Raw genomic sequence first — 57,671 nt, 5'->3', positions numbered from 1 at the left:
CCTTGGAACAATATCTGTATTTTTTACTTTCTGAAGCTCATCGAAAAACTCCTGTGCAATACCAAAACAAACCCACTCCAGAATTTCTTCTTTTGAACGGATATGCGCATATAAGGATGCTGCCTTGATATTAAGCTTCGTAGCAAGATCTCTAACAGAGCTTCCCATATAGCCCTTTTCCTTGAAAAGTTCTACTGCTACGTTTAATATTTTCCTTTGTTTTTCTTTAAGTTCCATCTGTAAAAATGCAAAAGTAGTTATTCTGAAATAAATTGAATACTGGAATCCAGCAAATTCAGTGAATTCCAAATTTACTTTTCAGGCTTCTCTTCTTTAAGCTGACTATTTGTTCATCAATTTCAGGGAAATTTTTATAGAATCGGAAATTTTGTCAAGTTAAATTATCGTTAAAAATACATAATCCGGAAATTTTGTCCATATTTTTTGTAAATTTAATAATTGAATGGTTTTTGCGATACACTCTTCGATTACATGATTAAATAATTGATAGGCATTAAGAAGCTAAGCCTGAAAATTTAGTTTCTTGATGTTTTTTTAAAACAAAACTTTAAACGAATCATTACCAAAAATATATAAAATATGAACTTAAACCAATATACTGTAAAATCACAAGAAGCCATCCAAGCAGCACAACAGGTTGCCATGGAATTCGGTAATCAAAGTATTGAACCTCAACATCTCCTTGAAGGAATCTTTCAGGTAGATGAAAATATATCACCTTTCTTATTAAAAAAGTCTGAAGCAGATGCCAATTTAGTAAGAGAGCGCAACCGCGAAAATTTAGAAAAGCTTCCAAAAGTACAGGGAGGAAATATTTATCTTTCACAATCAGCAAACAAAGTATTGCTGGACGCGCCCAACATCGCTAAAAAAATGGGTGATGAATATGTAACGATTGAACATTTATGGCTATCCCTTATTGAAACCAGTTCCGAAGTTTCTCAAATGTTGAAAGACATGGGTGTAACTAAAAAACTATTGGAAGGAGCTATTAAAGAATTAAGAAAAGGAAGCAAAGCTACTTCTGCAAGTTCAGAAGAAACTTATCAGTCTTTAAATAAGTATGCTAAAAACTTCAATGAGTTAGCAGCTGAAGGAAAGCTGGATCCGGTAATCGGGCGTGATGAAGAGATCAGAAGAGTTTTACAGATCCTTTCCAGAAGAACAAAAAACAACCCTATCCTTATTGGAGAACCAGGTGTAGGTAAAACAGCTATTGCCGAAGGGATTGCTCACAGAATTATCAGTGGTGATATTCCTGAAAACCTCATGAATAAAACCTTGTATTCATTGGATATGGGAGCATTGATCGCGGGAGCAAAATATAAAGGGGAATTTGAAGAGCGTCTGAAATCTGTAGTGAATGAAGTGATCAAATCTGACGGACAGATCATTCTTTTCATTGATGAGATCCATACTTTAGTGGGTGCCGGAGGCGGTGAAGGGGCTATGGATGCCGCCAATATTCTGAAACCAGCCCTTGCCAGAGGTGAATTAAGAGCAATTGGAGCAACTACCTTGAGTGAATACCAAAAGTATTTTGAAAAGGATAAAGCCTTAGAAAGACGTTTCCAGAAAGTAATGGTGGAAGAACCGGACACAGAATCTGCGATTTCCATTCTTCGTGGAATTAAAGATAAATACGAGGCTCACCATAAAGTAAGAATCAAAGATGAAGCAATTATTGCTGCCGTGGAAATGTCTCAAAGATATATTTCAGACCGATTTTTGCCGGATAAAGCAATTGACCTTATCGACGAGGCTTCTGCTAAATTAAGAATGGAGATCAACTCCAAACCAGAAGAACTGGATGTTTTAGACAGAAGACTGATGCAGCTAGAAATTGAATTGGCTGCGATTTCAAGAGAAGGCAATCAAACCAAAATTGACCATTTAAAAGAAGACATTGCTAAAATTTCCGAACAGAGAAACGAGATCAATGCCAAATGGCTGAAAGAAAAACAGAAAAGTGAGGATCTTACCCAGATCAAAAAAGATATTGAATCTCTGAAATTAGAGGCTGAAAGAGCTTCCAGAGCAGGAGATTATGCCAAAGTAGCGGAAATCCAATATGGAAAACTTCGTGAAAAAGAAGATGAATTGGCAAAACTTGAACTCGAAATGCAGAATCATCAGAATGAACTTATCAAAGAGGAAGTAACTTCTGAAAATATCTCTGAAGTCATTGCAAAATGGACAGGCATTCCTGTAACCAAGTTATTACAGTCTGAAAGAGATAAATTATTGAATCTGGAAGCAGAACTCCACCACAGGGTTGTGGGCCAGGATGAAGCTATTGAGGCTGTAGCAGATGCGATCAGAAGAAACAGAGCTGGATTGAGTGATGATAAAAAACCAATTGGATCTTTCTTATTCTTAGGAACCACCGGTGTAGGTAAAACAGAGCTTGCAAAGGCATTAGCTGAGTTCTTATTTGATGATGAAAACAATATGACCAGAATTGATATGAGTGAATATCAGGAACGTCACAGTGTTTCCAGGTTGGTAGGAGCGCCTCCGGGATATGTAGGGTATGATGAAGGCGGACAATTGACTGAAGCGGTAAGAAGAAGACCTTATTCAGTAGTACTTTTAGATGAGATCGAAAAAGCACATCCAGATGTTTTCAACACTTTACTTCAGGTTTTAGATGATGGCCGTTTAACAGACAATAAAGGTCGTGTAGTGAATTTCAAAAATTCAATCATCATTATGACTTCAAATTTAGGTTCACATTTAATTCAGGAGAATTTTGAAAACTTAACCGAGGAGAATCAGGATGAGATTGTGGATAAAACCAAAGATGAAGTTTTTGATCTTTTAAAACAAACATTAAGGCCTGAATTCCTGAACAGAATTGATGAGATTGTATTGTTCCAGCCTTTAAGAAAGAAAGAAATCGGAAAAATCGTTCAGTATCAGCTGAGAGGATTTAATGAAATGCTAGCAAAGCGTAACATCATCATGACGTTTACTCAGGATGCAGTAGATTATCTGATGGAAAAAGGATACGATCCGGCATTTGGGGCAAGACCTTTAAAAAGAGTGATCCAGCAGGAGGTATTGAATAAACTGTCTAAAGAAATCCTTGCAGGAAATGTAAACGATGGTGACAGAATAACCCTGGATTATTTTGTAGAAACGGGCTTGGTATTCAGACCTACTGAACAATAAAAGAATAAAGTAGTTTTTTTCATATACATTAATTTTTGTAGATAAGTGCTGTAGAGAAATCTGCGGCACTTATTTTTTTAATATCTCTTGTTTAAGTTTGATTAATGCTAAAAAAATAAGATTATTAAACCGGTAAATCCTCACAAACTCCAATCATTAGAATATATTTTATTAAATTATATCTTTTCAATGTGAAATATAATTACCTTTATCTTTCTAACAAATTAATAACTCAAACAAAATCAGTATGAAAAAGTTAAAAAGACAGGAATTAAAGAAAATTGATGGTGGAGTTCTTCCTCCAATGATTGCATGTGACGAATTCTGGAACTGTCCTACAGGGCTTTGCTGTACAGCAGGTCTGGTTTGCAGAGATCCTAAAAAATATGGTTGCATTTAAGTATAAACGGAGAACTTTTCTCCGTTTTTGTTCTTTATAACTTTTTATTTGTATTTTTTTTGAATCATACAACCCGTAAAAACACGGTAAAAATAACAGTATAATTCCCTATTTCCTATTCTGTTTTCTATGATTTTTTTTGCGAAATTTGCGAAAATAAGGATACCCTACTATAAAACTAAGTTATGAAAACAGAATCTACTAATGAGCACAATTCTTCGGGATCAGGAGTAATGTCAAATGATCTGATTAAAGCTCTTATCGACAACTACCGTCAAAACCAGATGAATGCTATTAATGAAGCTATGGGGATAGATGATGCCCATTCCATATGGTTTGATCTTCCTAAGCTGAAAGATTTTATCAGTCTGATAGAGCAGGAAGCCAGGGCTGTAAATCCTGAGTGTACACAGGAAGATCTGGGAATCAGATTTTATTATGCCGCTTATCCAAAAATTGAAGACTGGGAGATTATGGACAGCCACCCTGTCCCGCAGGAATATTCTGAAAGACATACTTTGGTTCTGATACCAACGATGAAAAGAGAAAATACTGAGGGAGAATCGCTTCACTATGATTTTAATTCTCTGCACAACGAAGGAAAATCTGTTGCTTTAAATGCACGTAAAAGCACCAAACCAAGTAATCTTGGTGAAAATAGTGGAACGCTTATTCCACCATCACCCTCGATCAATGAATCTTATTAATTACCTTTCATATTCTTAAACACAGTATGACTGAGATACAAAAAATTTTTGCATCATTCATGTATGTGGGGGAAGGCATTGCAGCTTTAGTCTCTCTGATTTATTACAACCGTGTAAAAAAACAACACTGGAAATATCTGGCCATCTATCTCGTTCTTATTTTCCTCTGCGAATCAGCTGTAAAATGGGGAGAAAAACCACTTAAAATAGACCGGATATATTTTTACAACTACTTTGTGATTCCGTTGCAGTTTATATTTTTTTATTGGCTGTATGCAAAAAAATCTCTGAAGAAAGTAAAACTGTTCTATATTATGACGGGAGCATATCTTTTAACATATCTTCTCAAGGCTCTTTTTTTTCCGGAAAAGAAAGTTATCTTTTCTTTCAATTATAATATAGGCTGTCTGTTCTTAATGGCTTTTGTTATCATGGAGTATTATAAACAGGTTAACTCATCCGACATTCTCAATTTCAGTAAAAATAAAATGTTTTATATTAATCTGGGAATAACACTTTTTTATATTGCCAATCAGCCATTTATGGCATTTAACTCTCTCCTGTGGAAATATATAGAAATCTGGGATATTTATTTTATATATTTCCAGGTGTCAGGAGCAGTTATGTATATTTTATTTGCAAGTTCATTCATATGGGGAAAACAGAGCTCTTAATAACTTTTATTTCATTCAACATCTTTTTTTTGATGTTTGTAGTTGCCATATTTATCTATATCCGGAATTACAGACAGCGAAAAAAAGAATATTTGAATGAAATTGAAATGAAAAATGAAATTCACCAGCGAGAGCTTCTGTCTACTCAGCTGGAAATCCAGCAGGCCACCATGCAGCAGATCGGGCGCGAACTTCATGATAATATCGGACAAAAACTGACTTTAGTGAGTTTATATGTACAACAGATGCTTTATGAGAACAAGGTTCCGGAAGCCAGTGAAAGAATTGACCAGGTTTCACAAATTATCAATCAGTCTCTACAGGATCTCCGCAGCCTTTCAAAAACTCTTACAGATGATAATATCAGCCAAAAGGAAATCGTGACGTTAATTCAGGAAGAGGTTGACAATACCAATTCACTCAAGAAATGTCTGATCAGTTTTGAACATAATTTTGACCAGCTGGATCTGGGTTTTGTGCATAAAAACCTTTTATTGAGAATCACTCAGGAATTTATTCAAAACAGTATAAAACACTCTCACTGCAAAAATATATTCATCAGTCTGAATACCTCAGAAAACATACTTTGGGAGCTCACCATTCGTGATGACGGAGTCGGATTTGATACCAACCAGACAAAATCTAACGGAATAGGTCTCACCAATATGAAAAACAGAGCGGAAATCATCGGTGCTGACTTCCTTCTTGAAAGTGAAGAAAATATAGGTACCCAACTCAATATCATTTTAAAAAAACAGCCATGAAAAAAACAATCGTAATTGTTGACGACCATATACTTATTGCTAAAGCCCTGGAAGGAATTATCGGTAACTTCGGTGAGTTTGAAGTTATCTATGTCTGCGAAAGCGGTAAAGATCTCATTCAAAAATTTGAAGAAGGAAATGCAATTCCGGATATCATTCTTATGGATGTGAGTATGCCTATTATGGACGGTTTTGAAACCGCTGCCTGGGTTTCCAAAAATCATCCGGATATCAAAGTAATGGCACTCAGTATGCAGGGCGACGACAATAGTGTGATCAAAATGATTAAAAATGGAGCTAAGGGGTATCTTTTAAAAAACACCCATCCAAAAGACCTGGAAATAGCACTTACAAGATTAAATAACGACGGTTTTTTTTACCCTGAATGGGCTTCTAAGATCATATTCTCGAACCTCAACAAAGCTAATGAAGCAGAAATAGTCATAAAAATTTCTGAGCGGGAAAAAGAATTCCTGAAATATACTGTAACTGAGCTTAGCTATAAAGAAATTGCAGATAGAATGTGCTGCAGCCCCAGAACCGTAGAAAGCTACCGAGATCAGCTATGTGAAAAACTGGATTTAAAAACCCGTGTTGGGCTAGCCGTTTTTGCCATTAAAAATGGCTTTGCCAACTAATAGTAATATTAAAAAAATTCTATAAAAATAATTCGTTATAGAATTTTTTTATTTCACTCAACCCACTTAATTGTGAAATACATCAAATATATTCGATTTTAATTAAAATTCAATATAATGCTATTTTAAATAAACAATACACAACTAAAACAACTATTAAATGAGAATAATTTAAATAAAATACAAAATAATTTGCATATAAATTTCAAATAATATAATTTCACAATCTCAAAATTTAAAAGCGATATGAAAAAACTATTATTTGGAGCTCTTGCTCTGGGATTAATGACTGCCTGTAATAATGACAGCGTAAACAACCAAAATGAAACACCAATGAATTCAGAAGCTTCTTCTCCTTTCAGTGCTACACAAAGAAATTGTCCTTCAGAAGAAATGAGAAATGAAGCCTTAAAAAACAATCCGGCATTAAGACAAAAAGTTGCTGATTTTGAAGCTAATGCGACAAATTTTTCCAAAAACATGGCTATGGGAAAAGTTCTAGCAGACGGAACTGTTGAGATCCCTGTAGTGGTGAATGTATTATACAGCACAACTGCTGAGAACGTATCAGATACAAGAATTGCAGAGCAGATTGCCGTATTAAATGCTGATTATGGTGGAACAAACACTGATGTTTCAAAAATACCTACAGAGTTTCAAGGAGTAAAAGCAGGTGATGTAAAGGTAAGATTCAAACTAGTGAATACAGTTAGAAAATCGACTACAAAATCATCATGGGGCACAACAGATGTTAACAACAATACAATGAAGAAAGCATCTACAGGAGGAATTGATGCTACAAATACCACAAACAACTTCAATATTTGGGTAGTGGGACGTATGCCTAATACTAGAGGAGATATCCTTGGTTACTCATCATGGCCTGAAGATTCTGGTACATGGAAAGATGGTATCGTAATAGCAGCTCCATTTTTTGGTAAAACCGGAACATCTGCTAATTTTAACTTAGGAAGAACAGCTACTCACGAAGTTGGTCACTATATGGGACTTAGACATATTTGGGGAGATACAACATGTGGAGATGACCTTATTGCAGATACTCCTACCCAAACAACTTCTAATACGGGCAACCCAACTTATCCGCTTTACAATACATGCTATGGCGTGAAGAGATCTGTAATGTTTATGAATTATATGGATTACTCTAATGACAAATCATTATATATGTTTACTGCAGGGCAAAAAACAAAAATGCAATCTGTAGTAGCAGCTAATGGATTAAGAGCTGGATTAAGAGTTAATTAAAAATCCATTTTTTAAAAATTTTTAAAAACTATCTCAAATTGAGATAGTTTTTTTATTTCCCCCACATCAAAACCATACACTAAGAAGAATAAGATAAATAAATCAATAATTACAACTCTCATTTAAAGCTATTTTATTGATTAATTCATTGCGAAAAATATTCTATAAATAACAAAAAAATATAATTTATTTTCATTTAAAAATACACTTAAAAGTGAAATATAAAACAATAATCAATAATTGATTAAAATACAAAACAAACGTAATTATATTGAAATATATTCAATCAAAACATGAATAAAATAAACATTTATTAATAATTTAGACAAAAAACTTGCATATTAATTTTAAATAATATAATTTCATACTCTCAACCACATTATATTATAACGATATGAAAAAACTCTTTTTAGGAGCTCTAATTCTGAGCTTTATGTCAGCCTGTAATAATGACAGCATTACCAATCAAAATGAATCCTCAATGAATTCAGAAACTTCTCCTACTGCATCAACTGCTACCCAGAGAAAATGTCCGTCTGAAGAAATAAGACAAGCAATGCTTCTGAAAAATCCGGCACTCCAACAAAAAATGGCCGAGATTGAGTTCAGTACCGAAAAATTTGCAGAAAAACTTAAATTAGGAAAAGTACTTGCAGACGGAACTGTTGAGATCCCAGTTGTTTTTAATGTTATCTACAATACTTCTACCCAAAACGTTTCTGATGCAAGAATCGCAGAACAAATTGCTGTACTCAATGCTGATTATGGCGCCACCAATTCCGACATTAATAAAATTCCTTCTGCATTTCAACCTTCAGCAGCAGGAGATGTAAAAATCCGTTTTAAACTAGTAGCAACCAACCGCAAGCAAAGCTCAAAAACTGGCTGGAGATCTGATCTAGAAGAGATGAAAAAAGCGACTACTGGAGGTATTAATGCTACTGATGTGAATAAAAATATGAATATCTGGGTTGTCAATTCAATTCTTGATGAAAACAGCCAGCCCGGAACTCTAGGCTATGCTTATTATCCGGAACATGCAGGACAATGGTATGATGGTCTTGTAATAGGATATCAGTATATAGGAAAAACCGGAGCCTCTGCACCATTCAACTTAGGAAGAACAGTAACGCATGAGGTAGGACATTATCTAAACCTTCCACATCTTTGGGGATCATCTAATGCAGGATGCCAGACAGATTATTCTAATGACACACCAACCTCTCCTGGTCCTAACTACGGAAATCCAACATATCCTTTAAATAGAGTTTGTGGAGGAGTAAGCCGTTCTCAAATGTTCATGAACTATATGGATTATGTAGATGACAAGTCTATGGTTATGTTCTCTGCGAATCAAAAAACAAGAATGCAGGCTGTAGTATCAGCATCCGGACCAAGATCTGGGTTAAGATAGTCAACAACATCACTTACTATATTATAAAATTATTAAAATAGTCTATCTCAATTTTTGGGATAGACTTTTTTTTTTATTTTTACCCGATTTAAAATTTCACAGTCACAAGGATGAAAAAAATAGCCCTAGCATCAGGGATTCTACTGCATTTATATAGTTATAAAGCACAGGATACTGTTCAATCTCGAAATCTTCAGCAAGATATTGCTTTAATCAACACCAATTCACCTCTAAAAGAATCTACTCCATTTTTTAAAAAGGATTGGGTAAAAAAATCTGTGGCTCCAGCTATCCTTTTTACTGCAGCAGCAGCTACATGGGGGGAAAAAGAAAATATCCGTGAGGTAAGAAACCGGTACCTGCCCAACTTTAAAGTCAAATATGATGATTACCTTCAGTATGCTCCAGCTGTAGCCGTTTATGGTCTTAAACTGGGAGGAGTAAAAGGGCGAAACAATGTTGGAAGAGCTACTTTATCTTATGGTGCCAGTTTGCTGATTATGGGAATTTTAGTCAATTCTATCAAGTATACTGCAAAAGTTGAACGTCCGGACGGGTCCAAAAACAACGCTTTTCCGTCAGGGCATGCAGCAATGGCCTTTACCAATGCCAGTTTTCTACACAAGGAATACGGGATGGTAAACCCGGCCTACAGTATTGCAGGGTACGGTTCTGCCGCCATTACTGGATTGGGACGAAACTTAAATAACAGACACTGGGTTCCTGATATCCTTGCCGGTGCAGGAATCGGGATTATATCCACAGAACTCGGGTATTTTTTTATTGATAAAATTTATAAAAATAAAGGAGATAATTTAAGTGTTTTATCCAGAATACAGGGAAATGACTATCCATCCTTTCTTGCTCTAAAGATGGGAACCGCATTGGGTACGACCAACTTCCTGAAAGAATCTGAACTGGATGACAAAAAACAAACCGGTTTTGAAGGCGGATTGGAAGGAGCTTACTTTTTTTCAAAAAAATGGGGCGTGGGGGCAGATATTACTTTCAGCAGCTTTCCGATCAAGTCCCAGCGAATAACTTTTGATGACGGACAGGATTTTGGTGAGCATGAAATTAAAACCCAATCTATGGGTTTCTTAGCTACAGGTATTGGACCCTATTTCTCTCATGAGTTCTCTGATAAATGGCAGCTTATGCTAAAGGTAACCGGTGGATATTCTGCCACCGCCAGTGGAAAAGTATTTGTAAAAGGAGATAATATAGATGCGCCTAATCATGAGCTACAGATAGCCAGATACAAACCTAAACCCGCTTTCCGTTGGAACACAGGAGCTTCTATGACCTATAAGTTTAATCCTGGATTAGGCCTTACTTTTTATACAGATTACAATCTGATCAATTCTACCATCCGTTATCATTTCAGCGATGATATCAAAGAAAGTGCAGAACTGGATCAGGAACTGAATAATCTTATTGCTAAAGAAAAAATAAGTTATATTACACTGGGTTTGAGATTAACCGCATTTTTCTAAAATAAAAAAGCCTTCGGATCTGAAGGCTTTTACTTTTATAATGTTTTAGTATTATCTGCTGGCGTATAATCCATAAAAATATCTCCGTCAAGTTGTACAGATTTCACTTTTTTCTTAATAGGAATTACCAGATCAGTAAGTTTCTGATCTTTCTCCCAGACAGAAGGTGAAAAATGCAATTTCTCAGTACTTCCGTCTTCATAAGATAATATGGCATCAAAAGGGATAGCAAAACCACCTGTATTAACTACATTCACTGTAAGTAAATCGTTCATTTGATTGACTCCTGCAACTTTTAAATCAATATAATTATTGGTATAGAACCAATTCTGGAAGAACCAGCTAAGATTTTTACCGGAACCTGTACTCATAGAATTAAAATAATCCCAAGGAACAGGGTGTTTTCCATTCCAGTTGTCCATATAATGATGTAATGCTTTTTTAAACAGCTCATCTCCCAGATAATCCTTTAATGCAAGATAAGACAGGGATGATTTCACATATGAATTGTTCCCGTATCCAGAGCCACTTACCTGCGTACTCATTGTAATGATCGGCTGATCCTGCTCTGCTGAAGGGTCATTGATCCATCTTTTCACGCGGAAATTTTTATAAAACTCTTTTGCTGCAGCTTCACCATTCTCATCAATTCCGATCAGATACTCTAAAGTAGTTGCCCAGCCTTCATCCATAAAAGCATATCTCGTTTCGTTAATTCCCATGTAGAAAGGGAAATAAGTATGGGCAATCTCATGATCCGCGGTAAGCCTGGCATCCTTAAGGTCATCCGGAATACTTGTATCGTTAATCATCATCGGATATTCCATATCAGCATACCCTTGAATAGCTGTCATTACATTATAAGGATATTCTACTCCCGGCCAGTTTTTGGAAAACCAGTCCAGATTGTAACGCATCCAGTCTACATAGTGTTCAAAATCTTTTGCACCGGCTTTATATCCTGCCTGAACACTAGCTCTTTTGGTTTTCAGCTGAACGCTGGCAGCATCCCATACATAATGATTACTCAATGCAAAGCAGAAATCTGTAATATGGCTGGCTTTAAACTTCCAGATATTCCATTTATTCTGCTGGGTTACTTTTCCGGATTTCATTTCCTGTTCAGTAGCGATATGCATTAGTTTATCGCTTTTCAAAGAAGCTTTATATCTTTTTAAATATTCTGGCTGAAGAACGGTCTCAGGATTCAGGAAATCTCCTGTTGCCCAAACGACATAATTTTTGGGTGCAGTAATGGCAAAGCTATAATCATTAAAGTCATTATAAAACTCCTGTCTGTCAGAATGCGGAAGCATATCCCATCCGTTATAATCATCATACACAGAAATTCTTGGGAAAGAATATGCAACATAGAATGTTTCCGGATCAATCTGACCTTCTCTTCCACTTTGTACAGACAATGGATATTCCCATTCAATCTTTACTTCTGATTTTGATTTTGATTTTAAAGCTGATTTTAATTTTATTTTTTCAACAGTTCCCCAATCATCACTGTTGATGTCATATTTTTCTCCATTTACGATGAATGATTTAATCTTAAGCCCTGTGGACAAAAAGTCTTTGGAAACAGTTCCTGACCTTGGAGACTGCGGTTTGTGTAGGTTATTCACAAATCTTATTGCCAGCTCATTGAGATTATCCGGGCTGTTATTGGTATACATAATGGTTTCTTTTCCGGAAACAATCTTTGTATTGGCATCTACTTTTACTTCAACATTGTAAATTCCTTTATTCTGCCAGTAGTTTTTACCCGGTGCTCCGGAAATATCACGGGTCCCTTTTTCATAAGCTTTTTTAATATTTCTCGGCATATACAATTCCTGAGCAGACAATTGTAGCAATGAAACAACCACCAACATTCCGGAAAAAATTCTCTTCATAATGATCTCTTTTTAAGATTGGTATCAAAAATAACGAAAATGTAACACCAAGTAAGAATTTCTTTTATAATAATGTTTTATGGTAATTAATTTTTTGTTTAAAATATTCTAAAGTCTATCCTGCTCGGATGTTTTTCTGATTGTTTTGGCATTTTTTACAGACTGATTTCCAAAATTGTATTTCAATGACAAAGTAAAGCCTCTGGCATCTGTATAATCCAGGAAATAATTATCCTGATTGGCATATCTGGTAACCACCTTCTGCCCTGTTGTTCTGAAAATATCACTGAAAACCAATGATGCTTCCAGCTTTTTATTAAAAAACTTTCTGTTCATCACAAAATACGCAGACCAGGTGCTGGAGATTCTGAAAGGCCCCTGAACTCCCGGAGAATAATAGCGGTGTCCCATTTCCATCTTCCAGTCACTGTTTTTATCCAAAGTAAAGCTCGTAGAAATATTGGACCCCAGACTCCATACTTTATTCTGGTGCAGAATACCGTCAACGCCATTGAAATAATTTTCGTTGTGCTCAATGCTTTCAGAGACTATAATATTCCACCATGGCTTTACTTCAAAGTTTTTATATAAATCGATCCCAAATGCCTGTCCTTTTTCAATATTGGTAAAATGATAAACCACATTATTGGTTGATGGCACCTGATAAGAAATCTCCATAGATGGGTACAGTTCCTTTCTGTAATAAAGCTCCACATTCCAATTCTTCCAGGAATAGGTAAGATTAAGATTATGAATAATTGTCGCTTTTAGTTGTGGATCCCCCTGAAAATAAGAAAACAGATTATAATAAGACTTTGCCGGGCTCAGCCATGAATAAGAAGGCCTGTTGATTCTTTTACCATAGGAAAACCCAAACTCATGCTTATTTTCCGTTGTGTATTGCGCATAAAAAGTTGGGAAGAACTTCCAGTATTTATTTTTATTAAGATCATAAGGTTCTGAAACAATTCCTTCCAGATTGGTCATTTCTGCACGAAGTCCTCCTTTGAAATTCCATTTTCCAATGTTATAAGAAAGTGAGGAATACAAAGCAAAATTATGTTCTTTATAGTCAAAGACACTACTCTTTTCAGGTCGGTACTGCAATATTCCGTTTTCATTATCTGAAAAATTCAATGTACTGTTTGTTTTTACAAAACTGTATTTTGTACCGGATTCAATTTCCCATTGATCTCCTTTCCATTGATAATCCAACTGCGTGGAAAATAATTTTACATCTGCTTTATTCTGAGTAAGGAAGTTATCTTCTCTTGATGGCTGACCCGCAAAATTCAGATATGTAGCTACATTCTGATCTTTCCCGGAATTATTTCCCGTAAAGTAGTTGATCCATGACAGGCTGCTTTTTTTATTCAGTTTTCTGTCTGCCTGGAAGCTAACAGAATTGTTGGCAGAACGGGATTGATGATCATTAAAGGTTCTGTAATTTGACTCTAGAATATCCTGACTGTTATAGATCTGTGTCGGTACATCATAAATTCCATGAGACTTTGGAGAAAAAAACCCTGAATAGTTGAGGCTTAAGCTGGTTAAACTATCCAACTCATATTCCACATTAAAATTCAGGGTATTCTGGTTAGTGTTTTTATCCTTCCTGTTCATCGTACTTATCCATCTGGTCTGGCTTTCAGCATAATTAACATAGTCATATCCTTCACGGTAATAAGTTCCCATCCCTTTATAATAGCTCGCCATCACAGATAGCTTATCTTTTTTATAATATTGTGACAACCCGAAAACAGCCTTTGCATACTGCGTTTGAATGTATTTTGAAGACACAATACCACGATAACCTTCAATTTTATTCTTTTTCATCACAATATTCAGTACTGCACTTCCTGCAGCTTCGTATTTTGCAGGCGGGTTGGTAATTACTTCTATAGACTTCACCTCATCACCCTGTGTATTTTCCAGAAGGTTTTTAAGTTCATCACCTGTAAGCATTACTTTTTTATCATTAATGGCAACCAGAATTCCCGTACTTCCTTTCACCGTCAGAACATTATTATTGACCATTACATTTGGAGTGTTTTTTAAAATCTCCCATGCATTGAGTGATGAAATATTACTGTTTTCTACATTAAATTCCAGGCGGTCCACTTTTCTTTTAACCAATGGCTTCCTCTTGGTCATAACTACACCTTCAATTTCCTGAGACTCCTTTTTAAGAATGATTTGTAAAGCTTCTGGTTTTTCCAGATCCAATGTTTTTTCAAATAGAGAATACCCAATCGTTTTCACTACCAATTTCACATTGTTTTCTGCAATACTTTCCAAAGTGAAACCACCGTTAGTATCAGTCTTTAGCTCTTTAATTAATTCGTTTTTTGAATTATACAGCGTTACATGTACTGCTGAGAGTTTTTCATTTTCGGTATTCATCACCGTTCCTGCTATTCTTTCCTTTTGGGCCAGTACCATCATCGGAAAACATAGAAAAAGAAGAATTTTGTTCATGATTATTTTATTAAGAATAATGTAAAGCAATACTATGTTTTGCTTTACAGGGCAAAATTCTATAATGGGCAGGAGAATTACGGTTAATGCAAAGTTAATGATGGGTTAATGCCTTTATCTTGATAAAATGAAAACCCTGAATAAGGAAATTCAGGGTTTAAATTTGAAGTAATACATATTTTATGGATAAGGGATAGCCCTGTCCAACTCTATAGGATTATAGTACTTTTTAATACTTGCCTGGGTCTGTTTCGTTAATCCGGCAAAGTCTTCTTTACTTTTGATTTGCTTTCCCTCAATTCTTACATTCCAATCTGGCTGAAACTCTGTTCTCATTCTTGCATAAGGATCATTATAAAACTCAAGATTCAGTTTTACCCATTTTTTAAAATCAATAGTGATAGGGTCTAATGAATAATGTTTTTCAAGAAAATCTTTAGTATCATATGTTTTGGGCAGGTTAACATTTCTGGAAAAAGAATAGATAAAATCTTTCTTATCATCTTCTACATACAGCACTAATCCCGGCAGTCCTCTGAATTTATAAGGACCTTCCGGAATATTAATATCCTGTGTAAACCACGCTGTCCAGTTTCTTCCGCCAAATGTTGTAGTTGCTTTCTGTAAATTATAATTATTGATCTTTTTAGTATCAGGTTCTATTTTCCAGTGAATGTTGTCTTCAGTCTCAAAAACATAATAATAAGGCATCATCCTGATCTGAAAATAGTTTTTATTTTTATTTGAATTTCTTTTACGAATGATGGTTTGTTCACACAAACTTGTATACTGGGAAGAATTATTTCCATGAAGAATATTAAGAGAATCATTTACTAAAAATTCAATTTCATAGAATTTTACCTCTTCGGGGTTAATATCCAATATCATTTCACTTTGATCATAAGCGGCGTCATTAGGATCTGGTCTGTATTGAAGTTCATAGATGAAACGATGAGTCTGGGAATTTACCATAGCTCCTATCAATAAGATAAAAAAGGCAATCTGTTTTTTCATGGAAAAGTGAATTTCAGTATTTAAAATTAAGAAAAAATATATCCTTCGCAAGGTTAATGATGGGTTAATGATAAAAATAATATTCCATTAAAATGGTAAAACTTTATCTTTGTTTTAATGATATCCAAGAACAGAAACCTGATGTATCTTTTTGCTACCTTATTCCTTCTTTTGCTTGGAATACAGGTTTATTTTATGTATAAAACCTATCAGGTTAAAGAAAGGGAAATCTACAGATCGGTAGACCAGAGTATTGTTGGTTATACAGATCAGCTTGAGAATGTTCACGAAGTACAGGAAACAAAAAGTGATTCTCTCCAGAAACTTCTTATCCGTTACTACAATAAAGAAATCAACAAAAAAAAATTTCTGCAATATTTTATAGAAGGCAGAAAAGCTGCCAGTAAAAGACTGAGCCACTACCTCAACGATCGTATGAAAAAAGACGGTTATAAGATCAGTGTCCGGGTTCAGTATACTTCTATCATTCACCTTCCGGATAGTACCAAGGTTATTGACAAACCTATCATTATTTACGAAACCACAGACAGGGTCACCAATCCTAAGATCACCAGCACCGGAACCTGGAGAACCTCATCTACAAAGGAGCTCAAAGGAAAGGAGCTAGCTAATGAAAGAGATACCTTCTATGTAAACAGCCAGACTGATTTTGAAGTTAAAAATATTAAAAGTATTGTTTTTAAAGAGCTTACCCTCCTTATCATCTGTTGTATCCTCTTACTTACCAGTGTACTTCTCCTTTATATTTTTACGATTAAGAACCTGATCAGACAGCAGGAGCAGGTAGAAATTCTCCACACAGTTGTGGATAATATTTCTCATGAGTTTAAAACACCTATCGCTACCTTAAAAATAGCTTCCAAAACGTTAAAAAAAGGATGGAATCCTGATACTCTTCCATTAATTGACAGGCAGATCACAAGACTTGAAAGCCTGATGCTTCAGCTGCATAAAGATGAAGTCCCGGAAGAAATAATTGCCATACAACCAGAAGATTGGGATTTTCTGATTCAGGATCTGGCTTTCACTTATCCCCAGACAGATTTTACATTTGAAAATAAAGTTTCAAAACCACTTCCATTTGATAAAAATCTTTTAGAAACAGTCATCAGAAATCTTTGTGAAAATAGCATAAAATATGGTGCTTCTACTGTAAAGATCAATACAAATAGTATCGCCCAAAATCTGAAAATTGAAGTTACTGATGATGGCCAGGGTATGGAAAGCAAAGAGCTGAAAAATATTTTTGAAAAATTCTACAGAATACAGAATAATAATATTCACAACAACAAAGGACTTGGGCTTGGGCTCTATTTCGTCAAAAAAATAGTGGCATGCTATCATGGTAAAATTGATGTCTCCAGTCAACTCCACATGGGAACTACTTTTAAAATAACCATTCCTTATGAAAACTAACATCCTACTGGCAGAAGACGATCCTGATTTCGGTATGATCCTGAAACAATATCTTGAACTGGAAGATTTTGAGGTCAGCTGGTTCCAGAATCCTGAAGATATCATACCGCTTCTTTCTACCGCTTTTCCTTTTCAGATAGCTATTCTGGATATTATGATGCCTAATATTGATGGCTTTTCTCTGGCTCAAACAATATTAAAAGAGAAAAACAACTTTCCGATTTTATTTTTAACAGCGAAGAATCAGAAAATTGACAGATTAATGGGGTTAAAAATAGGAGCTGACGACTACATTGCCAAACCATGTGATCCCGAAGAACTGGTATTAAGAATCAAAAACATCCTGAAAAGAACCTTACCACCAATAACTGAACCCCAGATAAAAATCGGGCAATATTCTTTAGATACACAAAAACTTTTACTTTCCCATCCTAACGGAAATGCCCGGATGACAGTGCGTGAACAGGAATTACTGCTTTATCTTCTGAAGCATAACCACTCCACTATCACAAGGAATGATATTCTGGATAATCTGTGGGAAACCAATGATTATTTTACAGGAAGAAGCCTTGATGTCTTTATCAGCAGACTAAGGAAATATTTCAGCAATGACCCTGAAATAAAAATCCAATCCCTCAGAGGTATTGGATTTGAAATTGATTTTCCCACTCATTAATTTAAAAAGGAAAGCTTCACAATAACCGGGAAGTGATCTGACGGATAAAGGAGGTTTTCTCTTCTGTCATTGATATGTCTGTGAGATTGTATCTTAAAGTCTTTTGTAAAAATATAATCTATTCTTTCTTTGGGTATTTCATTTACATTAAAGGCGGTAAAGGTTCCTATAGGTCCATAATGCTTGGTTTCCGAATGATAAAAAGTATCTTTCATATTTTGTGAAAGTATCTTAACAGGTTCGGTATCATCTGTCAGGTTAAAATCTCCGCTTACGGTAACGGGCAGATTCCCGGGATTAAGTTCTTTGATTTTTTTCAGGATCAGTTCAGAAGATTTTACCCTGGCTACATTTCCTATATGATCAAAATGAAGATTCATGGCAAGAAATTCCTTTTTAGAGTTTTTATCTTTAAAGACAGCATAGGTACAAATTCTGTTCAAAGCTGCATCCCAGCCTTTCGAAGGTTTCTCAGGTGTTTCAGACAGCCAGAACGTTCCCGACTTCACCACTTTCAGCCTTTGGGTATCATAAAAAATAGCGGAGAATTCTCCTTTCTCTTTACCATCATCCCTTCCTACTCCTATATAATCGTAATTCTTCAATCCACTTTTAATATCCTTCATCTGCTCCGGAAGAGCTTCCTGCACTCCAAAGTAATCAGGATGATAATAAGTTAATAGATCAGCAACATCCTGCTTTCTCACTGGCCATGCATTTTCCTTATCTGAAGCAACATTCAGCCTGATATTAAAACTCATTACCATAAGATCCTGTGAAAACCCCAATGCAAAAAGCATCAGAAACATCATTGAAAGTCTGAAACTCATCATATATATTATCAAATTTGAAACAAAAATAAGACTTCTCTGAGTCAGGGAAGTCTTATTTTATATCATGATAATGTTAAATTATCTCCTACAGCAGAAAAACGGGTTATTCCTTATTGAACTTATGTTCTCTTCCCCCATCTTCAAGGGTCATCGTCTTTTTGTCTTTGCTGAAAATAATAGTAACATTTGCCTGCTCAAAAATAAATTTATTATCTCCTGAGTATTCTAAAGGAAATTCAGGCTGCCCTCCTGGTTTTCCGTAAAGCTGGCCATTCTTTTCAATAAATGTAATTTTAAATTGAGATTCTTTAGTTCCGTAGATTCCCGTGAAATCCTTGGCATTGATCTTATCAATGGGTTTCGCGTCTGCAAGTCCCAAAGAATTATTTTTCATGTTAACATCAGGAATCTTAGAATCCGGATCCAGTTTTACTACCTCTATTTCTTTATTAGAATCTACTTTGAATTTCCATTCTTTATTTCTCTTCCAAACTTCAACAGGAATCTTTATATTTCTGGATGTTCCATCTTTGAATTTCAGCTGAACAGTCGTAGGCATTGGTAACTGTCCAAGGTTTTCAACCGTAATCTGAACTCCGTTTTTAAAATCACCATTAACGTATTTTACCTCTTTAACCGCCTGGTCAATTTTCCATTTATTAAAAAACCATCCTCTCCAGAACCAATTCAGCTCTTCTCCAGAAATATTTTCCATCGTATGGAAGAAATCCCAGGGTGTAGGATGTTTGAAGGCCCAGCGATCAATATAAGTTCTGAGTGCTTTATCAAATTTTTCAGGTCCCAGAATTGTTTCTCTTAAAATAGACATCCCAACACCTGGCTTGTAATAAGCCAATGCACCAATACTTGCTTCTTTCATATTATCAGGTCCTACCATAATGGGCTCCAGATTATCACTCATCAGATAACTTCCGGCTCTCGCCATATCCTGTTTTTTATAATACTCTCCTTTGTTGAAAGCCTCTGTTGAAAGCTCATTGATAAAAGTATTAAAACCTTCATCCATCCATGCAAATAACCTTTCATTAGATCCAACAATCATCGGAAACCAGTTATGCCCGAATTCATGATCCGTTACCCCCCAAAGATCTTCTCCTTTGGAATCCATATGACAGAAAACAATTCCCGGATATTCCATCCCACCTTCATTTCCTGCAACGTTGGTAGCTGCCGGATAGGTATATCCATACCATTTATTTGAATAGTGTTCTATTGCTGCTTTGGTGTATTCTGTAGATCTCCCCCAAGCTTTGTCTCCTGCACTTTCAGCCGGATAAGCAGAGATGGCCAATGATTTTTTGCCATTGGGAAGATTTATTTTTGCTGCATCCAGAATAAATCCGGCAGATGATGCCCACGCAAAATCCCTTGCCTGATCAATTTTAAATTTCCAGGTTTTTGTTCCTGCATTCTTGTTTTTTCCAATTTCAGTTTCAGGACGGATCATTACTGTTTTATCACTCTTTCTTGCCTGATCCCACCGGCTGATTTCGTCTTTACTGTATACTTCTTTTTCGTTCAGCAATTCTCCGGATGCAACTACATAATGATTAGCTGGCACTGTGATATTAGCAGTAATATTTCCGTACTCCAAAAAGAATTCAGAAGCTCCTACATAAGGCAATGTGTTCCATCCCATTACATCATCATAGACACACATTCTCGGATACCATTGTGCCATGGTAAATATCTTACCATTCTTTGTATTCTGTACCCCCATTCTGTCTGAACCATATTCTGGAGAAATAAAGGAATAGTCGATGGTAATTTTTGCAATTCCACCTTTAGATTTTAATTCTTTAGGCAGGTCAATCTGCATTCTTGTATCTGTAATTGTGTATTTCACTTCTTTACCATCAAGCTTTACAGTTTTAATAGTATACCCTCCATCAAATGTTTCTCCATGAGCTCCATTTCTGCTTCCAGACAGGGGCACCACAGCATTGCCCCGGGAGTCTTTTGCAAATAAATTCTGATCTAGCTGTAACCAAAGAAAACTTAGCTGATCAGGACTATTATTTGTATATGTGATTTCAGCAGTTCCTGCAATCTCTTTTTTATCCTCATTCAGACTTACGTTTAAATGATAATCTGCTGAGTTCTGCCAATAGGCATGTCCCGGTTGCCCACTCGCAGAGCGGGTTTCCGTACCAGTCTGTGGGTAGAAGAATGGCTTAAATGCTTCTATGTAATCATATTTGGATGTCTCCTGTGCATATACAGATCCTGTAAAAAGGAAGGCAGCAACAGTAGAAATCAGTACCGGAAATTTACAATTCATTTGAAAAAGTTTATCAATAGGTAAAAAAAACTCCCGGAATTGTTACAAATCCGGGAGCTTTTTTATAAAAATTTAATTAATTAGATTTTTTTGCTTTAATCATAGCTTCCAATGCATCCCACATTTCACCCGGAATTGCCTCAAGCATATTGAACTCTCCTGCACCCTGCAGCCACTCGCCACCATCAATTGTTACCACTTCACCATTCATATATGCTGAATAATCTGAAACCAGATAAGCTGCAAGATTAGCCAACTCCTGATGTTCTCCCACTCTTCTTAACGGAACTTTTTTCTTCATATCAAATTTTTCCTGAAGATCTCCCGGAAGAAGCCTGTCCCAAGCTCCTTTGGTAGGGAAAGGTCCCGGAGCAATCGCATTGAAACGAATTCCATATTTAGCCCACTCTACAGCCAGTGATCGGGTCATAGCCAAAACACCTGCTTTTGCACAGGCAGAAGGTACCACATAGGCAGAGCCTGTCCAGGCATATGTTGTAACAATATTCAGCACAGTTCCTGGTGTTTTGGACTCTATCCAGTGCTTTCCTACAGAAAGTGTACAGTTTTTAGTTCCTTTCAAAACAATATCCAAAATAGAATCAAAAGCGGAATGAGTCAGTTTTTCTGTTGGGGAAATAAAATTTCCGGCTGCATTATTCAACAGAATATCAATCTTACCGAATTCCTTAAGCGTAGCTTCTTTCATCGCTTCCACCTCATCCCAGTTTCTCACATCACAAGATACACAAAGAACTTTACCTCCTGTTTCTTCTTCCAGTTCCTTAGCTGTAGCCTGTAGCTTTTCCAGATTTCTGGAAGTGATCACCACATGAGCTCCCAGTTCAAGAAAATATTTGGTCATTGCTTTTCCAAGCCCGCTTCCGCCTCCGGTTACAATCGCTACTTTATCTTTAAGTGCACCTTCGCGCAACATTGGTTGTGTATATAGACTCATAAAATATTTTTTCTTAAAAATAATAAATATTGACATGCAATCCCTTAAAATAGATTGATAAATGATGCTACAAATAATTATTCTTTATATCAATAAAAAAATACATCAAATACTCCAAAAGAAAATAGCCTGATAAAACTACCAGGCTATTTTTTATTTTTCCAAACAAGCTATTAAGAAGCAACTACACCTTTGAATGAAAGTGTTTTAGGAGTCTTACTCTCACTTGTAGTAACATTTACAGTTTTCATAAATGGACCAGCTGCAGCCGCATTATAGCTAGCTTCTACAAAGCCTTTTTTCCCTGGCTGGATAGGAGTTTTTGTATAATCAGCTGTAGTACATCCGCATGAAGGGGCCACATTTTGTATAATGATTGGTTTTGAACTTGTATTGGTAAATTCAAATCTGATCAATTTTGGTTTTCCCTGAGGAATATTTCCTACATCTATAGATTCTGATTTCCATTTAATAGCATCTGCAACCATTTTTACAATGGATGGAGCATCTGCAGTAAGTACGTTAGCATAAAAAGGTGAGAATGCTAAAACAGCCAAAAGAGCGGTAATTTTTAATTTTTTCATGAGTATAAATTTTATTATTTAGGAATGGGTTATCTTTTTTCTATGTAACAAATGTAAAACAGACTATGATTATAACTTGTTAACTGCTGTCAAACATTTGTTAACAAGTTGTTAATGATAAATGATAAATAGATATTTTTGGATAATATTGTTTCAGGAAATGAAAATAAAAAAACTCAATATCATCATAACGCTGGGGTTCATAGCTATTATCGGAATTTTAATAGCTCAACTAATGTGGACCCGCCAGGCTTATAATCTTGAGGATAAAAAGTTTAATCAAAAAGTAAATATTGCCTTAATGGAAGTTGCAGAGAAATTATCCGAAGGCAAAACTTCCTATACTGAAAACCCTGTACAGAATATCGCCAATGACTATTACGTAGTCAATATTAACAATGAATTTCATCCCATAGTTCTTGAATATTATCTGAAAACAGAATTTACCCGTTTCCAGATCAATACGGATTACGCATATGCATTATATAACTGCCATAGTGATAAAATGGTGTACGGAAAGTTTATGACCACCCATCAGGAAAGTCCAAGTAACAAGGTGATTAATTTCCCCAAACACAAAAACCTTACCTATTACTTTTCCATCCGGTTTCCTGATAAAACAACTTATCTTATCAGTTCATTAAGATTCTGGTATCTTCTCACGTTTGCCCTTATTATTATTCTTTTGGTGTATGTGTATTCTATCTATACCATTATTCAGCAAAAGAAATTTTCAGAACTTCAAAGAGATTTCATCAATAATATGACGCATGAGTTTAAAACGCCTCTGTCTTCAATACTTTTAGCTTCAGAAGCACTCAACAAGCAGGATCTTGTACAGGAAAACTCCAAACTGCAGACTTACACATCCATTATTATCAATCAAAGCCACAAGCTTAATAATCATATTGAAAAAATATTGAATATTGCAAAGAACGATGCTTCCGGATTATTATTAAAACCTCAAAAAATCCTGCTCCTTCCTTTTATTCAGGAAATTGCAGACACCATACAGCACAAAAATACAGACCTCAGCATTGAGATAGATATTGAAAACACAACTTCAATAATGGCTGATGAATTTCATTTTACCAATATCATTTATAATATTTTAGACAACTCCATCAAGTATTGTGAAACAAAACCCGTTATTAAAATTTCAAGCTATAAAGATTCAAAAGGTTTATATTTAAAATTTAAAGACAACGGGTTGGGTATCCCTGCTAAAAATATTCCTCATATTTTTGAAAAATTTTATAGGGTACCTACCAAAAGAAGTGAGGAAGTGAATGGTTTTGGGCTTGGATTATTTTATGTAAAGAAAGTAGTGCAGCAGCATCTCTGGAAAATTTCTGTAGAGAATAATGAGTACAAAGGAATTACCACTACTCTATTTTCCCCGTTTTCAATTTAATCATGTGTAAGTATGGAGAAATCTAAAATTTTATATGCAGAAGACGACAAAACAATAGCATTCCTGGTTGAAGACAGCCTGGAAAGCTATTATGACATCAGCTGCTATTCGGATGGTGAATCTGCATTAGAAGCATTTAACAGTAAGGATTATGATATTTGTCTGCTGGATATTATGATGCCCGGTATGAACGGATTTGAGGTAGCAAAGCAGATTCGCAGTAAAAACTCTGATATTCCGATTATTTTTATTTCGGCAAAAGCTTTAAAGGAAGACAGAATCAAAGGGCTAAAAATAGGAGCTGATGATTATCTTGTAAAGCCATTCAGTATTGAAGAACTGATGCTGAAAATTGAAGTTTTCCTGAAGCGTACAAAGAAAACAAATACCTCTCCTCTAAAATACAAAGTCGGAAACTATGATTTTGATCCTAAAAACTACACCCTGCAAGGTATAGAAAACAATATCACTCTCACCCAAAGAGAGTCTGACCTGCTTTTATATTTTATCCGCCATAAAAATCTTGTTGTCAAAAGACAGGATATCCTGAAGGCTATTTGGGGAGATGATGATTATTTTATGGGAAGAAGTCTTGATGTATTTATTTCCCGATTGCGAAAAGTATTGGCTGGAGAACAGGATATTTTAATTGAAAACCTGCACGGAATAGGTTTCCGTTTTTCCGAAAAAAAATAAATATTAAACGCATTCTTATAAAGTAAAGCCGCAAATGATGATTTTAATTAATTTTAACCTTTGAAAATTTGTTATTAATGAAAAATCACAAACCCACTTTTTTTCTGTTTCTATTATTTTTAAGCATACATTTTAAAGCTCAAAAATTTGAAAGATTATACCAATATGTAAATCCACTTATCGGAACCGAAAAAATGGGACATACGTATCCTGGAGCTACTGTTCCTTTTGGAGCCATACAATTAAGCCCGGAAACAGATAGTATTTCTTATGAACTTAACGGGAAATACAATGGTGAGGTGTATAAATATTGCGCAGGTTACCGTTATGAGGATAAAACCATTACAGGTTTCAGTTCTACTCATTTCAGTGGTACAGGGCATTCTGACCTGGGGGATTTGCTGGTGATGCCTACTGTAGGAAAACTTCAGCTTAATCCCGGAACAGCATCTCACCCTGAAAACGGATACAGAAGCAGATTTTCACATCAAAACGAGAGAGCGGAAGCCGGATATTATCAGGTAAAGCTTGACGATCATAACATTCTTGCTGAATTAACAGCCACTCCAAGAGTTGGAGTTCATCGGTATACTTTTCCTAAATCTGAACAATCCCATATTATTCTGGATCTGATGGCCGGCATCTACAATTATGATGGAAAAAATGTATGGACCTACGCCCGTGTAGAGAATGGCAATACCATTACAGGGTATCGTCAGACCAACGGCTGGGCAAGAACCAGAACGGTTTATTTTGCAATGAAGTTCTCAAAACCTTTCAAATCATACGGTCAGAAAAATTATGATGAAAAACAGGTCTACAAAGGATTTTGGAGAAAGTTTGATCAGACAAAAAATTTTCCAGAAATCGCCGGTAAGAATCTGAAAATGTACTTTGACTTTGATACGAATGAGAACGAATCTATTGAGATTAAGCTTGCAATTTCTCCTGTAAGCCAGGCTAACGCTCAGGAAAATCTTGAAAAAGAAGCTGGAAATTTAACGTTTGATCAGATTAAGGCAAAAGCACAGGAAGATTGGAATAAAGAATTGAATAAAATTATTATTAAAGGTTCTGACATTCAAAAGACCAATTTCTATACAGCAATGTATCACACATTCATCAATCCCACAACCTATATGGATGTAAATGGAGAGTATAAAGGATTGGACCAGAATATTCACAAAGCAGAAAATTTTACTAATTATACTACCTTTTCTCTTTGGGATACCTATCGGGCACTCCATCCATTTTTTAATATTATCCAGCCCAAACGGAATAACGATATGGTGAGATCTATGATGGCTCATTATAATCAGTTTTCTATGAAGATGTTACCTATCTGGTCTCATTATGCCAATGATAACTGGTGTATGAGTGGCTATCATAGCGTAAGTGTAGTTGCCGATGCTATTATTAAAGGAAACTATGATGGTGATGCTAAAGAAGCCCTGAAAGCATGTGTAGAAACTGCCAACAAAAGAGACTATGAAGGTATTGGACAGTATATTGACTTAGGGTACATTCCAGCGGAGAAAAACGGAACTTCCGTTTCAAACACACTTGAATATGCTTATGACGACTGGGCGATTGCTCAATTGGCAAAACATCTGGGAGAAACAGAAATTTATAATCAATTCATTAAACGCTCTGAAAACTGGAAGAATAATTTCGATAAAACCACTGGCTTTATGCGCCCACGTCTGGCTGACGGAAGTTTCAAAAAAGATTTTGATGTTTTAAGTACCCACGGACAGGGATTCATTGAAGGAAACTCATGGAACTACAGCTTCTTTGTTCCGCAAAATCCTGATGAACTGATCACAATGATGGGCGGAAAAAAGAAGTTTGCTTCAAAGCTTGATGAGCTCTTCAGTATGCACTTACCGGATGAATTCTTTGCAGATACAGAAGATATTACCAGAGAAGGTATTATTGGCGGATATGTTCATGGTAATGAACCTGCTCATCATGTTGCTTATCTTTATAACTGGGCAGGTCAACCCTGGAAAACACAGTCACAGATCCGCCATATTCTTGAAATGCAATATAAAGCTACTCCTGATGGTTTAGGGGGAAATGATGATACCGGACAAATGAGTGCGTGGTATATTTTAAGTTCATTAGGCTTTTACCCTGTCTCACCCGGTTCAGAAAACTATTCCATCGGAAGTCCGGCAGTTGACAGAGCTATTTTAAATTTAGAAAATGGAAAAACCTTTGAAATTGAAGCCATCAACCAAAGCACACAAAATGTATATGTTCAGAAAATTCTCTTAAATGGAAGAGAAATTAAGAATTTTACATTAAAACATTCGGAAATTATGAATGGTGGGAAACTTACTTTTTATATGGGCAATAAGGCTAAAAAATAGATCGTGAGAAACTATTTCTTCAAAATTTAATATTTAAATAAGCTCTCGCAGATTATATAACCCTTTTCAATCAGCCTGTTGACGGGTTTTGGCTAAAGCCAATGGAATTTTATATAAAAAAAGCGGGCTTTAGCCCGCTTCTATTGAATTGTTATAATAACTTTTATTATTCTTTCACCTCGAAAAGTAGTCTCTCCCCAAATTTCTCCTCAGCAATTTTTCCATTATCATAAACCAACTGTCCATTGACAAAAGTATGGGTAACTTTAGAATGAAAATTCATTCCTTCAAGTGGGCTCCAACCGCATTTGTATAATAAATTCTCTTTAGAAACTGTCCAGTCTGCATTTAAGTCAACCAAAACAAGATCCGCTTTATAATCTTCTTTCACAAAACCTCTCTTTTCCACTTTGAAAAGAATGGCCGGATTATGGCTCATTTTTTCTACAATTTTCTCAAGGGAGATTTTACCATTTTTATAGTTTTCCAGCATGACAACCAATGAATGTTGAACTAATGGTGCTCCGGAAGGACATTTTGTATATACATTATTCTTTTCCTCAGCAGTATGAGGGGCATGATCCGTTGCAATCACATCAATTCTGTCATCCAATAATGCTTCCCAAAGGGCATCTTTATCTTTTTGTGTTTTTACAGCCGGATTCCATTTAATAAGACCTCCTTTTGTATTATAATCTTCATTTGTAAAAGTAAGATGGTGAACACATACCTCAGCCGTAATCTTTTTATCTTTTAATGGAATATCATTTCTGAATAATTCCATTTCTTTAGCTGTTGAAAGGTGAAAAACATGTAGTCTTGCTCCGGTTTTCTTTGCCAGTTCAATAGCTTTGGATGAAGATTTATAACATGCTTCTTCACTTCTGATCAGATGATGAAACTTTACAGGGATATCTTCACCATATTCATCCATATACTTTTGGGTGTTGGCTCTGATAGTGGCTTCATCTTCGCAATGAACTGCAATCAGCATTTTTGTATTGCTGAAGATGTTTTCCAGAGTCTCCGGATTATCAACCAACATATTTCCTGTAGATGACCCTAAGAACAGTTTAATTCCCGGAACATTTCTGGGATTTGTTTTTAAAACTTCTTCAAGATTATCATTCGTTCCTCCCATCATGAAACCATAGTTGGCATAAGCTTTCTGAGAAGCAATTTCATATTTATCCGCTAATAATTCCTGAGTAACAGCATTAGGAACAGTATTAGGCTGATCAATAAAACTGGTCACTCCACCGGCAATCGCTGATTTTGATTCTGTTTCAATATCTCCTTTATGGGTAAGACCCGGGTCACGAAAATGAACCTGATCATCAATGACTCCCGGAAGAAGGTATTTTCCGGTACCGTCAATCATCAGATCGGCATCTTCAGAAATACCGGAAGCTATTTTAGAAATTAAATCATTTTCTATTAAGATATCGCTTTCAAAGATTTTTCCTTCATTAACGATATTTACATTTTTGATTAAGGTCTTCATTTTACTTTTAGAAATTAGATTAGAAATTTAAAGATAGAAAAAGCTTGAATTATCAATTAGAACCAATTACTCAGTATAATTATGAACTGATAACATCTTACTTCCAACTTCTCTAAAAAGCAAAATTAAGGTTTATGAATGAATTTTAAGATCACTCGTAATAAATCAATTTCTAAATATTTACATTTGCATAAAATTTTTCGAATTGTATAAGAAATTATTAGGGCAAACAATTATTTATGGAGTGGGAGCCATTGCGCCAAGAATTATTTTATTTATTCTTAATCCACTTTTGATCTATAAAATTCCCAATGAAGGTTTTGCGATTTTCACACAGCTTTATGCATGGATTTCATTTGTCAACATTATCCTTTCATTCGGTTTTGAAACTGCCTATTTCCGATTCTCTGCGGAAGATGATAACGAGAAAAAAACCTTCAATACTTCATTCTGGTTTTTATTTTCTACCTCTACCCTTTTCCTTGCATTATGCTACTTATTCAATCAGCCTATTGCCGATTATTTGGGGTATCACAACAATCCTGAATATATTAAATGGTTTGCATTAATTGCATTTTTCGATAATTTATTGGTGATTCCGTTTGCATGGCTCCGTTTTCATAATAAGCCCATCAAATATTCAGCAGTAAGAGTTTTCCAGTCTATATTTCAGGCAGTTTTTACAGCCGCTTTATTTTTCTGGATTCCGGAAAGTGTTTCGAAAAGCTTTGGTTTAAATCAAAATGTAGATTATCCTTTCTTCAGTAATCTCGCAGGAAGTGCCTTAGGAGTTCTATTACTACTTCCCATTATATTGAAAGTAAGATTCCAATTTGTAGCTTCCCTATTTAAACGTATGATTAAGTATTCATTTCCATTAATGCTTGCGGGTCTTGCTTTCATGGTAAATGAAAACTTTGACAAGTCCATTCAAAGAAGTCATATTTCAGATGAGCAAGCCGGTGCTTATGGAGGATGTTATAAACTGGCTGTCCTGATGACATTATTTGTTACCGCTTACCGAATGGGTATTGAACCCTTCTTTTTTAAGCAAATGGATAAAGGTGATGCCAAAAAGACCTATGCTAAAGTAGCAGAATACTTTGCTTTCTTTGCATGTGCTGTAGCCCTGGGAATCATTGCTAATATTTCCTGGCTAAAAAGTGTTTTCATACCCAATCAATCGTATTGGATTGCTATAGACATTATCCCGATTATTGTTATCGCCAACCTTTGTTTCGGAATATACTATAACTTTTCCACATGGTACAAAGTAACAGACAGGACAAGTGTTGGAACTGCAATTTCATGGATTGGAGCAGGGATCAATATCGCTTTAAATTATTTAGCACTATCCTATTATCACAGTATGATGGGTTCTGCATGGGCAACATTCGGAGCATACACCATTATGATGATCATATCATATCTGCTGGGACAGAAATATTACCCGATCCCCTATAGAATGAAGAAAATATCTTTTTTCTTACTATTGCTTGGCGTTTTCAGTTTTATCATTGTAAAATATCTTAACTATAATATTTTAACAAGTAATTTATTATTCTTAACCTTCCTTGGCATTTTGATCTATTCTGAGAAAAATATGATTATATCAAGAATCAGGAAGAATTAAACTTTGGTCTCTCTTTTGATGACTATTAAGCTTAAAAAACAAACAAAGTGGCTAAACATGATGAGTATTATATTTCTAAAATGTTTTAATTACTATATTTAGCTAAAAATACCTACATTTAAACAAAAACATCGTTATATCATCTATGAAAATTATTGTTCCTATGGCTGGACGTGGTTCCAGATTACGTCCACATACACTGACAGTACCAAAACCGCTTATTCCTATTGCAGGAAAACCTATCGTACAGAGATTGGTAGAAGATATTGCTAAAGTTGCAGGAGAAAAAATTGAAGAAGTAGCTTTTATCATCGGAGACTTTGGTCCTGAGATCGAAAGATCACTTATTCAGATTGCTGAAAAACTGGGAGCAAAAGGAAGTTTATATTATCAAAATGATCCTCTTGGAACTGCCCATGCTATCAAATGTGCTGAACAGTCAATGACAGGAGACGTTGTAATTGCTTTCGCTGATACTCTTTTCCGTGCAGATTTCCAATTGGATAAAAACTCTGATGGGGTAATCTGGGTAAAAAGCGTAGAGGATCCATCTGCATTCGGAGTGGTAAAGCTGGATAACTATGGATTCATTACTGATTTCGTTGAAAAACCTCAGACATTTGTTTCAGATCTTGCCATTATTGGAATCTATTATTTCAACAGTGCCGAAAAATTAATGGATGAGATCAACTACATCATGGACAATGACATTAAAAATGGCGGAGAATATCAGTTGACGATGGCATTGGAAAACCTAAGAGCGAAAGGAGCTAAGTTTACTTTAGGTAAAGTGAATGACTGGATGGACTGTGGTAATAAAAATGCAACCGTAGAAACCAACAGTAAAATTCTTGAATACGAAAAAGAAGAAATGTCTCATTATCCGGCATCTGCTGTAATTGAAAACTCATTGATTATTCCACCATGCTTTATTGGAGAGAATGTGAAAATTTCTAATTCTAAAGTTGGACCTGGAGTTTCATTAGGAAACAATACAGCTATTGTTAACTCTAATATTGAGAACTCTCTTATCCAGGAAAACACAAAAATCAACCACGGGAACCTTTCCAATTCTATGATTGGGAATTCTGCTCAGTATTTCGGAGTGGCAAGAGAAATTTCACTCGGAGATTACTCTGTTTTAGATTTCCTGTCTAAATAATTAAGATTAGTAATTATTTAATTTAAAATAAGATAAACCAAACCACACAAACTGTTTTGTGTGGTTTGGCGTTAATATTGCACCGTATTTTTTTAATTAAAAAAGATAAATACATGAAAAATTGGATCCCGTTTCTTTTATTACTTCTTGCCTTATCTTCCTGTAAAACCCGTAATGCCGTAAAAAACACTACAGGCAATAGCAGGGACAGTATCCAAACAACAGAAGATAACAGAAACCCAAAAGATGTAAATCAACCGGTAAGAGATAAACTTACCTTTTATGAACATGTATTGATCCCACCAAAATTCGAGCAAATCAAAATAGACAGTAAAGTGCGGGTAGAAACCGGAAGTTTTATTCCTACATTAGATGCTACTATTTATATAGAAAATGATAAAAAGGTCTGGATGAATCTGAGAGCTCTTTTATTTAATGTCGCCAGAGGTATTGCAACCCCGGATGGAATAAAGGGCCAGGATAAAACCAGTAAAACCTACATTGATTCCGATTTCGACTATCTTAATAACCTGCTGAATGTTAACTTCATTGATTATAAAGCTTTGGAAAAAATCCTTTTGGGAAGAACTTTTGTAAAGATCAGCGATTCTCAATTTACTTTAGCCCAAAATGCACAAGGTTATAAAATGGTCTCCAATGTAAACCAGAAAATCGTAACCGATGAAAAAAGCAGAGAGTATAAAATTGCTTTGCAATATGACACCAATTACGATTTATTAAGTGTCAATTTAAAAGATGTTTTATCACCGGACGAACTGGAAATATCATACAGTGACTGGAATGAATACAACGGAATACGCCTTCCGCAAAATGTTAAAATAATTATAAAAGGTTCAAAATCTAGTCAAATTTTACTGGAAAATACGAAATTTGACTTTTCGAGGATGGAAACACCATATTCTGTACCATCCAGTTATAAGAAAATTGAGATTAAATGATTAAAAAATTTAGCTTTTTAATAGGTGTTCTTATGTTTGGACTGCACCAGGGACAGCAGAAGAAAGAACAGCTGCAGAAGCAGAATGCCGAACTTAAAAAACAAATTGCACAAATAAATACGGATTTAGCTAAAACAAGAAGCGAATCTAAACTTTCCATAGCCTACCTTACCAATGTTAATCAAAAGTTAGTATTAAGAGAAAAGGTCTACAATAACACTCAGAAAGAAAAGAGATTTATTGAAGATGACATCTATTTAAAGCAGCTTGAGATCAATCGTCAGAATAAGGAATTGGCCGTTCTGAGAAAGAATTATGCTGAAGTCTTGGTAAATGCTTATAAAAACAAAGGGGTACAGAATAAAGTAACCTTCATTCTTTCGTCTAAGAATCTGGGTGAAGGTATTCGAAGAGTACAATACCTAAAGCAATATTCTGATTACCAGGATAAAAAAGCGGCTGAAATCAGCGATGCAGCCAATCAGATCAAAAAAACCATTACGCAAAGACAAAACTCTGTAAAAGAGAAACAAAACCTTCTGGTAAATCAACAGAAGGATTTAGCAACGATTAATGCGGAAAGAGCTCAAAAAGAGCAACTGGTAACTGACTTTAAAAAGAACGAAGTAAAACTTACTGGTGAACTAAAGCAAAAACAAGTTCAGTCCAAAGCTCTTGAAGGACAGATCAGAGCAATTATTGCAGAAGAGATCAGAATTGCAAAAGCGGAAGAAGAAGCCAGAAGAAAAGCGGAAGCAGAAAAAATACGTTTAGCAAAACTTGCTGCAGAAAGAGAAAAAGCAAGAATTGAAGCTGAGGCTAAAGCAAGAGCTGAAGCTTTGGAGAGAGAAAGAAGAATTGCTGAAGCTGAAGCTAAAAAAGCGGCAGAATTAGCCGCAAGAAGAGCTGAAGAAGAAAGAAAACGTAATGAAGAAGCTGCAAGAGCTGAAGCCAGCGCAAAAGATGAAGCAAGAAAAATAGCTGCTAAAAAAGCGTCTGATGAAGCAGCTGCCAAATCTAAAGAAGCCGCAGATAAACTCGCAGCAGCCAGAGCCGCAGAATTGGCCTTAGCCAAGAGAAAAGAAGAAGACAAAAAAGCAGCAGAATCTAAGGCTATGACAAGCTATGGAGTTACTACCTCCACAGGAAGTAGCTTTGCAGAAAGCAGAGGAAAATTAGGATATCCTACAGACAAAGCCGGACGAATTACCCACCGTTTCGGAAGACAGCCACACCCTGTATTCAAAAATATTACAGAAGAAAACAATGGTATCAAACTTTCTGTACCAGCGGGCACCCGTGCCAAATCTGTATATCCGGGATCTGTATCTTCAGTACTTGCTAACAATGATGGTACAAAAACTGTAATCATTAAACATGGAAGCTACTTTACTATTTATTCCAACTTAGGAAATGTAAATGTTTCCAAAGGACAACAGGTCTCCGCCGGAACCCCGGTAGGAACTGTAGCTCAGGATTTTGACGGTGCTTATACCCTTGATTTCCAAGTATGGAACGGAAGTACACCGGTTGACCCACTAGGTTGGATTTCATATTAAAAAAAGTGTAACTTTGCAAAAATTTTAAGAGATGAATACACTCACAATACTTGCCTTATCTTGGCAACACATCCTTATCGTAGCTATACTTTTAGTATTGCTTTTTGGAGGAAAGAAAATTCCGGAACTTATGAGAGGAGTAGGTTCAGGAATCAAGGAATTTAAAGATGCGGTGAAAGAAGAAGACAAACCAGGTTCTGAAAAAAAATCTTCTTCTACAGATAATAATTCTTCAAGTAACTAAAATTCCTTAGAATTAATGAAATTTACTGAGACTGCATGGAAAGTCTTCAATCAATCTATTGAAGACTATCACGTGTCTGATGACGTTAACGCTCTAATTAATAACCCGTTCGAAAAAGATAGTTTGGAACGGATTTTGTATGCAAAGAACTGGATTGATACCGTTCAATGGCATCTGGAAGATATAATTAGAGATGAAAATATTGATCCAGCTGAAGCTCTTCAACTGAAGAGAACAATAGACGCCTCCAATCAGAAAAGAACTGATCTGGTAGAATATATAGACAGCTGGTTCCTTAATAAGTTTGAAAATATAACTCCTAAACCTGAAGCAAAGATAAATACGGAAACTCCCGCTTGGGCAGTAGACAGATTATCTATCCTTGCACTAAAGGTCTATCATATGTCATTAGAAGCCAATAGAGAATCTGCCTCTGAAGAACACAGGAACAATTGCCAGGCTAAACTGAATGTTCTGCTTACTCAGAAGGAAGATCTGTCAACTTCTATAGACCAGTTGCTTGCTGATATTGAAAACGGTAATGTTAAGATGAAAGTATACAAACAAATGAAAATGTATAACGATGAAAGTCTTAACCCAATCCTTTATCAAAAAGGGCAACAAAAATGAAAAGACTAGTTTTTTTTGGAGTACTAATACTATTAACATCTTCCTGCGCAACGGAAAAGCTTAACCTTTCTCCGCTGTCAAATAACTTTTATAGCGATACAAAAGGCTCTGATTCAGATAGAGGCTCTAAGAAGAGTTTTAATATCAATATCAAGGAAAACGTAAACGCTTCTGAGATTTCAAATATTATCTCAACTTTCCCTAAGTTTAAAAACAATGGGCTGAATGATGAGGTGGCAAGTTTGAAATACAGCCTTCAGAATTATCTATATGCTATTGATGCCAATAATTCATCAGGTAAAAGTAGGGCACTAAAAAGCTTCGAAAAATCATACAAGAAGATTCAAAAGCAAAGACAAAGCCTTGACAAAGATGATGATGAAGTTCTCAACAGATATTTGGTCCGTTTAAAAACCAATATTTCTGTGATTGAAGATGCTTTACCAGGAAGTTAAAAACTAATTGAATTATCAATGATTAAAATTCAGGCGGAAGCCAATGTTCCTACAGAGCACGGCAATTTCCGAATGATCGCTTTCTCCGAAAATGAAAACGACTGGATGCCTCACATGGCCATCATCGCAGACAATACAGATTTCTCAAAACCTGTGAATGTCCGTTTCCATTCAGAATGTATTACCGGAGAAGTCTTCCATTCAAAAAAATGCGAATGCGGCCAGCAATTGGATGCAGCAATGAAATATATCCACGAAAACGGGGGAATTATTATATACCTTCGTCAGGAAGGTCGTAATATTGGCATCATCAATAAATTAAAAGCTTATTCATTACAGGAGAAAGGTCTTGATACAGTACAAGCCAATCTTGAACTTGGGCTTCCTGCAGATGACAGAAACTTTGGTGTAGCCATTGAAATTCTTAATCTGTTGGATGTAAAAGACATCAACCTTTTGACCAATAATCCTGAAAAGGTAAAATATGTGGTAGAGAGTAATGTTCATCTCAATTCAAGGATTCCATTACAAATTCCGGCCAACGAGATTAGTAAAGGCTATTTACAGACAAAAAAAGATTTCTTTGGACATCTGCTCGATGACAATGATAACTAGATAAAATAAAAGCTTCAGAACAAGTTCTGGAGCTTTTTTATTAGAGTATCATTCTGCAAAATATTTCAAAATAAATTCAGACTAAAAATAATCAGGATAAGCCTCATTATAAAGAATGGGAATAAATTATTGTGACATTCTATAAACACTGTCCTATTTCTCATTGTCACCCCATTATTCACCATACAAGACTGTGATCAATTCTGCCCTCTTTTATTTATATAAAAATCAAAAGCCCCGGAAGATAACTCCCGAAGCTTTTTTAATTATAAAAAACTGAAAAGATATTTCTTAATTAGTGTGCGCTGATAGTTTTAACTTTAGATTCATCAATGTTATAATACTTAATCACCGCATTATAATCACTTAAATCAACGCTATTGGCTGCTTTTGCTGCTTTTTTAGCTGGATCAGCAGGTACTAGTACAATTCTAAATGTTTGATTTGTCAAGTATTTAGCAGTTTCAGCAGATGTCATTTGTGTTCCCTGATTAAAATTTGCTTTTGTCTCAACATTTACTACACTACTATTAAACTTAAAGTTATAATCTAGTTCTCTATTTGTTGGCAAACCACTCACATCATCAAGAAAATAGGTTTTGGGAATTTGTTGCCACAGATTACCTTCTTTTTTATATACAAGAACTACATCAGTAGCTTGAATGTTGATATCAGATATTAATGTAAAATTGTTTGCAGCTGTAAATGATCCAGTCGCATCCATCATAATTGGAAAAGTATCATTATCCTTTCCTGGGTTCACCACTACCGGATCGTTGTTACTATTATCGCAACTATATGCTAGAAATCCGACACCGGCTAATAATATAATTGGAAGTATTTTTTTCATTTTTATAAATGTTTAGTTATTATTTATATTGCGTATTCAAATCATATACCAAAAATTTCAAAATCTTTGTTTTTCTCAATTTTTTTAATTGTATTTTTGTTCTTATTCAAAAAGTCATGAAGAAATTATTATATACTTCACTCTTTATTGCAGCAATCATTAGTCCTAGGATTAATGCCCAATATCAGCCTAAAAATACATCGAAGGAAGATCTTAAAAAGGCCCAGCAATGGGTTGAAAAAACATATAAAAATCTTTCTCAGGATGAAAAACTGGGCCAGCTTTTTATTGTTGCATTATATACTAATAAAGGAGAAGACTATATCAATCAGGTAAGAAATATTGTTGCTAATGATAAAATTGGCGGCTTGATCCTGATGCAGGATGATGCTGCAAGAGAAATCAACCTTGTGAATGAATTCCAGCAGAAATCCAAAGTTCCCTTAATGATCGGAATGGATGCTGAATGGGGATTGTTCCAGAGAATTGCAACAGCACATAAATTCCCATGGGCAATGACCCTTGGAGCTATTCAGGATAAGAATCTGGTTTATCAGATGTCTGCTAAAATTGCAGAAGACTGTCACAGAATGGGTATCAACTGGGATTTTGCTCCGGTAGTAGATGTAAACACAAATCCAAATAACCCTATTATCGGCAACAGAAGTTTCGGTTCCGAAGTGGATAATGTAATCAGTTCTGCCCTATCCTATTCTAACGGACTTCAGGATAACAATATATTGGCAGCCATCAAGCATTTCCCTGGCCATGGTGATACCAATACGGATTCTCACCTTGATCTTCCGGTGGTTTCCCACAATATGGAAAGATTAAACTCTATAGAGCTGGCACCTTTCAAAGCTTTGATGGATAAAGGAATCGGAGGCGTAATGGTGGCTCACTTATACGTTCCTAGCCTAGAATCCGGAAAAGGAATTCCAGCTTCTGTTTCAAAAAATATCATTACAGGATTGTTGAAAGATAAACTCGGATATAAAGGATTAATCATCACTGATGCTCTCAATATGGGGGCTGTAGCCAACAAATACAAACCGGGAGAACTGGATGCCATGGCATTTAAAGCAGGAAATGATATTATGCTTTTCTCTCAGGGAGTTTCTGAAGGTAAAAAACTGATTCAAAAGGCAATTGATAATAAAGAAATCCCACAATCCAGAGTAGAGGAAAGTGTAAAGAAAATATTATTAACAAAATATTTCCTTGGATTAACTCAGTATACTCCGAAAAATCCGGAAAACATCAATGCTGATCTTAATAATGATTCTCATAAGACTTTGGTTCAGAATCTTTATTCTAATGCTCTGACTTTGATTAAAAATAATCAAAGATTACTTCCAATTTCCGGGTGGAACGCAAAAGTATATTATGTTCCATTAGAAGAAGGTTCGTATCAGACTTTTGCCAATAAACTGGGATCAAATGTAATCATTAAAAAAGCATCTGAAATCAACACAATTCCTGCGGGCTCAACTGTAATAGTAGGTTTCCATAAGGATAATTCTACGGCTTACAAGCCTTATACAATCTCTGCTGAATCAAAGAAGATACTTGCTGACCTTACTAAAAATCAAAATGTACTTCTTACGGTATTCGGAAGTGCTTATGCTTTAAAAGATATTGATATTTCAAAAGTATCAACAGTTCTTGTGGCTTATGAAAACAATGATGATTCAATGAATGCAGCAGCTGATGCCTTAAACGGAAAAACAAGAATATGGGGTAAACTTCCTGTATTGGTCAATGATCAACTGAAAGCAGGAATGGGTATAGACTTACCTCTTCCTCCTCCTCCATCAATAAATAGTACAAAATCAAAATAACTATAATCCAATGAAAATAGGCATACTTTGCTATCCAACTTATGGTGGAAGCGGAATTGTAGCAACAGAACTTGGAATGTCCCTTGCCAACAAAGGATATGAAGTACACTTCATAAGCTCTGCTCTTCCTGCAAGATTAGATATTACCAATCCGAATATTTTCTTTCACAGGGTAAATGTTCAGACCTACCCGCTTTTTCAATATCAGCCTTATGATATTGCATTAAGTTCTATGATCTATAGGGTTGTCAATCTCTATAAACTGGATCTGTTGCATGCTCATTATGCTATTCCTTATGCATATGCTGCATTTACAGCTAAACAGATGCTTCAGGAAGACAATAATGATATTCCTTTGGTGACGACATTACATGGTACAGATATTACTCTTGTAGGTCAGCATCCAAGCTATAAACATGCAGTAGAATTCTCTATCAACAAATCAGACGCTATTACTTCTGTTTCTGAAAGTCTGAAAAAGGATACGCTTCAGTTTTTCAATATCAAAAAGGAAATCCAGGTGATTACCAACTTTATTGATAATTCAGAATTCGATGACTGTACAGAATGTCAGAGAACTCAGTTTGCAAATCCTGATGAGAAAATCCTGATCCACGTATCGAACCTTCGTCCTGTAAAACGTGTGGATGAAGTTCTCCAGATCTTTAAGAATGTAGAAAAAAAGGTTAAATCCAAACTGATCATTATTGGTGAGGGTCCTGATATGGAAAAGGTGAACCAGTTCCTTGAAGAAAACCCTGATCTTATCTCAAAAATCCGTCTTCTGGGGAAAGTGAATGATCTTTATAAAATCTTACAGCTTTCTGATGTATTTTTACTTCCGTCTGAGCAGGAAAGTTTCGGTTTGGCAGCTTTGGAAGCTATGGCAGCCTACACTCCTGTGATCAGCTCGAACGCTGGAGGAATTCCTGAAGTAAATATCCAAGGAGAAACAGGATATCTGGCAGAGATCGGAAATGTAGAAGCCATGAGCAACTACACTATTAAGTTGTTGAGTAACGAAGATCTGTTAACCAAAATGAAGGAAAACGCAAAAGATCAGGCAATAAAGTTCGATTTGAAAAATATTCTTCCTATATATGAGAAAATGTATAGAACAACTATAGAAAATTTTAAAACGGAGTTGACGAAAGCATAATATTTTAAAATTCCGGTAGTCGAATAGACATAAAATAAGGCTTAGATGAATAGATCTAGGCCTTTTTTTTTGCAATCATCTCAGTCTATTAATCTTCCTTACTTATTTTAAGATCAGTAAAATGACCCAATCCAAAGCCCAATACTTCCCTTCAGATCATTAACAATTAATATAGATTGTACAGCCCCGTTTAAGCATAGTTTTGCGGTTTCATCTTTTACTTCTATTCTTATCCTGATCCATCTTACTGGTATCATATCTGCATAAGCTTCATGTTTTTCCAGTGTTTCTTTTCTTAACTTCTCCCAGGGATAGAAATATACAGCGTATCATGATTTCTACATATCTGATCATTGGCTCTACCATTAGTAGGACGTAGATAGAAAATCAGAGTTAACAAAAAGATAACCTCTTTTTCAGGAACTATAAAGAATATTTTAATTTTCTGAATAACATTTGTAGTACCTGTAGTTTACAAATGTTGTATAAGTGTCGTACGCCTTTAAGAACTATGACACAAAAAAAAACGGACCTTTGCAAATAAAAAACAGATCTGTAATAAAGCTGAATCTGTAAATTTTGTTATCCCTTCAATAATACAATTTTATTTATTGAACAATAAAACACATACAATGAGAGACATGAAAAAAAACCTGAGTTTATTAGGATTAATGATTTCAGGATTATTCCTTGCTCAGATAGGAATTAATACAGATACCCCTACCAAAACACTGGATGTCAATGGGAGCACAAGAGTCCGAAACCTAACCGGAGCAGCATCCAACAACAGTACATTATTTCCTAATTCAGTAGTTGTAACGACCAGTGACGGAACGCTTACCAACACCAATGCTTTAAACATTCTATATTCATCAGGAATATACAGATGGTCGGACAGCAATAGTAATTGGTCAAATATTCGGACAGGCAATAAAGAAGCCCGACTGGATTTTATAGGAAGAGCGTCTGTTTCTGGTCTTCCCGCCATCACTTTTTCAATTATATATCAGCTGGGTACTCCTATTACTATTATTCAAAATCCTGTTCTGTCTGCTGGGGGAACAGCTACTATTACTAATATAACCAACAATAATTTTACTCTTACTATCAATTCCTCACAGGCTTTTAATTTTACTTTCACAACTGTAAACGGTTTAACAGCAATTAATGCTGGAAACTCCGGTGGGACTTTTTGGATCCAGGGAACCTGGCATTCTACTCCTAATCTAAACTAGATCTGGAATTGGTCAGACTATCATGTAAGGTGTAGATTCAAAATAAAGGACAAACCATTCTATCTATTTCTTCTTACACTTATGACAGAAAAATTGCTTCAATATCTTTGGAACTATAAGGTTTTCAAATATTTTGACTTCAAGGATATTGAAGGAAATTCCGTTGAGATCATACATTTTGGGAAATGGAACAAAGATGCCGGCCCGGATTTTATCAATTCTAAGATCAAAATCAACGGGGTAATTCTTGCCGGAAATATAGAACTGCATGTCCGCTCCTCGGACTGGATTTTCCATAATCATTCTCAGGATCCCAATTACCAGAATATTATTCTTCATGTCGTATTTCAGCATGATGTAGAAATAAGTCAACTTACAGATCAGCAAGTCTCTACTCTTGAACTGAAGCATCACATTGATGAAAATATCATCCGGAAATACGAAAAGTTAATCAATGGAAACCAGTTTATAGCCTGTGAAAATATCTTTAACAAAGATAAGATCCCTTTACATTTTCATGAAGGAAATATACTGAAAAAACTGGAGGAAAAATCTGTTGAACTGGAGCAAAGCTTAGTCCTTTACAAAAATAATTTTGAAGCAGTTTTATTTCACAGCCTAGCGTATTCTTTTGGATTAAAAGTGAATGCTCATATTTTCAGGCAGATTGCTGAAAGTATTGATTACAGTATTATTAATAAAATCCGGCAGAATCCTTTACAGCTTGAAGCTTTATTATTCGGAATTTCAGGATGGCTTGCCACTCCCGAAGACGGACAAATGAAAATATGGAAACGGGAATTTGACTTCCTTAAATTAAAATTTAAGCTTCCGGATCTTGTTTTTCATCCTAAGTTTTTAAGATTAAGACCACCTAATTTTCCTACGATCCGTTTATCTCAGCTTGCAGACCTTTATCAGCATCAGAATTTATTTTCAAAGATCATGGATGCAGAAAGCACTGAAGAGCTGTATGATCTGTTTAAATCGGTAAAAGCTTCGGAATATTGGGATTGCCATTTCAATTTCGGAACGATTTCGAAAGTACATCCTAAGACTTTGAGCAAAGATTTTATTGACCTCATCATCTTGAATACCATACTTCCTTTAAAATACACTTATCATAAATATCATCAAGAAGAAACTGCTGATAAGATCTTAGAATTCTATCAGAATATTACTGCTGAAAAAAACTCAGTAATCCAGAACTGGAAAAATCTTGGAGTTCTTGTTAAAACGGCCCTGGAAAGCCAGAGCCTGATTTATCATTATAAAAATTCATGTGACGGAAAAAATTGCTTAACTTGCAGTATTGGATTTAAACTTTTAAAAGAATCTTGAAATGCTGAGTAATATCCGTCATAAAATGGAAAGAGAATGGTTTGGTGTACTGACAAGAACAGGAGCTAAGCTGGGAATTCCTGTATCCAAATTAAGGATCTTCTTCATCTACTCTACTTTCGCCACAGCCGGCTTTTTCTTTCTGATTTATCTGGGTTTGGCATTTACTTTGTGGATTAAAGATATTTTTATCACCAGAAGACCAAGCGTCTTCGACTTATAACAATTATGGAATTTTTACCGATTACGTCTGCTGAAGATCATAGAGTTCAGGGAATCTATACTTCTTATACCAGCACTTTTCCTGTAGACGAGCAAAGAGATAAGGAACAGTTTCTGGATTTATTTTCAAATCCGAATGTAAGTTTCATGTCTGTAGTACATGAATCTGAAGATGTGGGATACCTCATCTTATGGAAATTGAGTTCTTTTGTTTTTGTGGAACATTTTGAAGTGTTTGAAACTTTCAGAAGTAAAAAGCTGGGATCACATATTATGGGACATCTACTGGAAAGTTATCCACAAATAATCCTTGAAATTGAACCTGAAAATCAGAATGAAGATGCTAAAAGACGCTATTCTTTCTATCAGAGAAACAACTTTGGTCTGATTGATACCACTTATGTACAGCCAAGCTATGGAGAGGGAAAACAATCTCTGAACTTATGGCTGCTGGCCAATTATTCTCCTGAAAATGTGGAAGAGCTTAAAAATGAAATTTGCGATATTGTATATCCTTAATATAGAACGCCGGAGTATTTCCGGCGTTTATTTTTTATTGATTTAAAAAGTTAATTGATAAGAGAATTAACTACAGATGTTTGCGCTTTATTTTCATTCTTTTAAACCTGACGAATTAAATAATCCTTTGATTGTAAATCAGTTCACTTCATATTCCAGTTTGATGGTAATGCTGGCTTCTTTTTCTTTAGAAGAGGTATTGAATGTTCCGCCATAAGAATAATCTTCATTTGAATTGGGTGCTGTAATCTGAATAACTCCCATCGTAGCTTTTTTAAGATTTCCTAAACTACTTCCTGAGTTTTCTGCAATTTTTTCTGCACGTTCTTTGGCATCTTTTGTCGCACTGGCAATCATTTCCTGCTTTACAGTAGCTAATTTGGTATAGAAATAGGAAGGCGAAGAAGAGGTGAACTCAATTCCGCGGTTGATAATTTCAGTAATATTTCTGGAAAGGTTTTCAATTTCGCCTACTTCCTTGCTTTCAATAGATACATTTTGAGTCAGGTTATAACCGGAAAATTCTCCCTGAACATAATTCCCATTGGAATCATTATAACTTCTGAACTGTTTCTGAATGTCTACGGAAGAGAAAACAATTTCATTCTGCTTTATTCCCTTCGAAGTCAGATAATCGTTGATCACTTTTCTGTCCATAGCCAATTCATCATAAGCTGATTTCAGATCAACATTATTCTTAGAAAAACTTCCAGACCAGGTAATAAGATCAGCGGTAAACTGTTTGGATCCTAACCCTGTTACAGAGATTGTATTTTCAGATTTATTCCTGTTTTTGATTGCATTCCCTAAAAAACCGAGGCCCAGTACAAAGCCTAGTGCTCCTATAGCTACCGCAATAATGTTTTTATTCATAAAATTTGTGAATTGATTTTGATTATGAGAATATTGCAGCAATTTCCATTCCAATATTTTAAGAAAATTTTAACATTAAAGAAAAGCTACTGATTATAAAAGAAAATCAGATTTATTGATGACTATTCTTTAAGCGTTCAATAAAAAGCGGGATAACTTCTTCCATTCTCAATAGGGCACCCGACAAGTTTCTTGCTTTTACATAGGTACGAACCTGAGGTTTTGCAACAAATGAAAATTCTATGAACTCTGAAATTTTGTTGTCAGGAATTCCAGCCTTAACAAAATAATCGTCCTCTACCCTGCTTCTAACCCATTCAATATGCTCCTGCAGATCATCATATCTATAAAGTCTCTTCTGCTTCCTGGCTTTACCGCTTACAAGATCATAAACTCCCTGTACATTGAGATTTCCCAACAGGATAGGTAACAGTACACTTTTCACTTCTGCCGGTTTTTCGCGCATCTTTCCAATGGGCTCCGGAAGGCCAACAGCCTGTTTTACCTGCTCTCCTTTGTCTACTTTCGCAACAATTCTGGAATCCTGCTCCAGATCACCGGACAGTTTCTTTACGATTTTTACTTCTCCAATATCCTTTGGAATCTGAAAAAGGGTTATCAGCAATTGTGTATTGGCACCATCTGTAAGAACTCTTCTGGAAACTCTTTTGAAATCCTCTTTTACAAACCTCAGTTCATCATTAGAATTGGCTTCAATAGAAAACATCCCCATCGAATTCGAATATGCCTTCTTATCGGTAGACATATTAACAATAGTTACAGCACTCAGATTGTCACCATTATCATCAATAATCCTTCCGGTTACAGTTTGCTGGGCCAATACAAGATGAGTACATAGTATTGTAAGGAAGAGAAAACCTTTTCCCCAATATATGCTTAGTATATTTTTGAGTTTATAATCCAATTTATTATAGATATAAAAGTAACGATATTTTATTTATCGTACAGTTTATTTATTTTACAGTATGCGTGAAAGACTGGTATTGTTTCCTGAGTCTCTAGCCTTTTTTTACATTACCTCTGAACTTGTGGAGTACGATAAGACGGAATTCTGGTGAGTACAAAACGTTGAAATCTATACAGATCCGCATCACTGCAAAATCCATATTTCAGGATCTTTTTCCTTTCAAAACCTCCAGCAAAAACATAGGAAATAAAATGATCAATCAGTGGTTTCTCTATTTTAAGATTGGTAAAATAATCATCTCCAAGACTTGCCCGTATATAGTTCGTTAAATCAATATCATCCCATTTGTTTTTAGCCTTCCCAATCATGAATCCCTCTCCTTTCGGCTGTACAAATTCCCCTGGTTTTGCAGCAAGAATCCTCGGATCTGATTTCTGCGACATATATTTTCCAAGATCAGCCAACAGTTTTTCAACCTTTTTCGGCTTGTTATAGCTTCGGGAATCTATTTTCAGGTTTCCGGTAAGTCCCTGTTTTACCTCTACTTCGGGAATCTGAATGGTTGACCGGATGAGACTGATGTTCATAGGAGACTGTACATTTTCCTGAGATACTTTTTTCTCCACTCTATCATAACCGGCTTTTATAAAACGTAATTCATCACCTACTCTTCCGGAAATCATAAAATGACCATCACCATTTGACAAGACCATGTCGTCTGTCCGAATATTAACGACAGTAACATCCTGCATTTCCGCACCACTCTCAGCAACTATCTTTCCGAAGATATAATTTTGGGCATTGGAATGAATGAAGAAAATGAGTGATAAAAAAAGAAGTAGTTTGAATTTCACAGGTTATTTTTTATAGAGCAAAGCTAAAATTATTTTTAATTTATACCATAAGTTTAACCACCGTTAACGCCTTTTAATATTTTCTTTCTGTCTTTTGCTCCCGAAACTGTTAAATAGCCGGATTGAATTGTTAAATTTTCTTTTAAATTTTAGCTAACTTGCAGTCTCAATTCTCTTTTAACAATGCAAAATTCTTACACAGTCATCAATGCTTCTGCGGGATCCGGGAAAACATATGCCCTGGTTCAGAGACTTCTGATGATCTGTCTCCGTTACCCTAACCAACAGCAATCGATCAGGAATATTCTTGCCCTGACTTTTACGAATAAGGCTGCTAATGAGATGAAGGAAAGAATTCTGTCCTGGCTTGGGAATTTCACTGCCAGTAATTATGCAGAGAATGCTGATCTTAAAAATATCCAGAAAGCCTTTGAAGAGCAGGGATTAAAAATTACTCTTGATGAACTGCATCTTCGTTCTAAAAGATTACTGGACCATATTCTTCATAATTATTCCACTTTAAATATCGGAACGATTGACCGTTTTAATTCCAGGCTGGTAAGAAGCTTTTCCTATGAGTTGGGGCTGGCTAAAAACTTTAACCTGGAAATTGAAGCAGAACCGTTTCTGATTGAAGCTGTGGATAAAATGCTGGATCAGATCGGTGAGAATGAAACGATCTCCAATTCTTTCATGGATTATGTGGATTACAGTCTTGAAAATAACGAAAGGATTAATCTTAACAAAAATCTTTACGACTCAGCAAAAGAGTTTGTAAAAGATATTCACTATGAGCATCTGAAAAGTAATCAGAGTTTTGATGACACCAATTATGAAGACATCAAAAACGCGCTTAGGAAAGAGATTGTTCTTAATAAAAAACAGGCTGCAGATCTTGCTGCAAGTTCTATTGAATTGTTTAAATCCAAAAATATTGAAATTGAAGATTTTGCTCAGGGAAAAAACGGGATCGGAGGTTTCTTTACTAAGGTTATTGATTTTTACCAACAGAAAAGAGCCGGGTTTCCTTTTCCTACGACTCAGGAAGAGTCTGTAATCAACAATTACAGGAAAGGAGCCTCTTCAAAATCAAAGCATAAAGAAGCTGAAATCTTGGATATTCTGGATCAGCTTATTGAAAACAGAATGAAACTTATTCTGTTGTATATTGAGACTCAGAAGAAGGAAAAGGTTTTATCTGCATTGCTTCCTTTAAAGGTTAATAAAGATATTCAGGATGAGCTGAAAAAAATTGAGGAAGAGAATGACCTTGTTCTTCTTTCAAAGTTTAATATTCTTATCAATGAAAATCTTAAAAATGAACCTTCTGCCTTTATTTATGAAAAAGTAGGTTCACAGTTTCAGCATTATTTCTTTGATGAATTTCAGGATACGTCAGAGTTACAGTGGCAGAATTTTGTTCCGCTGAGGGATCATAGTGTCTCTACTGAATATACTTCGTTTACTCTTGTAGGAGACCCTAAACAGAGTATTTACAGATTCCGGGGTGGGGAAAGCAAACTGATGCTGGATATTATCAACAAGAAAGAATTTTCGCCTAAAGAAGCAGACCTTCTTGTTCTTAAAGACAACTGGAGAAGTGCCAGAAATATTGTGCAGTTTAATAATGAACTGTATCAATACCATTCTCTGGAGCTGGAAGAGGAACATAAAAATATTTTCGGGAAGGATGCGGAGCAAACTCCTAAATCTAAGATTGACGGGCGGGTAAGAGTAAACCTTATCGAAAATCTCACCAATGAAGAGTTTTATGATGATACTTCTGAGTGTATGCGAAAAGATATACAGGAATGTCTGGATAATGGGTTTAAGTTTTCTGATATTACGATTCTATGCCGTGGAAATTTTGATATTTTCAGCTATTCTCAAAAGCTGGGAAATTTAAAAGTGAATTACCATGGCGAGGAAACCAATATTAAAACTATATCTGATAAAGGTCTTACACTGGAGCTTTCCAATACTTTGAAAGCAGTCATTGAGTTCTTAAGATGGGAAATCAATCCGAAGAATAAGCCATGCCTGATTATGATGATGTATTATCTGAATACGTTGGGAAAAATTCACATGGCAGATTTTACCCTTGAAATGAAAGAAATCCTGGATATTGAAGGTCATGAGGAAATTCTTCAGTTTATTCAGCAGAAATATTCGCTGCAGCTGAAGCAGGATCATTTCCCGAGATTCAATCTGTATAATTTTATAGAATATTACATCAATGAATTTTCAGTAGAAAATAAGGAAACTGACTTTCTGTTGAACTTTTTGGAAATGCTTTTCAATTTTACACAAAATGCGGGAGCAAGTACCAAAGAGTTTTTAAAATACTGGGACGAAGAAGCTTCTTCCTACACCATTCAGGCTTCTGAAAATATTGATGCTATCCAGGTCATGACGATCCACAAATCTAAGGGACTGGAGTTTCCTATCGTTTTTATTCCTATGATGAACAAAAACCGTGATAGCGAGTTTACCAACTGGTTTGAAACGAATGAGAATGATGCTTTAAAATCTGTCAACATCAATCAGTTCAGTAAGAATCTGGAAGTATACGATGAGGAAATTCAAAAGTTTAACAAAAAGAATTCTTATAAAAACCTGATCGATAGACTTTGTTTGCAGTATGTAGCAACAACAAGACCTGTCGAACAGCTATTTTTCTATCTTCAAAAGGCGAATAAAACTTCTAATAATCTTGAACTGTTAGAATTTATTCAGACAAAAAACACTGAAAACCTGGATTCATTTGATTTGTATGAAGTGAAGTCTGAAATGTTGAAAAAGTACTCAAAGACGAAAAGCTCATCTTTCAAAACCCAAAACATTCAGAACCTGAAGAATGTAAATGAAAAAAGTACTTCCATCAAAATTGCGACTCCGTCCAAAAATTATCAGGTACGAAATGAAAAAGTAAGAATCGGACTTTTTGTGCATGAGCTTTTATCGAAGATCAATACTGAAAAAGACATCAACAAAGTTCTGGAAGGATACGCACTTGAAGGCCAGATTACACTTGAAGAGAAAAATGAGATACAAAGCACTCTCCAGGAAATCATAAGAACGTATGCTGAGTTTTTTGATGAGAAATGGGAAGTCATCAATGAAAAAGATATCATGATCTCTGAAAATGGAGAAAGTCATATTTCAAGACCTGACCGTATTTTAAAAAGTGAGGAAGGTTATATTATTGTAGATTTTAAAACCGGCGAACAGAAAGATAAGGATGAAGAGCAGGTACAAGGCTATAAAAACATTCTTGAAAGGCTGGGTAAAAAAGTTTTGAAAACACAGATCATTTATCTGTAACTTCCTATATTTCAATTATTATCCTAATTTGCAGTCAATTAAAATAAAAGTAAAAAAGGATTATTTTTTTAATTCGACCTTGGAAATTCTATTATCAGAATAGAACCGGAATAAAGTGTATAAAACGATCAGAGTTCTAACTGGATTTAATATCCTTATTATATTATCGGTCTGTTCTCAGATACAATTTTTCTTAACAGTAATATAATACTTGTTGAACCAACGAAAGATATAGATTTAGTTGTATCTTTCGTCATATAAAAAACTACTGGAAAAACATTAAAAAAGCGCCCTTAAAAACTAACACAAGTATTAATGCTTTAGCCATGAAAATTTATTTTATCTCGTTTCTTATAAGCGTCTTTATGATAACCTTATCCGGAATTGTCATATATAATATTCTGGATTATATTGATCCGCCTGTAACTGCAGAAGGTTTTAGGTATATGCCTACAGAAAGCCTCTTTAAATCTACTTTTTTCAGTATTATTATAGGTGCTGTAGTTTTTATTACCGCTATCAGAATACAGAGGCAAAGGCAGAATAAATAATTCTTCGCAGACTAAAAATACACAAAGGCTATGTTGAAAAGTTTCATCATTAAAAACTGGAAAATCTTATTCAATATCCAATGGATCAGCTTCAGTATTTTTATTATTTTAACAGCCCTCTATTATTGGGATAAAGCAGCTCATGTTTCTTTTAACAGAAGTGTTGAAACGATTAATATCCAGAGTCTGTTTTCTTTAGTCATGACGTGGTTTTTTATTTTTTTTACAGTGATTATCCTTGTATATCCTTTACTTTTTCTGATACAGTTCTTTTCAATTGGAAAAGGAAATGGCAAGAAACTATTCTTATTATGTGTCTTATACTTATTGACTATTGTTTCGGTATTCTCGTTATACAGCATCAACAGCAGTCATGCTATAAAAGCTATTCAACCTCTCAACTAATCCATTATAATCATGAAATTAAGTATTATAACTACAATACTATTCCTGTTTATCGGTTGTAAACAAAAAGCACAGACCTATAGTTATGAACGGGAAGATTCGGATGAAGCATATGTAATGGATTCATGGAGCCCAGAACATAAGGAAGATTATTATCGGAAAATCGGAAAACTTGTGAGTGAATTTCTAATCCACGAACATTATAAAGCTCCTTCTGAATCAGAGTTTAACAAAATAGTAAATAAAAACCTAAAAATACCGGTAAACAATACAACATACCAGATTATCCCTTATCATATTTTTCAAAAAGACAGCGCTAGTGGAGATGCTTCCAGATTGGTTCTTTTTCCGAAAGAAAGGATCATCTCTTTTGATACAGAATTTCCTCTTTTGGATACATCAAGCTTAAAATATTACAATTCGTCTGATTATAAAAACCTTGATCATAGTGAGGAATATAATATTGTTCTTAATAAGTTATTGTTTACGCCTAATCAGGAGGAAATTGATAAATGGCTAAAGGATGAGCAATTAAATGATCTATTTTTCTACCTGGTCTGCTGTTTTCATTTTGACAGTAATGAAATTATTTTCAGAGATGTTATTGGCAAAATAAAAAGTAATCCTGAGAAGTATAGTACTGAATATCTGCTGCTACTTTTCCAAAAGGATAAGGCCATTATAGACCGGGATTTTATTTCCAGGATTGCAAAGCTGGATCATGATAAAAAATTATTACCTTATTTTAGAAGCGTACTAGTAGAAGAGTTTAATGAAAAAGAGCAGAGGAAGTTTGAAATTGAGCTAAATGAAGCCTATAAGTAATTTTCCTATATAACTCTTTATTACATATTGTTTATAATAAAGTCTACTCACAAAAAACCGCTATTCCAAAGAACAGCGGTTTTTATATTATTGAAAACTTTTTCAGGTTTTAAGCAGTTGTATTAGGTGCAAATACTCTCTGAGAAAGTTCCTGATCAAAAAGGTATAATGCAGATGGGTTATCACATACCATTTTAATTTTCGTTACATACTGAGAAGCACTTGCTTCCTCTTCTACCTGCTCGTTGATGAACCATTGAAGGAACGATGTTGTTGCAAAATCTCCTTCTTCATTGGCATTTTTCACAATATTGAAAATACTTTTAGTAACTATTTTCTCATGTGCCAACGCTTTTTCAAAAATATCTGTTGCATTTTCAAACTCATGCGGAGGTTTTGGAATTTCTCCGATGATAATTTCTCCCCCTACATCATTCAGATAATCAAACATTTTATCAGCATGCATTAATTCTTCTTTGCTTTGTACTCTGAAGTAGTTGGCAATTCCATCCAGGTCTTTTCCTGAAAACCATGCAGACATTGAAAGATAATATTGAGCGGCGTATTGTTCGTGAGCAATTTGTTCGTTAATTAATTTTGCAATTTTTTCGCTAACCATAAGTATTAAATTTATAGTCAAAAATAGGGAATAAAACCCCGAAATCAAAAGTTTTACAGAAAATTAATACAAAAAGGATGGAAAATCATCCATCCTTTACACATTAAAAAATTAAAATCACGAACAGTTATTTTACTTCAGGAGCAGCAGTGTTCATAGGCTTTTTCATCATTCTTTTATCCTTCATTGCCATTCTTTTCTGTTCCATTTTAGCTTTTCTGTCAGCCTGCCATTTATCATATTGTTCAGGAGTAAGAATCTTCTTCATATCAGCATCCATTTGTGCTCTTTTGGCTTTCATTTCTTCCATTTTTGCCTGTCTTACTTCTTTATTCTTTGCAAAGTCAGCTTTCATTTCAGCTTTTCTTTTTTCATGTAATGCTTTTACCTGTGTTACCTGAGAAGCATTAAGGTTAAGGTCTTTTTGCATCTGCGCAAGATGTTCCTGCTCTTTCTGTTGCATTTTTTGCTGCATTTCTGCTCTTCTTGCTTCCTTGTCCTGTGGAGTTGTCTGTTGTGCCATTGCAAAACTTCCTATTCCCATAAATGCTATTGCTAAAACTAATTTTTTCATCTTTAAAAATTTAATTAATTGTTATTATATCTTTTTGATTACCTATTAAATCATAAGTTAAATTAACAAATTCATAAATAATGTTAAAATTTAACTAAAATAAATCAATAATAAACAAAAAAAAAGGACAGATTATAAAAACCTGTCCTTCACACCACTTAAATATAATATATGAAAATTAATTCCTTACCAAGCTTCCTCTAAAGCCTCCACTATTTCCACGACCTGGTGAAGAATTTTCAGATCTTTGCTGTCTGAAACCACCATTGTTTCCTCTGAAACCGCCATTACTTTCTCTAGCCGGAGCTGCTTCTCTTTTCACTTCACTGCCTCCTCTGAAGCCCCCGGAATTATTATTTCTGAAAATTTTGTTGTCTGAGTTTCCTCTGAATCCGCTGTTCTCAGAATCCCTTCTAAAACCTCCGGAATTATTGTTTCTGAAGCCTTCATTATCTGAATTACTTCTGAATCCGCTGTTGTTCTCAGAGTTTCCTCTAAAACCTCCGGAATTAGTCTCTCTTCCATTATTACGGAAACCACCACTTGATTCATTATTATTTCTGAAACCATTATTTGGTCTGCTGCTTCCTCTGATTACATCAAAAGTAGGATTATCAGTTCTTCTGAACCTTGACCGGTCTACTCTATAAATATTAATGTTTACATTTCTGTATCTGGGCATTACCGTATATCGCGGCATATAATAAGATCTTCTATAATTTTGGAAGTAAATAACAGGATTCGCTCCTCTATAATAATTATTCTGAAAAACTACAAAGACTCTTGGTCCCATAATTCTTTCCAAAGCGTAGAATCTGTCATAGTACCATCTGTCCGGATTATATCTGTAAAAGTTATCCCAAGTAGAAAAACTTGCATACAGATTATTAAGTCTCATGATCTGATCTACCTGCCAACGGGTCAATCTGTTCTGTATAAAGAATCCATTCCAGTCGATATTGACAATACTGGTTCTGTAGTCGTTATAATAGCTTTGATAATAATCACTTGGATAATAATCCTGAGGATAGTTATAATAATAATCATCAGGGAAATAATTTCTGTCATCTTCATCGCCGTAATAGCCATTTCCATTCTGATAATAACCATCATCACCCCAACCATTATTCGGATACTGCTGAGCAGACGTCAAAACGCCAAGCCCAAAAGCTAATCCCAAAAATATTTTTTTCATCTCTATAGTCGTTAATTGGTTAATATATAACAGAATATCTTAATTCTATCTTTTTGATTCAAATAAAAAAAAGAAGTTAAATCCTTAGATTAAACTTCTTTCAATATATATGTAACAATCTGAAAATCAATTGTTAAATTTACATCCTACCACTGTCTTTTATCCAATCTCCAATTTTTTCATTGAAAACTTTCTGGTTTTTAAGCTCATCCAGATTTATATGCATTCTATAGCGCCAATAATGAGGGAAAACGGCAGGATTATTAATCCTTTCATTATCTATTTTAGGATTGGTAAGATCCGCGTCCGTAGCCAGAAATTCCTGGATTGGGAAGATTGCCAGCATAGATTCGTTGTATAAATGCTGCTTCATAATGATCTCGGCTAGTTCAGGAGTTAATTCTTCCGGAGCTTTTCCATACTGAATCAGTTGCTGGTTAAAATATCTCTGAGTTAAAGCCGGCTCCTCTTTCCACCATTGTCTCAGTGTTGAGCTGTCATGAGAAGAGGCTGTAACTACATTCATATAATTAGCATTCCTTGGATCATAGAATGGGATATTCTCTGCAGGCATACGCTGAACTTTCAGGGCTATAATCGCCAGCTCATCCATTACAACAGGTACACAGGCAGGAACCATCCCAAGATCTTCACCACAGATCAGCATTTTTGTTGCATTCAGGATAACCGGCAGCTTCTCCATTGCTTTTTCGTACCACAAATGATCTTGTCTTCTGAAAAAATAATCGTGGTACAGATCATAAATACTTTTCTGTTCAGATCCCGGAAGATTTTGATAAGACTCTGTATTATAAACATTAAACCTCGGATGATAAACGGTTTCTCCATTTTTTTCTTCCGGTAAGAACAGGACATTGGCACAAAGGGAAATCAACTTTTCCTCAAGTGGACCATGTGGTTTTTTCTTAAAGAAATCTACAAGTTTTCGCTGGGTATCAAATTCTTCTTTAAAGGAATAGGTTCCATCTTCTTTACGATCCATAAATACAAGAGCTTTTCCACTATCTCCTGCAAAATTTTTCCATAAAATCTCATTGTTGATAAACGGCTTGCAATACCTGTCAAAGGTAAACGGAATCTGCCAGGCTTTAAATTCATCTGCAACAATAGGAACCGCAGGATAAAAATATCCTAAAATACCTTGTACAGCAGAAACAGGCATCCTCCATATTCTAAAGAAACCTAAAATATGGTCGATCCTCATAGCATCAAAATACTGTTCCAGTGCTTTGAATCTGTTTTTCCACCATCTGTAGTCATCTGCTTTCATAGCTTCCCAGTTATAGGTAGGGAATTCCCAATTTTGTCCTAGCTCTGTAAACTGATCCGGTGGTGCTCCTGCTTGGAAATCCATTCCGAACAGTTCAGGTTCAGTCCATGCTTCAACAGAATATCTATAGATTCCGATTGGAAGATCTCCTTTTAAAGAAACTCCAAGACTATGGGTATAATCTACAGCATCCTTCAATTGAACATGAAGCTGATACTGTACCCATGCATGAAGCATTGAAAGATCATAGTCTTTACTTTTTGTCGTAAAAAACTGTGTGATCTTTCCGGCAATATATTTTTTATGAGTTTTCCACTCATTGAAATTAGGCGTTTTGTATTTATCTCTCAATACACAGAATGCAGAATAAGGAACCAGCCAATATTCATTGTCCTTAATGAATTTCTTAAAGTTTCTGTCTTTATAAATTTTATCTTTTTCTGCCTGAAAAACGGCTGTCAAATACTTCCATTTCCCTTCGATCATTTTTTCATAATCAATAAGATCAAGAGCATTTAAAGTCTCTTTCTCAGCTTCATAATCTTTAACTAATTCTTTCGGTAAAGAAAAATCAAGTTTTTCCAGTGAAATATATTGGGGATGTAAAGCATATACAGATACTGCAGCATAAGGATAGGAATCCGTCCAGGAATAATTGGCTGTTGTATCATTAATCGGAAGGATCTGAATGATTCCAAGATTTGTTTCCCTTGTCCAATCTGCTAATTTTTTAATATCAGAAAATTCTCCTACTCCAAATCCTTCTTCACTTCTCAATGAGAATACAGGAACAGCAACTCCGGCATCATGATACATCTGGTACCCTTTGAATCTGAAATAATGGTTGGAAACAATCTGTAGTACATCCGGTAATGGGTTCGCTATTGTAAATCTGTTTTCTCCTGTTTCTACATCTATTACTCTATTCTGCTTCGTATCGTAAATACAGTATTTAAACTGAATACTTTCATTTTCAGGAATCTCAACAGAGACTTCCCAAACCCCAAAATCTGTCTGGAATAAAGGAACTGCCTTATGATAATCCCAGCTTCCTAATGAGGCTGTACTACCAAACAAGACGATTCTCCAATCCGGATTATAGATAGGAGCTTCTATTCTGAATAGATGAGTATGCTTTTTTAAAATTGCAGATTTCTCAAGGCTAAAATCGTGTAACTTGTTGTAAAGAATTTTATTATTTAAATAATTCTCCGGGAAGTTTTTATTATTCCACTCATCAAAAATTACAAACTCTTTATAATTGTGCGGAAAATTAAGATAATGCTGAACAAATTCCTCTCTTAAAACGTTTCCTTTTTCATTAACCACTCTGTACTGATAATAAATGGATTTTGAAAAATAATCCACTTCACATTTCCACAAACCATTCTCTGCGCAAAACATCGTATAAACATGAGCTGAAGCTCCTGTTTCCTTAATCACAAGCTCCAGATTCTCTCCGGCCTTTACAATATATCCTACATTAAAGTATAGTTTCATCTATATTTTTTTATAAAAGTACATTTTAATATCGAAAAATAAAACTTGTTGAGTATCAAATAATCATTAAAAAACCTTCTCAATACAATTGAAAAGGTTCTATGATAAGTCTAATTTTACTGATAAATTTTAATGACCCATTATTGGGTAACAAGAATTTTCTTATTTATTATTACTTTTCCTGATTCATCAGCTATACTTACAATATAAGCTCCACTAATTAATCCTTTAAAATAAACCTTCTGATCCAAAGATCCATCCTTAACAGACAGGTTTTGAGTCATAACATTTTTACCGGACATATCGAAGACATTAAGCTTAATATTTCCTTTTACACTCTTATTATTAACATGAACATTCACAAACTGCTCATCAACCCTTGTAGGATAAATATCAAGATCAGTTAATGAAAGGCTATTCGAAGAAGTTCTGTCGTTTACAAAGTACTTACTTGCCAGATCATAAATATGCAGATTCTGTTCTCCCGGAAGTTGCTTTGCCTGTAAAGTCGCTAAATCTACTTCATATAAAGGAGCTCCTTTAGCACTTGCTATTACGACTTTTCCCTGTGCATTTACTGCAGAACCGTTCACAGAATAGTTATCCGGAATCCCGGCAATTTTACCTACAAATTTTGCTTTTAATTCCTTAACAGATACTTTAAAAACATTCCCTGAAGCTGCAAAAACATAGAAATTATTATCTGCATCTGCAATCATATCACCTCCAAACCCAGTTTCTAACGTAGTAAATGAGTTTTTACCGTTAGAAGCATCATCATTTATAATTCCAAGATCGTTAACCACGTACTGTCCACCTTTTTTACTGATCTGCAAAAACTGTGTCCCGGAGTTATTGGCAGCATAGATATTACCATCATATCCTGTAGCCATTCTTGTAATATGAGAATTAATATCACAAGACGTTACTCTCACGGCATTATTCTCTATTAAAATAATTTCTTTAGTCTGAGGATTTAAAACATAAATATTAGAAGAAAACATAGGCATATATACCAGGTTATTGCTGGAAGAATCATAAGCCAATGCTGCCATAGTTACTGCCTGGGAGTTATTGAAAGAATTTTTATCTTCTGTTACCACTCCTCTTCTTGTCTGGGAAATAACCTTTGAAGATGATTCTGCAGTAAAAATTTTTTCACCGGAAGTCCCGTTCATTACATCCATCGCTCGGAAATCACTGAAATTAATACTTGAAGTATCCTTTCCTGCAATAGCAAAAAAATCCTGCTGAGCCTGTGCATTAATGCCTAGGAACAGTAAAAATAGAGGGAATAAATGTTTTTTCATAGAATGTATATTTTAGATTCGTAATCATTTTAGTATGACTAAGTTACACAATTTACAAATTAGAAAAACAAAAAAAGGTTATGTTTTAGAAAAAATTTATAATAAATTCATCAAAATAATAAAAATATGTTAATTATAGTTTCACAATATATAAAGCGAAATAATAAATTTTTCCTTATTTCAAATATATTCCAGGAGCTTAATCCTGCTATCCACTCATACTCCTCGCGCCTTTCTATCCCAACGCTTAAGCCTTGCTCTCCCACTCCTGC

General features: G+C 35.1%; 50 protein-coding genes (1 of these 50 running past the window's edge). 32 read left to right on the top strand and 18 right to left on the bottom strand.

Annotated elements, in window-relative coordinates; genetic code table 11:
• A protein-coding gene (locus tag M2372_RS23570) for a TetR/AcrR family transcriptional regulator (RefSeq protein ID WP_228455803.1) crosses the window boundary here: on the bottom strand, positions 1-309 show its 5' portion. It extends 342 nt beyond the left edge of the window; the window shows 309 of its 651 coding nt (coding positions 1-309); its start codon is at positions 307-309; its stop codon lies beyond the left edge, outside the window.
• Between the two features lie 291 nt (positions 310-600).
• Between M2372_RS23570 and clpB the strand changes: the two genes are divergently transcribed.
• The 9 genes from clpB to M2372_RS23525 all read left to right on the top strand — a co-directional run bounded on the left by clpB (position 601) and on the right by M2372_RS23525 (position 10,554).
• Positions 601-3,195 (top strand): ATP-dependent chaperone ClpB, encoded by a 2,595-nt coding sequence (gene clpB / locus M2372_RS23565; protein ID WP_123321541.1) that lies wholly within the window; start codon positions 601-603, stop codon positions 3,193-3,195.
• A 247-nt stretch (positions 3,196-3,442) separates the two neighbouring features.
• On the top strand, positions 3,443-3,595 hold the full coding sequence (locus tag M2372_RS23560; protein ID WP_165852287.1) for a hypothetical protein: 153 nt from the start codon (positions 3,443-3,445) through the stop codon (positions 3,593-3,595).
• A gap of 185 nt (positions 3,596-3,780) precedes the next feature.
• Positions 3,781-4,302 carry a hypothetical protein gene (locus M2372_RS23555; RefSeq protein WP_228438868.1) on the top strand — a complete coding sequence of 174 codons (522 nt, stop codon included), beginning with the start codon at positions 3,781-3,783 and terminating at the stop codon, positions 4,300-4,302.
• Positions 4,303-4,328: 26 nt separating this feature from the next.
• Complete coding sequence (locus M2372_RS23550; protein WP_123321540.1) at positions 4,329-4,976, top strand: hypothetical protein; 648 nt, start codon at positions 4,329-4,331, stop codon at positions 4,974-4,976.
• Between the two features lie 107 nt (positions 4,977-5,083).
• Positions 5,084-5,740, top strand: coding sequence for a sensor histidine kinase (locus M2372_RS23545; protein ID WP_228455802.1), 657 nt, complete (start codon positions 5,084-5,086; stop codon positions 5,738-5,740).
• On the top strand, positions 5,737-6,378 hold the full coding sequence (locus M2372_RS23540) for a response regulator transcription factor (RefSeq protein ID WP_123321538.1): 642 nt from the start codon (positions 5,737-5,739) through the stop codon (positions 6,376-6,378). Before M2372_RS23545 ends, M2372_RS23540 begins: the two co-directional genes overlap by 4 nt.
• A gap of 246 nt (positions 6,379-6,624) precedes the next feature.
• Positions 6,625-7,644, top strand: coding sequence for a zinc metalloprotease (locus M2372_RS23535; RefSeq protein ID WP_123321537.1), 1,020 nt, complete (start codon positions 6,625-6,627; stop codon positions 7,642-7,644).
• Between the two features lie 394 nt (positions 7,645-8,038).
• The gene (locus M2372_RS23530) at positions 8,039-9,058 is read left to right on the top strand and encodes a zinc metalloprotease (protein ID WP_123321536.1); all 1,020 of its coding nucleotides are present in this window, start codon (positions 8,039-8,041) and stop codon (positions 9,056-9,058) included.
• Positions 9,059-9,168: 110 nt separating this feature from the next.
• Complete coding sequence (locus M2372_RS23525) at positions 9,169-10,554, top strand: phosphatase PAP2 family protein (RefSeq protein ID WP_123321535.1); 1,386 nt, start codon at positions 9,169-9,171, stop codon at positions 10,552-10,554.
• 35 nt (positions 10,555-10,589) lie between these two features.
• Here M2372_RS23525 and M2372_RS23520 read toward each other — a convergent pair whose 3' ends face one another.
• The 3 genes from M2372_RS23520 to M2372_RS23510 all read right to left on the bottom strand — a co-directional run bounded on the left by M2372_RS23520 (position 10,590) and on the right by M2372_RS23510 (position 15,947).
• Complete coding sequence (locus M2372_RS23520; RefSeq protein WP_123321534.1) at positions 10,590-12,455, bottom strand: M1 family metallopeptidase; 1,866 nt, start codon at positions 12,453-12,455, stop codon at positions 10,590-10,592.
• Positions 12,456-12,563: 108 nt separating this feature from the next.
• On the bottom strand, positions 12,564-14,933 hold the full coding sequence (locus M2372_RS23515) for an outer membrane beta-barrel family protein (RefSeq protein WP_123321533.1): 2,370 nt from the start codon (positions 14,931-14,933) through the stop codon (positions 12,564-12,566).
• 180 nt (positions 14,934-15,113) lie between these two features.
• Positions 15,114-15,947 (bottom strand): GLPGLI family protein, encoded by an 834-nt coding sequence (locus M2372_RS23510; protein WP_123321532.1) that lies wholly within the window; start codon positions 15,945-15,947, stop codon positions 15,114-15,116.
• A 117-nt stretch (positions 15,948-16,064) separates the two neighbouring features.
• Between M2372_RS23510 and M2372_RS23505 the strand changes: the two genes are divergently transcribed.
• Both M2372_RS23505 and M2372_RS23500 read left to right on the top strand, forming a co-directional pair.
• Positions 16,065-17,384 (top strand): sensor histidine kinase KdpD, encoded by a 1,320-nt coding sequence (locus M2372_RS23505; protein WP_123321531.1) that lies wholly within the window; start codon positions 16,065-16,067, stop codon positions 17,382-17,384.
• Positions 17,374-18,060, top strand: a complete 687-nt coding sequence (locus tag M2372_RS23500; RefSeq protein WP_123321530.1) for a response regulator transcription factor — start codon at positions 17,374-17,376, stop codon at positions 18,058-18,060. Before M2372_RS23505 ends, M2372_RS23500 begins: the two co-directional genes overlap by 11 nt.
• On the opposite strand, the gene M2372_RS23495 is transcribed toward M2372_RS23500, so the two are convergent.
• The 4 genes from M2372_RS23495 to M2372_RS23480 form a co-directional block, all read right to left on the bottom strand.
• On the bottom strand, positions 18,057-18,893 hold the full coding sequence (locus M2372_RS23495; protein WP_123321529.1) for an endonuclease/exonuclease/phosphatase family protein: 837 nt from the start codon (positions 18,891-18,893) through the stop codon (positions 18,057-18,059). The two genes, M2372_RS23500 and M2372_RS23495, sit on opposite strands and share 4 nt — an antisense overlap.
• A 103-nt stretch (positions 18,894-18,996) precedes the next feature.
• A complete protein-coding gene (locus tag M2372_RS23490) occupies positions 18,997-21,195 on the bottom strand; it encodes a M1 family metallopeptidase (RefSeq protein ID WP_123321528.1) in 2,199 nt (732 codons plus the stop codon).
• A 76-nt stretch (positions 21,196-21,271) separates the two neighbouring features.
• Complete coding sequence (locus tag M2372_RS23485) at positions 21,272-22,153, bottom strand: SDR family oxidoreductase (protein WP_115972779.1); 882 nt, start codon at positions 22,151-22,153, stop codon at positions 21,272-21,274.
• A 173-nt stretch (positions 22,154-22,326) separates the two neighbouring features.
• Positions 22,327-22,737, bottom strand: a complete 411-nt coding sequence (locus tag M2372_RS23480) for a DUF1573 domain-containing protein (RefSeq protein WP_115972746.1) — start codon at positions 22,735-22,737, stop codon at positions 22,327-22,329.
• A 160-nt stretch (positions 22,738-22,897) separates the two neighbouring features.
• Between M2372_RS23480 and M2372_RS23475 the strand changes: the two genes are divergently transcribed.
• From M2372_RS23475 to M2372_RS23465, 3 genes are all read left to right on the top strand, one after another.
• Positions 22,898-24,151, top strand: coding sequence for a sensor histidine kinase KdpD (locus tag M2372_RS23475; protein WP_123321527.1), 1,254 nt, complete (start codon positions 22,898-22,900; stop codon positions 24,149-24,151).
• 12 nt (positions 24,152-24,163) lie between these two features.
• The gene (locus tag M2372_RS23470; RefSeq protein WP_115972748.1) at positions 24,164-24,847 is read left to right on the top strand and encodes a response regulator transcription factor; all 684 of its coding nucleotides are present in this window, start codon (positions 24,164-24,166) and stop codon (positions 24,845-24,847) included.
• A 77-nt stretch (positions 24,848-24,924) separates the two neighbouring features.
• Positions 24,925-27,222: a GH92 family glycosyl hydrolase gene (locus M2372_RS23465; protein ID WP_123321526.1), complete on the top strand. Its 2,298-nt coding sequence runs from the start codon at positions 24,925-24,927 to the stop codon at positions 27,220-27,222.
• A 166-nt stretch (positions 27,223-27,388) separates the two neighbouring features.
• Here the strand turns inward: M2372_RS23465 and M2372_RS23460 are convergent, their stop codons facing one another.
• A complete protein-coding gene (locus M2372_RS23460) occupies positions 27,389-28,726 on the bottom strand; it encodes a dihydroorotase (protein ID WP_115972750.1) in 1,338 nt (445 codons plus the stop codon).
• A 205-nt stretch (positions 28,727-28,931) separates the two neighbouring features.
• On the opposite strand from M2372_RS23460, the gene M2372_RS23455 reads away from it, so the two are divergent.
• The 8 genes from M2372_RS23455 (at position 28,932) to ribA (ending at position 35,983) form a co-directional block, all read left to right on the top strand.
• Positions 28,932-30,359 (top strand): oligosaccharide flippase family protein, encoded by a 1,428-nt coding sequence (locus M2372_RS23455; RefSeq protein ID WP_123321525.1) that lies wholly within the window; start codon positions 28,932-28,934, stop codon positions 30,357-30,359.
• A gap of 145 nt (positions 30,360-30,504) precedes the next feature.
• Positions 30,505-31,521, top strand: a complete 1,017-nt coding sequence (locus M2372_RS23450; protein ID WP_123321524.1) for a sugar phosphate nucleotidyltransferase — start codon at positions 30,505-30,507, stop codon at positions 31,519-31,521.
• Between the two features lie 113 nt (positions 31,522-31,634).
• Positions 31,635-32,480 carry a DUF4292 domain-containing protein gene (locus M2372_RS23445; protein WP_115972753.1) on the top strand — a complete coding sequence of 282 codons (846 nt, stop codon included), beginning with the start codon at positions 31,635-31,637 and terminating at the stop codon, positions 32,478-32,480.
• The gene (locus M2372_RS23440) at positions 32,477-34,039 is read left to right on the top strand and encodes a murein hydrolase activator EnvC (RefSeq protein ID WP_123321523.1); all 1,563 of its coding nucleotides are present in this window, start codon (positions 32,477-32,479) and stop codon (positions 34,037-34,039) included. The genes M2372_RS23445 and M2372_RS23440 overlap by 4 nt, the downstream gene beginning before the upstream one ends.
• Before the next feature lie 31 nt (positions 34,040-34,070).
• Positions 34,071-34,283: a twin-arginine translocase TatA/TatE family subunit gene (locus M2372_RS23435; RefSeq protein WP_115972755.1), complete on the top strand. Its 213-nt coding sequence runs from the start codon at positions 34,071-34,073 to the stop codon at positions 34,281-34,283.
• A 15-nt stretch (positions 34,284-34,298) separates the two neighbouring features.
• Positions 34,299-34,913, top strand: coding sequence for a DUF4254 domain-containing protein (locus M2372_RS23430; RefSeq protein WP_123321522.1), 615 nt, complete (start codon positions 34,299-34,301; stop codon positions 34,911-34,913).
• Positions 34,910-35,368 (top strand): hypothetical protein, encoded by a 459-nt coding sequence (locus M2372_RS23425; RefSeq protein ID WP_123321521.1) that lies wholly within the window; start codon positions 34,910-34,912, stop codon positions 35,366-35,368. The genes M2372_RS23430 and M2372_RS23425 overlap by 4 nt, the downstream gene beginning before the upstream one ends.
• Before the next feature lie 18 nt (positions 35,369-35,386).
• Positions 35,387-35,983 (top strand): GTP cyclohydrolase II, encoded by a 597-nt coding sequence (ribA, locus tag M2372_RS23420; protein WP_115972758.1) that lies wholly within the window; start codon positions 35,387-35,389, stop codon positions 35,981-35,983.
• Between the two features lie 295 nt (positions 35,984-36,278).
• On the opposite strand, the gene M2372_RS23415 is transcribed toward ribA, so the two are convergent.
• Entirely contained in the window at positions 36,279-36,833 is a 555-nt protein-coding gene (locus tag M2372_RS23415) for a hypothetical protein (RefSeq protein WP_115972759.1), read from the bottom strand.
• Positions 36,834-36,949: 116 nt separating this feature from the next.
• On the opposite strand from M2372_RS23415, the gene M2372_RS23410 reads away from it, so the two are divergent.
• From M2372_RS23410 to M2372_RS23385, 6 genes are all read left to right on the top strand, one after another.
• Positions 36,950-38,674: a glycoside hydrolase family 3 protein gene (locus M2372_RS23410; RefSeq protein ID WP_123321520.1), complete on the top strand. Its 1,725-nt coding sequence runs from the start codon at positions 36,950-36,952 to the stop codon at positions 38,672-38,674.
• Positions 38,675-38,684: 10 nt separating this feature from the next.
• Positions 38,685-39,833 carry an N-acetyl-alpha-D-glucosaminyl L-malate synthase BshA gene (gene bshA, locus M2372_RS23405; RefSeq protein ID WP_115972760.1) on the top strand — a complete coding sequence of 383 codons (1,149 nt, stop codon included), beginning with the start codon at positions 38,685-38,687 and terminating at the stop codon, positions 39,831-39,833.
• Positions 39,834-40,465: 632 nt separating this feature from the next.
• Positions 40,466-41,068, top strand: a complete 603-nt coding sequence (locus M2372_RS23400) for a hypothetical protein (RefSeq protein ID WP_123321519.1) — start codon at positions 40,466-40,468, stop codon at positions 41,066-41,068.
• A gap of 81 nt (positions 41,069-41,149) precedes the next feature.
• Complete coding sequence (locus tag M2372_RS23395; protein ID WP_123321518.1) at positions 41,150-42,409, top strand: DUF2851 family protein; 1,260 nt, start codon at positions 41,150-41,152, stop codon at positions 42,407-42,409.
• Position 42,410: 1 nt separating this feature from the next.
• Positions 42,411-42,632, top strand: a complete 222-nt coding sequence (locus M2372_RS23390) for a PspC family transcriptional regulator (protein WP_034695702.1) — start codon at positions 42,411-42,413, stop codon at positions 42,630-42,632.
• A 5-nt stretch (positions 42,633-42,637) separates the two neighbouring features.
• Complete coding sequence (locus tag M2372_RS23385) at positions 42,638-43,150, top strand: GNAT family N-acetyltransferase (protein WP_123321517.1); 513 nt, start codon at positions 42,638-42,640, stop codon at positions 43,148-43,150.
• Between the two features lie 138 nt (positions 43,151-43,288).
• Here M2372_RS23385 and M2372_RS23380 read toward each other — a convergent pair whose 3' ends face one another.
• The 3 genes from M2372_RS23380 to M2372_RS23370 all read right to left on the bottom strand — a co-directional run bounded on the left by M2372_RS23380 (position 43,289) and on the right by M2372_RS23370 (position 45,805).
• Positions 43,289-44,023 carry an SIMPL domain-containing protein gene (locus M2372_RS23380; protein WP_123321599.1) on the bottom strand — a complete coding sequence of 245 codons (735 nt, stop codon included), beginning with the start codon at positions 44,021-44,023 and terminating at the stop codon, positions 43,289-43,291.
• A gap of 112 nt (positions 44,024-44,135) precedes the next feature.
• Entirely contained in the window at positions 44,136-44,948 is an 813-nt protein-coding gene (locus M2372_RS23375; RefSeq protein WP_228455801.1) for a carboxypeptidase regulatory-like domain-containing protein, read from the bottom strand.
• Positions 44,949-45,058: 110 nt separating this feature from the next.
• Positions 45,059-45,805, bottom strand: a complete 747-nt coding sequence (locus tag M2372_RS23370) for a carboxypeptidase-like regulatory domain-containing protein (protein WP_115972764.1) — start codon at positions 45,803-45,805, stop codon at positions 45,059-45,061.
• A gap of 183 nt (positions 45,806-45,988) precedes the next feature.
• On the opposite strand from M2372_RS23370, the gene M2372_RS23365 reads away from it, so the two are divergent.
• From M2372_RS23365 to M2372_RS23350, 4 genes are all read left to right on the top strand, one after another.
• Positions 45,989-49,129, top strand: coding sequence for an exodeoxyribonuclease V subunit beta (locus M2372_RS23365; RefSeq protein WP_123321516.1), 3,141 nt, complete (start codon positions 45,989-45,991; stop codon positions 49,127-49,129).
• 365 nt (positions 49,130-49,494) lie between these two features.
• Complete coding sequence (locus M2372_RS23360) at positions 49,495-49,680, top strand: hypothetical protein (protein WP_115972766.1); 186 nt, start codon at positions 49,495-49,497, stop codon at positions 49,678-49,680.
• Between the two features lie 30 nt (positions 49,681-49,710).
• Positions 49,711-50,085 carry a hypothetical protein gene (locus M2372_RS23355; RefSeq protein WP_123321515.1) on the top strand — a complete coding sequence of 125 codons (375 nt, stop codon included), beginning with the start codon at positions 49,711-49,713 and terminating at the stop codon, positions 50,083-50,085.
• A gap of 12 nt (positions 50,086-50,097) precedes the next feature.
• Entirely contained in the window at positions 50,098-50,910 is an 813-nt protein-coding gene (locus M2372_RS23350) for a hypothetical protein (RefSeq protein ID WP_123321514.1), read from the top strand.
• Between the two features lie 109 nt (positions 50,911-51,019).
• Here the strand turns inward: M2372_RS23350 and M2372_RS23345 are convergent, their stop codons facing one another.
• The 5 genes from M2372_RS23345 to M2372_RS23325 all read right to left on the bottom strand — a co-directional run bounded on the left by M2372_RS23345 (position 51,020) and on the right by M2372_RS23325 (position 57,399).
• Complete coding sequence (locus M2372_RS23345) at positions 51,020-51,529, bottom strand: ferritin (protein WP_115972769.1); 510 nt, start codon at positions 51,527-51,529, stop codon at positions 51,020-51,022.
• Between the two features lie 127 nt (positions 51,530-51,656).
• On the bottom strand, positions 51,657-52,103 hold the full coding sequence (locus tag M2372_RS23340; RefSeq protein ID WP_123321513.1) for a hypothetical protein: 447 nt from the start codon (positions 52,101-52,103) through the stop codon (positions 51,657-51,659).
• A 178-nt stretch (positions 52,104-52,281) separates the two neighbouring features.
• Positions 52,282-53,298, bottom strand: coding sequence for a hypothetical protein (locus tag M2372_RS23335; RefSeq protein ID WP_123321512.1), 1,017 nt, complete (start codon positions 53,296-53,298; stop codon positions 52,282-52,284).
• Between the two features lie 139 nt (positions 53,299-53,437).
• Positions 53,438-56,089 (bottom strand): 4-alpha-glucanotransferase, encoded by a 2,652-nt coding sequence (locus M2372_RS23330; protein WP_123321511.1) that lies wholly within the window; start codon positions 56,087-56,089, stop codon positions 53,438-53,440.
• Between the two features lie 140 nt (positions 56,090-56,229).
• Positions 56,230-57,399, bottom strand: coding sequence for a T9SS type A sorting domain-containing protein (locus M2372_RS23325; RefSeq protein WP_123321510.1), 1,170 nt, complete (start codon positions 57,397-57,399; stop codon positions 56,230-56,232).
• Between the last annotated feature and the right edge of the window lie 272 nt (positions 57,400-57,671).

It is taken from the genome of Chryseobacterium sp. BIGb0232 (assembly GCF_024810195.1).
GTDB lineage: Bacteria > Bacteroidota > Bacteroidia > Flavobacteriales > Weeksellaceae > Chryseobacterium > Chryseobacterium pennae.
The sequence above is the reverse complement of the archived record's forward strand: the minus strand, read 5'-3'. Positions and strand labels throughout refer to the sequence as shown.

Coding starts and splice junctions, on each gene's coding strand:
- M2372_RS23395 (WP_123321518.1), top strand. CDS start 41,150: ATGACAGAAAAATTGCTTCAATATCTTTGGAACTATAAGGTTTTCAAA.
- M2372_RS23505 (WP_123321531.1), top strand. CDS start 16,065: ATGATATCCAAGAACAGAAACCTGATGTATCTTTTTGCTACCTTATTC.
- M2372_RS23410 (WP_123321520.1), top strand. CDS start 36,950: ATGAAGAAATTATTATATACTTCACTCTTTATTGCAGCAATCATTAGT.
- M2372_RS23415 (WP_115972759.1), bottom strand. CDS start 36,833: ATGAAAAAAATACTTCCAATTATATTATTAGCCGGTGTCGGATTTCTA.
- M2372_RS23520 (WP_123321534.1), bottom strand. CDS start 12,455: ATGAAGAGAATTTTTTCCGGAATGTTGGTGGTTGTTTCATTGCTACAA.
- M2372_RS23430 (WP_123321522.1), top strand. CDS start 34,299: ATGAAATTTACTGAGACTGCATGGAAAGTCTTCAATCAATCTATTGAA.
- M2372_RS23435 (WP_115972755.1), top strand. CDS start 34,071: ATGAATACACTCACAATACTTGCCTTATCTTGGCAACACATCCTTATC.
- M2372_RS23345 (WP_115972769.1), bottom strand. CDS start 51,529: ATGGTTAGCGAAAAAATTGCAAAATTAATTAACGAACAAATTGCTCAC.
- M2372_RS23495 (WP_123321529.1), bottom strand. CDS start 18,893: ATGATGAGTTTCAGACTTTCAATGATGTTTCTGATGCTTTTTGCATTG.
- M2372_RS23440 (WP_123321523.1), top strand. CDS start 32,477: ATGATTAAAAAATTTAGCTTTTTAATAGGTGTTCTTATGTTTGGACTG.
- M2372_RS23510 (WP_123321532.1), bottom strand. CDS start 15,947: ATGAAAAAACAGATTGCCTTTTTTATCTTATTGATAGGAGCTATGGTA.
- bshA (WP_115972760.1), top strand. CDS start 38,685: ATGAAAATAGGCATACTTTGCTATCCAACTTATGGTGGAAGCGGAATT.
- M2372_RS23545 (WP_228455802.1), top strand. CDS start 5,084: ATGAAAAATGAAATTCACCAGCGAGAGCTTCTGTCTACTCAGCTGGAA.
- M2372_RS23360 (WP_115972766.1), top strand. CDS start 49,495: ATGATAACCTTATCCGGAATTGTCATATATAATATTCTGGATTATATT.
- M2372_RS23355 (WP_123321515.1), top strand. CDS start 49,711: ATGTTGAAAAGTTTCATCATTAAAAACTGGAAAATCTTATTCAATATC.
- M2372_RS23485 (WP_115972779.1), bottom strand. CDS start 22,153: ATGAGTCTATATACACAACCAATGTTGCGCGAAGGTGCACTTAAAGAT.
- M2372_RS23530 (WP_123321536.1), top strand. CDS start 8,039: ATGAAAAAACTCTTTTTAGGAGCTCTAATTCTGAGCTTTATGTCAGCC.
- M2372_RS23340 (WP_123321513.1), bottom strand. CDS start 52,103: ATGAAAAAATTAGTTTTAGCAATAGCATTTATGGGAATAGGAAGTTTT.
- M2372_RS23385 (WP_123321517.1), top strand. CDS start 42,638: ATGGAATTTTTACCGATTACGTCTGCTGAAGATCATAGAGTTCAGGGA.
- M2372_RS23550 (WP_123321540.1), top strand. CDS start 4,329: ATGACTGAGATACAAAAAATTTTTGCATCATTCATGTATGTGGGGGAA.
- M2372_RS23400 (WP_123321519.1), top strand. CDS start 40,466: ATGAGAGACATGAAAAAAAACCTGAGTTTATTAGGATTAATGATTTCA.
- M2372_RS23350 (WP_123321514.1), top strand. CDS start 50,098: ATGAAATTAAGTATTATAACTACAATACTATTCCTGTTTATCGGTTGT.
- M2372_RS23325 (WP_123321510.1), bottom strand. CDS start 57,399: ATGAAAAAACATTTATTCCCTCTATTTTTACTGTTCCTAGGCATTAAT.
- M2372_RS23330 (WP_123321511.1), bottom strand. CDS start 56,089: ATGAAACTATACTTTAATGTAGGATATATTGTAAAGGCCGGAGAGAAT.
- M2372_RS23480 (WP_115972746.1), bottom strand. CDS start 22,737: ATGAAAAAATTAAAAATTACCGCTCTTTTGGCTGTTTTAGCATTCTCA.
- M2372_RS23335 (WP_123321512.1), bottom strand. CDS start 53,298: ATGAAAAAAATATTTTTGGGATTAGCTTTTGGGCTTGGCGTTTTGACG.
- M2372_RS23445 (WP_115972753.1), top strand. CDS start 31,635: ATGAAAAATTGGATCCCGTTTCTTTTATTACTTCTTGCCTTATCTTCC.
- M2372_RS23380 (WP_123321599.1), bottom strand. CDS start 44,023: ATGAATAAAAACATTATTGCGGTAGCTATAGGAGCACTAGGCTTTGTA.
- M2372_RS23425 (WP_123321521.1), top strand. CDS start 34,910: ATGAAAAGACTAGTTTTTTTTGGAGTACTAATACTATTAACATCTTCC.
- M2372_RS23470 (WP_115972748.1), top strand. CDS start 24,164: ATGGAGAAATCTAAAATTTTATATGCAGAAGACGACAAAACAATAGCA.
- M2372_RS23450 (WP_123321524.1), top strand. CDS start 30,505: ATGAAAATTATTGTTCCTATGGCTGGACGTGGTTCCAGATTACGTCCA.
- M2372_RS23525 (WP_123321535.1), top strand. CDS start 9,169: ATGAAAAAAATAGCCCTAGCATCAGGGATTCTACTGCATTTATATAGT.
- M2372_RS23500 (WP_123321530.1), top strand. CDS start 17,374: ATGAAAACTAACATCCTACTGGCAGAAGACGATCCTGATTTCGGTATG.
- M2372_RS23475 (WP_123321527.1), top strand. CDS start 22,898: ATGAAAATAAAAAAACTCAATATCATCATAACGCTGGGGTTCATAGCT.
- clpB (WP_123321541.1), top strand. CDS start 601: ATGAACTTAAACCAATATACTGTAAAATCACAAGAAGCCATCCAAGCA.
- M2372_RS23490 (WP_123321528.1), bottom strand. CDS start 21,195: ATGAATTGTAAATTTCCGGTACTGATTTCTACTGTTGCTGCCTTCCTT.
- M2372_RS23460 (WP_115972750.1), bottom strand. CDS start 28,726: ATGAAGACCTTAATCAAAAATGTAAATATCGTTAATGAAGGAAAAATC.
- M2372_RS23540 (WP_123321538.1), top strand. CDS start 5,737: ATGAAAAAAACAATCGTAATTGTTGACGACCATATACTTATTGCTAAA.
- M2372_RS23555 (WP_228438868.1), top strand. CDS start 3,781: ATGAAAACAGAATCTACTAATGAGCACAATTCTTCGGGATCAGGAGTA.
- M2372_RS23535 (WP_123321537.1), top strand. CDS start 6,625: ATGAAAAAACTATTATTTGGAGCTCTTGCTCTGGGATTAATGACTGCC.
- ribA (WP_115972758.1), top strand. CDS start 35,387: ATGATTAAAATTCAGGCGGAAGCCAATGTTCCTACAGAGCACGGCAAT.
- M2372_RS23390 (WP_034695702.1), top strand. CDS start 42,411: ATGCTGAGTAATATCCGTCATAAAATGGAAAGAGAATGGTTTGGTGTA.
- M2372_RS23560 (WP_165852287.1), top strand. CDS start 3,443: ATGAAAAAGTTAAAAAGACAGGAATTAAAGAAAATTGATGGTGGAGTT.
- M2372_RS23515 (WP_123321533.1), bottom strand. CDS start 14,933: ATGAACAAAATTCTTCTTTTTCTATGTTTTCCGATGATGGTACTGGCC.
- M2372_RS23365 (WP_123321516.1), top strand. CDS start 45,989: ATGCAAAATTCTTACACAGTCATCAATGCTTCTGCGGGATCCGGGAAA.
- M2372_RS23465 (WP_123321526.1), top strand. CDS start 24,925: ATGAAAAATCACAAACCCACTTTTTTTCTGTTTCTATTATTTTTAAGC.